53 protein-coding genes, 1 tRNA gene and 1 pseudogene (2 of these 55 running past the window's edge) are annotated in these 55,826 nt (G+C 69.8%); 31 read left to right on the top strand and 24 right to left on the bottom strand.

Features of this window, described 5'->3' with window-relative positions; translation table 11 throughout:
- Positions 1-162, top strand: the 3' portion of a protein-coding gene (locus ACIBQ6_RS07090) for an MFS transporter (RefSeq protein ID WP_397210609.1). The gene continues 1,245 nt to the left of window position 1, outside the view; only the last 162 of its 1,407 coding nucleotides appear in the window; its start codon lies beyond the left edge, outside the window; it ends in the stop codon at positions 160-162.
- Here ACIBQ6_RS07090 and ACIBQ6_RS07085 read toward each other — a convergent pair.
- Both ACIBQ6_RS07085 and ACIBQ6_RS07080 read right to left on the bottom strand, forming a co-directional pair.
- Positions 140-496 (bottom strand): DUF742 domain-containing protein, encoded by a 357-nt coding sequence (locus ACIBQ6_RS07085; RefSeq protein ID WP_352328721.1) that lies wholly within the window; start codon positions 494-496, stop codon positions 140-142. The two genes, ACIBQ6_RS07090 and ACIBQ6_RS07085, sit on opposite strands and share 23 nt — an antisense overlap.
- A complete protein-coding gene (locus tag ACIBQ6_RS07080; protein WP_397210608.1) occupies positions 489-2,333 on the bottom strand; it encodes a nitrate- and nitrite sensing domain-containing protein in 1,845 nt (614 codons plus the stop codon). Before ACIBQ6_RS07080 ends, ACIBQ6_RS07085 begins: the two co-directional genes overlap by 8 nt.
- A gap of 208 nt (positions 2,334-2,541) precedes the next feature.
- Between ACIBQ6_RS07080 and ACIBQ6_RS07075 the strand changes: the two genes are divergently transcribed.
- A complete protein-coding gene (locus ACIBQ6_RS07075) occupies positions 2,542-4,101 on the top strand; it encodes an ABC transporter substrate-binding protein (protein ID WP_397210607.1) in 1,560 nt (519 codons plus the stop codon).
- Here the strand turns inward: ACIBQ6_RS07075 and ACIBQ6_RS07070 are convergent.
- Positions 4,077-4,256, bottom strand: coding sequence for a hypothetical protein (locus ACIBQ6_RS07070; RefSeq protein WP_397165927.1), 180 nt, complete (start codon positions 4,254-4,256; stop codon positions 4,077-4,079). The genes ACIBQ6_RS07075 and ACIBQ6_RS07070 overlap by 25 nt on opposite strands.
- Positions 4,257-4,276: 20 nt before the next feature.
- Between ACIBQ6_RS07070 and ACIBQ6_RS07065 the strand changes: the two genes are divergently transcribed.
- Positions 4,277-4,900 carry a hypothetical protein gene (locus ACIBQ6_RS07065; protein WP_397210949.1) on the top strand — a complete coding sequence of 208 codons (624 nt, stop codon included), beginning with the start codon at positions 4,277-4,279 and terminating at the stop codon, positions 4,898-4,900.
- Here the strand turns inward: ACIBQ6_RS07065 and ACIBQ6_RS07060 are convergent.
- A complete protein-coding gene (locus ACIBQ6_RS07060; protein WP_397210606.1) occupies positions 4,869-5,969 on the bottom strand; it encodes an MFS transporter in 1,101 nt (366 codons plus the stop codon). The two genes, ACIBQ6_RS07065 and ACIBQ6_RS07060, sit on opposite strands and share 32 nt — an antisense overlap.
- 77 nt (positions 5,970-6,046) lie before the next feature.
- Here ACIBQ6_RS07060 and ACIBQ6_RS07055 point away from each other — a divergent pair, with 77 nt between their 5' ends.
- From ACIBQ6_RS07055 to ACIBQ6_RS07040, 4 genes are all read left to right on the top strand, one after another.
- The gene (locus tag ACIBQ6_RS07055; RefSeq protein ID WP_397210605.1) at positions 6,047-8,533 is read left to right on the top strand and encodes an ATP-binding protein; all 2,487 of its coding nucleotides are present in this window, start codon (positions 6,047-6,049) and stop codon (positions 8,531-8,533) included.
- 8 nt (positions 8,534-8,541) lie between these two features.
- Positions 8,542-9,513, top strand: coding sequence for an inositol-3-phosphate synthase (locus ACIBQ6_RS07050; protein WP_397210604.1), 972 nt, complete (start codon positions 8,542-8,544; stop codon positions 9,511-9,513).
- Positions 9,514-9,550: 37 nt separating this feature from the next.
- A complete protein-coding gene (locus ACIBQ6_RS07045; protein WP_358287891.1) occupies positions 9,551-10,351 on the top strand; it encodes an exodeoxyribonuclease III in 801 nt (266 codons plus the stop codon).
- A gap of 87 nt (positions 10,352-10,438) precedes the next feature.
- On the top strand, positions 10,439-10,675 hold the full coding sequence (locus ACIBQ6_RS07040) for a hypothetical protein (protein ID WP_357978197.1): 237 nt from the start codon (positions 10,439-10,441) through the stop codon (positions 10,673-10,675).
- 24 nt (positions 10,676-10,699) lie between these two features.
- Here the strand turns inward: ACIBQ6_RS07040 and ACIBQ6_RS07035 are convergent, their stop codons facing one another.
- Together ACIBQ6_RS07035 and ACIBQ6_RS07030 are read right to left on the bottom strand one after the other, a co-directional pair.
- Positions 10,700-11,635: a cobalamin biosynthesis protein gene (locus tag ACIBQ6_RS07035; protein ID WP_397210603.1), complete on the bottom strand. Its 936-nt coding sequence runs from the start codon at positions 11,633-11,635 to the stop codon at positions 10,700-10,702.
- Positions 11,619-12,380, bottom strand: coding sequence for a phosphotransferase (locus ACIBQ6_RS07030; RefSeq protein WP_358287886.1), 762 nt, complete (start codon positions 12,378-12,380; stop codon positions 11,619-11,621). The genes ACIBQ6_RS07035 and ACIBQ6_RS07030 overlap by 17 nt, the downstream gene beginning before the upstream one ends.
- A gap of 272 nt (positions 12,381-12,652) precedes the next feature.
- Here ACIBQ6_RS07030 and ACIBQ6_RS07025 point away from each other — a divergent pair, with 272 nt between their 5' ends.
- The gene (locus ACIBQ6_RS07025) at positions 12,653-13,387 is read left to right on the top strand and encodes a ZIP family metal transporter (RefSeq protein WP_358287884.1); all 735 of its coding nucleotides are present in this window, start codon (positions 12,653-12,655) and stop codon (positions 13,385-13,387) included.
- A 54-nt stretch (positions 13,388-13,441) separates the two neighbouring features.
- Positions 13,442-13,515: transfer RNA gene (locus ACIBQ6_RS07020), tRNA-Arg, on the top strand.
- Positions 13,516-13,669: 154 nt separating this feature from the next.
- Here the strand turns inward: ACIBQ6_RS07020 and ACIBQ6_RS07015 are convergent.
- The 3 genes from ACIBQ6_RS07015 to ACIBQ6_RS07005 form a co-directional block, all read right to left on the bottom strand.
- The gene (locus ACIBQ6_RS07015) at positions 13,670-14,734 is read right to left on the bottom strand and encodes an integrase core domain-containing protein (RefSeq protein ID WP_397210602.1); all 1,065 of its coding nucleotides are present in this window, start codon (positions 14,732-14,734) and stop codon (positions 13,670-13,672) included.
- Between the two features lie 557 nt (positions 14,735-15,291).
- Positions 15,292-15,903: a hypothetical protein gene (locus ACIBQ6_RS07010; RefSeq protein ID WP_397210601.1), complete on the bottom strand. Its 612-nt coding sequence runs from the start codon at positions 15,901-15,903 to the stop codon at positions 15,292-15,294.
- 93 nt (positions 15,904-15,996) lie between these two features.
- Positions 15,997-20,688 carry an Ig-like domain-containing protein gene (locus ACIBQ6_RS07005; protein WP_397210600.1) on the bottom strand — a complete coding sequence of 1,564 codons (4,692 nt, stop codon included), beginning with the start codon at positions 20,686-20,688 and terminating at the stop codon, positions 15,997-15,999.
- A 528-nt stretch (positions 20,689-21,216) separates the two neighbouring features.
- Here ACIBQ6_RS07005 and ACIBQ6_RS07000 point away from each other — a divergent pair.
- The 5 genes from ACIBQ6_RS07000 to ACIBQ6_RS06980 all read left to right on the top strand — a co-directional run bounded on the left by ACIBQ6_RS07000 (position 21,217) and on the right by ACIBQ6_RS06980 (position 24,509).
- Entirely contained in the window at positions 21,217-21,591 is a 375-nt protein-coding gene (locus tag ACIBQ6_RS07000) for a hypothetical protein (RefSeq protein ID WP_397210599.1), read from the top strand.
- Positions 21,592-22,292: 701 nt separating this feature from the next.
- Entirely contained in the window at positions 22,293-22,643 is a 351-nt protein-coding gene (locus ACIBQ6_RS06995) for a hypothetical protein (protein WP_397210598.1), read from the top strand.
- A 35-nt stretch (positions 22,644-22,678) separates the two neighbouring features.
- Entirely contained in the window at positions 22,679-23,407 is a 729-nt protein-coding gene (locus tag ACIBQ6_RS06990) for an aldo/keto reductase (protein WP_397210597.1), read from the top strand.
- Between the two features lie 17 nt (positions 23,408-23,424).
- Positions 23,425-24,015, top strand: coding sequence for a hypothetical protein (locus ACIBQ6_RS06985; RefSeq protein ID WP_397210596.1), 591 nt, complete (start codon positions 23,425-23,427; stop codon positions 24,013-24,015).
- Positions 24,016-24,104: 89 nt separating this feature from the next.
- On the top strand, positions 24,105-24,509 hold the full coding sequence (locus ACIBQ6_RS06980) for a hypothetical protein (RefSeq protein ID WP_397210595.1): 405 nt from the start codon (positions 24,105-24,107) through the stop codon (positions 24,507-24,509).
- Between the two features lie 234 nt (positions 24,510-24,743).
- On the opposite strand, the gene ACIBQ6_RS06975 is transcribed toward ACIBQ6_RS06980, so the two are convergent.
- Entirely contained in the window at positions 24,744-25,181 is a 438-nt protein-coding gene (locus ACIBQ6_RS06975) for a calmodulin-binding protein (RefSeq protein ID WP_397210594.1), read from the bottom strand.
- Positions 25,182-25,434: 253 nt separating this feature from the next.
- Here ACIBQ6_RS06975 and ACIBQ6_RS06970 point away from each other — a divergent pair, with 253 nt between their 5' ends.
- Positions 25,435-26,001, top strand: a complete 567-nt coding sequence (locus ACIBQ6_RS06970) for a phosphotransferase (protein ID WP_397210593.1) — start codon at positions 25,435-25,437, stop codon at positions 25,999-26,001.
- A 911-nt stretch (positions 26,002-26,912) separates the two neighbouring features.
- Complete coding sequence (locus ACIBQ6_RS06965; protein ID WP_358300837.1) at positions 26,913-27,353, top strand: ATP-binding protein; 441 nt, start codon at positions 26,913-26,915, stop codon at positions 27,351-27,353.
- Positions 27,354-27,471: 118 nt separating this feature from the next.
- Here the strand turns inward: ACIBQ6_RS06965 and ACIBQ6_RS06960 are convergent, their stop codons facing one another.
- Positions 27,472-27,819 carry a DUF5994 family protein gene (locus ACIBQ6_RS06960; protein ID WP_397210592.1) on the bottom strand — a complete coding sequence of 116 codons (348 nt, stop codon included), beginning with the start codon at positions 27,817-27,819 and terminating at the stop codon, positions 27,472-27,474.
- A 42-nt stretch (positions 27,820-27,861) separates the two neighbouring features.
- The gene (locus tag ACIBQ6_RS06955; RefSeq protein ID WP_397210591.1) at positions 27,862-28,866 is read right to left on the bottom strand and encodes a tyrosine-type recombinase/integrase; all 1,005 of its coding nucleotides are present in this window, start codon (positions 28,864-28,866) and stop codon (positions 27,862-27,864) included.
- 152 nt (positions 28,867-29,018) lie between these two features.
- On the opposite strand from ACIBQ6_RS06955, the gene ACIBQ6_RS06950 reads away from it, so the two are divergent.
- From ACIBQ6_RS06950 to ACIBQ6_RS06935, 4 genes are all read left to right on the top strand, one after another.
- Positions 29,019-29,603, top strand: coding sequence for a DUF5994 family protein (locus tag ACIBQ6_RS06950; RefSeq protein WP_397210590.1), 585 nt, complete (start codon positions 29,019-29,021; stop codon positions 29,601-29,603).
- A 118-nt stretch (positions 29,604-29,721) separates the two neighbouring features.
- A complete protein-coding gene (locus tag ACIBQ6_RS06945; protein WP_358300683.1) occupies positions 29,722-30,045 on the top strand; it encodes an STAS domain-containing protein in 324 nt (107 codons plus the stop codon).
- Between the two features lie 80 nt (positions 30,046-30,125).
- Positions 30,126-31,076, top strand: coding sequence for an acyl-CoA desaturase (locus ACIBQ6_RS06940; RefSeq protein WP_397210589.1), 951 nt, complete (start codon positions 30,126-30,128; stop codon positions 31,074-31,076).
- 85 nt (positions 31,077-31,161) lie between these two features.
- A complete protein-coding gene (locus ACIBQ6_RS06935) occupies positions 31,162-32,433 on the top strand; it encodes a PP2C family protein-serine/threonine phosphatase (protein ID WP_397210588.1) in 1,272 nt (423 codons plus the stop codon).
- A 154-nt stretch (positions 32,434-32,587) separates the two neighbouring features.
- Here ACIBQ6_RS06935 and ACIBQ6_RS06930 read toward each other — a convergent pair whose 3' ends face one another.
- Together ACIBQ6_RS06930 and ACIBQ6_RS06925 are read right to left on the bottom strand one after the other, a co-directional pair.
- Entirely contained in the window at positions 32,588-33,805 is a 1,218-nt protein-coding gene (locus ACIBQ6_RS06930; RefSeq protein ID WP_397210587.1) for a serine hydrolase domain-containing protein, read from the bottom strand.
- Positions 33,806-34,080: 275 nt separating this feature from the next.
- Positions 34,081-35,211: a serine hydrolase domain-containing protein gene (locus tag ACIBQ6_RS06925; protein WP_397210586.1), complete on the bottom strand. Its 1,131-nt coding sequence runs from the start codon at positions 35,209-35,211 to the stop codon at positions 34,081-34,083.
- A 978-nt stretch (positions 35,212-36,189) separates the two neighbouring features.
- On the opposite strand from ACIBQ6_RS06925, the gene ACIBQ6_RS06920 reads away from it, so the two are divergent.
- A complete protein-coding gene (locus ACIBQ6_RS06920; protein ID WP_397210585.1) occupies positions 36,190-37,245 on the top strand; it encodes an FAD-dependent monooxygenase in 1,056 nt (351 codons plus the stop codon).
- 138 nt (positions 37,246-37,383) lie between these two features.
- Here ACIBQ6_RS06920 and ACIBQ6_RS06915 read toward each other — a convergent pair whose 3' ends face one another.
- Complete coding sequence (locus ACIBQ6_RS06915; protein ID WP_397210584.1) at positions 37,384-37,725, bottom strand: integrase core domain-containing protein; 342 nt, start codon at positions 37,723-37,725, stop codon at positions 37,384-37,386.
- Between the two features lie 230 nt (positions 37,726-37,955).
- On the opposite strand from ACIBQ6_RS06915, the gene ACIBQ6_RS06910 reads away from it, so the two are divergent.
- Positions 37,956-38,978: a glycerophosphodiester phosphodiesterase family protein gene (locus ACIBQ6_RS06910; protein ID WP_397210583.1), complete on the top strand. Its 1,023-nt coding sequence runs from the start codon at positions 37,956-37,958 to the stop codon at positions 38,976-38,978.
- A 317-nt stretch (positions 38,979-39,295) separates the two neighbouring features.
- On the opposite strand, the gene ACIBQ6_RS06905 is transcribed toward ACIBQ6_RS06910, so the two are convergent.
- The 4 genes from ACIBQ6_RS06905 to ACIBQ6_RS06890 form a co-directional block, all read right to left on the bottom strand.
- The gene (locus ACIBQ6_RS06905) at positions 39,296-40,615 is read right to left on the bottom strand and encodes an MFS transporter (RefSeq protein WP_397210582.1); all 1,320 of its coding nucleotides are present in this window, start codon (positions 40,613-40,615) and stop codon (positions 39,296-39,298) included.
- The gene (gene blaOXA / locus ACIBQ6_RS06900; protein WP_397210581.1) at positions 40,612-41,484 is read right to left on the bottom strand and encodes a class D beta-lactamase; all 873 of its coding nucleotides are present in this window, start codon (positions 41,482-41,484) and stop codon (positions 40,612-40,614) included. Before blaOXA ends, ACIBQ6_RS06905 begins: the two co-directional genes overlap by 4 nt.
- A 765-nt stretch (positions 41,485-42,249) precedes the next feature.
- Complete coding sequence (locus tag ACIBQ6_RS06895; protein ID WP_358300717.1) at positions 42,250-42,546, bottom strand: hypothetical protein; 297 nt, start codon at positions 42,544-42,546, stop codon at positions 42,250-42,252.
- Complete coding sequence (locus ACIBQ6_RS06890; protein WP_397210580.1) at positions 42,543-42,758, bottom strand: hypothetical protein; 216 nt, start codon at positions 42,756-42,758, stop codon at positions 42,543-42,545. The genes ACIBQ6_RS06895 and ACIBQ6_RS06890 overlap by 4 nt, the downstream gene beginning before the upstream one ends.
- Before the next feature lie 76 nt (positions 42,759-42,834).
- Here ACIBQ6_RS06890 and ACIBQ6_RS06885 point away from each other — a divergent pair, with 76 nt between their 5' ends.
- Entirely contained in the window at positions 42,835-43,863 is a 1,029-nt protein-coding gene (locus tag ACIBQ6_RS06885; protein WP_397210579.1) for a fatty acid desaturase family protein, read from the top strand.
- Positions 43,860-45,380 carry an MFS transporter gene (locus tag ACIBQ6_RS06880; protein WP_397210578.1) on the top strand — a complete coding sequence of 507 codons (1,521 nt, stop codon included), beginning with the start codon at positions 43,860-43,862 and terminating at the stop codon, positions 45,378-45,380. Before ACIBQ6_RS06885 ends, ACIBQ6_RS06880 begins: the two co-directional genes overlap by 4 nt.
- 30 nt (positions 45,381-45,410) lie before the next feature.
- Here the strand turns inward: ACIBQ6_RS06880 and ACIBQ6_RS06875 are convergent, their stop codons facing one another.
- Both ACIBQ6_RS06875 and ACIBQ6_RS06870 read right to left on the bottom strand, forming a co-directional pair.
- Positions 45,411-45,536, bottom strand: coding sequence for a hypothetical protein (locus ACIBQ6_RS06875; RefSeq protein WP_397210957.1), 126 nt, complete (start codon positions 45,534-45,536; stop codon positions 45,411-45,413).
- A 37-nt stretch (positions 45,537-45,573) separates the two neighbouring features.
- A pseudogene (locus ACIBQ6_RS06870) lies at positions 45,574-46,014 on the bottom strand (LysR family transcriptional regulator); the annotation flags it as partial.
- A gap of 186 nt (positions 46,015-46,200) precedes the next feature.
- Between ACIBQ6_RS06870 and ACIBQ6_RS06865 the strand changes: the two are divergent.
- Complete coding sequence (locus ACIBQ6_RS06865) at positions 46,201-46,443, top strand: TetR-like C-terminal domain-containing protein (protein WP_397210577.1); 243 nt, start codon at positions 46,201-46,203, stop codon at positions 46,441-46,443.
- A 46-nt stretch (positions 46,444-46,489) separates the two neighbouring features.
- A complete protein-coding gene (locus ACIBQ6_RS06860) occupies positions 46,490-47,026 on the top strand; it encodes a helix-turn-helix domain-containing protein (protein ID WP_358300733.1) in 537 nt (178 codons plus the stop codon).
- Positions 47,027-47,334: 308 nt separating this feature from the next.
- On the opposite strand, the gene ACIBQ6_RS06855 is transcribed toward ACIBQ6_RS06860, so the two are convergent.
- A complete protein-coding gene (locus ACIBQ6_RS06855) occupies positions 47,335-48,225 on the bottom strand; it encodes a LysR family transcriptional regulator (protein ID WP_397210576.1) in 891 nt (296 codons plus the stop codon).
- A gap of 128 nt (positions 48,226-48,353) precedes the next feature.
- Between ACIBQ6_RS06855 and ACIBQ6_RS06850 the strand changes: the two genes are divergently transcribed.
- The 3 genes from ACIBQ6_RS06850 (at position 48,354) to ACIBQ6_RS06840 (ending at position 51,234) form a co-directional block, all read left to right on the top strand.
- Positions 48,354-48,800 (top strand): carboxymuconolactone decarboxylase family protein, encoded by a 447-nt coding sequence (locus ACIBQ6_RS06850; RefSeq protein WP_358300738.1) that lies wholly within the window; start codon positions 48,354-48,356, stop codon positions 48,798-48,800.
- Between the two features lie 69 nt (positions 48,801-48,869).
- Positions 48,870-50,318, top strand: a complete 1,449-nt coding sequence (locus ACIBQ6_RS06845) for an MFS transporter (protein ID WP_397210575.1) — start codon at positions 48,870-48,872, stop codon at positions 50,316-50,318.
- 31 nt (positions 50,319-50,349) lie between these two features.
- A complete protein-coding gene (locus ACIBQ6_RS06840) occupies positions 50,350-51,234 on the top strand; it encodes an NAD(P)-dependent oxidoreductase (RefSeq protein WP_397210574.1) in 885 nt (294 codons plus the stop codon).
- Between the two features lie 95 nt (positions 51,235-51,329).
- Here ACIBQ6_RS06840 and ACIBQ6_RS06835 read toward each other — a convergent pair whose 3' ends face one another.
- Entirely contained in the window at positions 51,330-51,632 is a 303-nt protein-coding gene (locus tag ACIBQ6_RS06835) for a hypothetical protein (RefSeq protein WP_397210573.1), read from the bottom strand.
- A gap of 316 nt (positions 51,633-51,948) precedes the next feature.
- Positions 51,949-53,091, bottom strand: coding sequence for a hypothetical protein (locus ACIBQ6_RS06830; RefSeq protein ID WP_397210572.1), 1,143 nt, complete (start codon positions 53,089-53,091; stop codon positions 51,949-51,951).
- 431 nt (positions 53,092-53,522) lie between these two features.
- Here ACIBQ6_RS06830 and ACIBQ6_RS06825 point away from each other — a divergent pair, with 431 nt between their 5' ends.
- Positions 53,523-54,743, top strand: coding sequence for an FxsB family cyclophane-forming radical SAM/SPASM peptide maturase (locus ACIBQ6_RS06825; RefSeq protein ID WP_358300751.1), 1,221 nt, complete (start codon positions 53,523-53,525; stop codon positions 54,741-54,743).
- Positions 54,744-54,753: 10 nt separating this feature from the next.
- Positions 54,754-55,826 carry the 5' portion of an HEXXH motif domain-containing protein gene (locus ACIBQ6_RS06820; RefSeq protein ID WP_397210571.1) on the top strand. Its footprint extends 190 nt past the window's final position, so only the first 1,073 of its 1,263 coding nucleotides appear in the window; it begins with the start codon at positions 54,754-54,756; the stop codon falls past the right edge of the window.

Genomic DNA, 55,826 nt, shown 5'->3' with positions numbered 1-55,826 from the left:
GCGGGCGCGGCCATCGCCGCGATCCTGGCCGCGCGCCCCGGCGTCCTGGGCTTCCAGTGGGTGTTCGGCACCGCCGCGGTGGCCGGGCTGGTCGCGGCGGTGTTCGCCACCGTCTACGGAATGCTGAACAGCCGGGCCGTCACAGCGCCTTCAGCCCACTGATCACTTCCAGCAGCACCTTGGCGTCCGGCGCGGGGGGCGGCAGCTCGACCTGGACGAGCTGCCGCGCGTGCAGGTCGCCGACCAGCACCCGGACCACGCCGATGGGCAGGTTCAGCTCGGCGGCCACGTCCACCAGCCGGGTCGGCTTGGTGCACTTCTGCATGATGATCAGGTGCTCGGGCCCGAGCCCCACCGGAGGCGTCAGCCCGCCGGCGGTGACGATGACCGCGATGAGGTCGATGGCCTCGCTCGCGGGCACCGTACGGCCCCTGGTCAGCAGGTAGGCCGGGACGATCGGACCGGCGTCCTCGTCCAGCCAGCGCTCGTCACTCACTTGGCACCACCCGCATCACAGGACGGGCGGGCTCCTTCACGTCGGCCTCCGGTTCCGGATCGGCGACGTGCTCAGCCGGGATCAACACGATCGCGGTGGTCCCTCCATATGGTGAACCGCGTAGCGTCACGCGGATGTCATGCCTGGCGGCCAGGCGCGAGACGACGAAAAGCCCCAGCTTGTCGCTGTCGGCCAGGTCGAACTCGGGTGGGCTGGCCAGCCGCTCGTTGAGTTCGGCCAGCTCCTGGGCGCTCAGCCCGAGCCCGCGGTCCTCGACCTCGAAGGCGAAGCCGCGGGCGGTCTCCTCACCGCGCACGATGACCTGCGTGTGCGGCGGCGAGTAGACGGTCGCGTTCTCGATGAGCTCGGCGACCAGGTGGATCACGTCGCCGACCACCGGACCGGCCAGGCGCTGGCCGGACATCGGCTCGACGGTCACCCGGCGGTAGTCCTCCACCTCGGCCGTCGCGCCGCGGGCCACGTCGAGCAGCGGCACCGGCTTGCTCCAGCCGCGGCCCGGGGTGGCGCCCGACAGGATGATCAGGCCCTCGGCGTGGCGGCGCATGCGGGTGGTCAGGTGGTCGAGGCGGAACAGGTCGTCCAGGGCCTCGGGGTCGGTGGCGCGGTGCTGCATGTCCTCCAGCTGGATGCGCTGGCGGTGCAGCAGGGCCTGCGAACGCCTGGCGAGGTTGCGGAAGACGTGCCCGACGCCCTCGCTGAGCTGCGCCTGGCCGATCGCGGCCTCGACGGCGGTCTGCTGGACGGTGGAGAAGGCCTGGCCGACGTCGCCGATCTCGACCGTGCTGGTGGCCACCGACAACTCCGGCATCTCCACCCTCTCGCCCTTGCGCAGCTTGGCCACCACGTGCGGCAGCCGCTCCTGGGCCACCTCCAGCGCGGCGAGCCGGAGCGCGCCCAGCTCCTTCGACAGCCGGTTGCCCATCCGGATGGAGAACACGATCGACACGATGACCAGCAGGAAACACGTCCCGGCCAGGATGAACGCCCGCGACAGCACCTGGTCGGCCACGGGGTCGGCGCGCGCGTTGAGCAGCGTGCTGGCCCGCATGAGCGACTCCGCGTACGTCTTGGAGATCGACTCGGTGGTGCTCAGCCAGCCGCGCGGCGGCACGGCGCCGGCGATGATCCGGTCCTCCATCAGCCGCATGCGCTGGTAGACGGGGGAGGTGACGAGGGAGACCTGGGTGTCGCGCAGGCTCGGGTCCAGCTCGCCGAGGCCCTGGTCGATGAGGAAGCGCCGGTTGCCGACGAGCTGGGTGAACTGCCGGCGTTCCGACGGCGTGACCGGGCCGAGCGCGATGGCCTGCTCCCTGGTCAGCAGCTCCTTGGCGTAGCCCAGCTCGATGATCACGCGGGACTGCTCGTAGATCGGGATGTCGTCGATGAGCGCGACGCGCCGGTGCAGGCCGTAGAGGGAGTCGATCACGGTGTTGTACGCCTCGCCGGCGAGCAGACGGTCGGACAGGCCGTCGTCGATCTCACCCCGGATCGCGTCGAGCCTGCCGAGCTGCGTGTACACCGCGTCCACCTGCGTACGGATCTCTTCCGATCGGTCCTTGGAGTTGCTGGAGAGCCTTCTGAACTCGTCCCTGGCGGCGTCGGTGCGGGTGCGCTGGTCGGCCACGTCCTTCTGGGAGGCGGCCCGGCGCAGCAGCTTGGCCGAGGAGAGACGCTCGTGCTGGAGCTCGCTGATCAACTTGTACGCCGGATGGCGGAGGTTCGTCCAGAGTGTCTTGTACTGACGCAGCTCCAGGCTCTCGCCGGCGGTGACGGCGGTGATCACGCCCCACAACACGACCATGGAGGTCAGAGGCACGAGTAGTAGTCCGATGATCTTCATGCGGATCGTCCGGCTACGACCCATGGCACCTCACTCCGGTCGGTCCCCTGCTGGCAACCCCGGACGGGACAAGCCCAGAGGATAGCAATTCGATCACCCAATTGCCCAATTTTTCGGGACTTTTGGACATGTGTCCGTGATCTTGCAGTAGGTTTCCCCCAAATCGGTTACAGAGGGAGATGCGTTGCGCCGTCGTCTCGCAGCGGCCGCCGCGCTGGCGCTTCTGTCGGCCTGTTCCGGGCCCACGGAGGTCCCCCGGCCCCCCGCCGCCGAGTCGGTCTTCGTGTACGCGCAGAACCTGGACGTCATCTCCGACTGGGACCCCGCGAGCTCCTACTCCAACGAGCTCATCGCCTTCCAGAACGTCTACGAGACCCTGACCCTCTGGAACCCCTTCACCAAGAAGTCGGCCCCCCGCCTGGCCACCTCCTGGCGCTCGACGCCCGACGGCCGCACCTGGACGTTCACGCTGCGCCAGGGCGCGACCTTCCACACCGGCCGGCCGGTGGACGCCGCGGCGGTCAAGGCGTCGATCGAGCGCACGATGAAGACCGGCGCGGGCGCGTCCTACATCTGGGACGCCGTCTCCTCCGTCAAGGCCGAGGACCCGAACACGGTCACCTTCGCCCTGAAGTACGCCGTGCCGCTCGATCTGGTGGCCTCCTCCGGGTACGCGGCCTACATCTACGACACGCAGGCGGCGCCCGACCTGCGCTCATGGCTCGGCGCGGGCAGGGACGCCGGGTCGGGGCCGTACACGGTGGCGGCCTGGCATCCGGGCCAGGAGGAGGAGCTGACGCTCAAGGCGTACCCCCAGTACTGGGGCGGATGGGACAAGCCGCACTACAGCACGGTCAAGTACCGCGTCGTGCCCGACCCCGACCGCGCGTGGCGGATGCTGGCCCGCGGCGAGGTGAGCTTCGTGGACCGGCTCAGCCCCCGGCTGTTCGCCAGGGCCGCGGTCACGCCCGGGGTGCGCACCAGCGAGCGGGACTCGTACCAGACGGCCATGCTGCTGTTCAACACCGCCAGCGGCCCGATGAAGGACGTGCGGGTGCGCCGCGCGGTGCAGCAGGCCGTCGACTACCGCGGCCTGGTCAGGGCGCTCAGGGGCGCGGTCGCGCCGGCCAGCGGCATCGTCCCTGAGGGGCTGACCGGCCACGTCGCCGGCCGCGCGCCCCGGCAGGACCTGGCGGGCGCGGCGGCCCTGCTGGGCCGCGCCGGGTACGGACCCGCGGGCCGGCCGCTGCGGCTGCGGCTCACCTACGCGCAGGGCGACCACGACCAGCGGCTGCTGGCCACCAGCCTGGCGGCGGAGCTGAAGCCGCTGAACGTCACGCTCGACGCCCGCGCCATGCCCTGGAACGCCCAGTGGCAGCAGGGCAGGAAACGCGGCCAGGACATCTTCGTCATGTACTGGTGGCCCGACTACGCCGACGGCTACTCGTGGTTCGGCAACGTCTTCCGCGCCGGCGACCCGCCGGTGTTCAACCTGGCCTACCTGCGCGACAGGACCCTGGACGAGCTGCTCGAAGGGCTGCCCGAGCTGAGCGTGACCGACAAGGAGGCCGCGCAGGCGGCGTACGAGCAGGCCACCGGACGCGTGCTCGACGTGCGGGCCGCCGCGGCGCTGCCCTGGGTGGTGCGGTACCAGCGGGCCTACCTGGGCGGCGTCCAGGGGTACGACGACAACCCGGCCTACCCCGACGTGGTCTTCGCCTACGAGCTGCGCCCGTCCGGCTGAGCCGCCTCCGACGCCGCCTCGACGCGCGCACGCAGCCGCGTCCTGATCTCCTCGGGCGTGTACGCCCGCCGCCTGCGTTCGGCGCGCGCGATCACCACCCCCGTGGCCGCGACCCCCGCGATTCCCGCCAGACCGAGCATCTTCCACCAGCGCATGTGCCTAGGCTAGCGATGTGCTGACTCTCGACGAGGCCGTCAAGGTGACCAGGACCGGCGATCTGTGGATCTTCCGCGGCAGGTCCGTGCCCGACCGGGCCATCCAGACGATGACCAACAGCCCGGTCAACCACGTGGGCATGGCGATCGTGATCGAGGACCTGCCGCCCATGATGTGGCACGCCGAGCTGGGCAAGTCGCTGCTCGACCTGTGGTCGGGCACCCACCAGCGCGGTGTCCAGCTGCACGACCTGCGCGACGCGGTCACCGTCTGGGCCGACCGTTACGGCCAGCGTCCCTGGCTGCGCCAGCTCGAACCGCAGGCCACCCCCGAGATGGAGGACGCCGCCCTGCGCGTGGTCGCCCGGCTCGACGGCACCCCGTTCCCGTCCACCGCCCGGCTGGCCGCCCGCTGGGCCAGGGGCCGGGTGCCGCGGCGGGCCAGGAAGGAGGCCACGCTGGAGAGCGCGTACTGCGCGGAGGTCGTGGCCGTCACCTACGAGGAGATGGGCCTGCTGCCCGGCGGCCGGCGTCCCAACTGGTACGACCCGGGCAGGTTCTGGAGCGGCGACGACCTGGAGCTGCTGGCCGGCCACCGCCTCGGCCGCGAGATCACCGTGGGAGTGCCGCGTACGCGGGCCTGACCCTGGCCAGCGGGATCGTCGTCACGACGAGCGCGGCCACCAGCACGAACCCCAGCCGGTAGCCGGTGTGCCCGAGCACCAGCCCGAACCCGGTCGCGCCCACGCCCATCCCGGCGTCGTAGGCCAGGTTCCACAGGGCGCTGACGCGGGCCGGCTCGCCGCGCTGGAGCATCACCGTCAGCGTCGCGTTCTGCAGCACCCCGAACCCCGCCCCGAACAGCGCCATCCCGGCCACGACCGCAACGGGAGCGGCCGTCCACGCCTGCAGCCCGGTGCCCGCGGCGGCGGCGAGCAGGCCCGGCACGAGCAGCCTGGCCGGTCCGTGGCGGTCGCCGAACCGGCCCGCCCACCAGCGGGCCGCCGGCGTGGCGAGCGACTGGGCGAGCAGGGCCGCCGAGGCCAGTCCCGGCGAGCCCGCCAGCGGCAGGAACGTCACCAGCACGCCGACGGAGAGCGTGACCGAGGCGAAGACCAGCATCGGCGCGGCCAGCCCGCCCGTCCGCCCGCCCGCGCCGGTCGTGACGGGCCGGCCGGCGGGCAGGCCGGTCACCGCCACGAGCCCGGCCAGGGGCAGCAGCCCGGCGACCACGAGGACGGGCGCGAACCCGAGCACGTCGGCCGCCCACAGGCCCAGCGGCAGGCCGGCGACCGAGGGCACGCCGACGGCCAGGCCGTACAGGCCGAGCCCTTCGCCGCGGCGCTCGGCGGGCACCAGGTCGGCGGTGAGCGCGGTGCCGGCGACCACGAGCACGCCCAGGCCCGCGCCGCGCAGCAGGGACACGGCCAGCACCACGGGCAGCTCCGCCGACAGCGGCAGCAGCAGGGCGGGCAGGCCGAGCAGGACCAGGCCGAGCGCCATCGCCACCCGGTAGCCGTGCCGCGACAGCAGCCAGGGGACGGCCAGCTCGGCGAGCACCGTGGACAGCATCATCGCGCCGGTGGCCAGGCCCGCGCCGGACGCGCCGGAACCGCCGGTCGCCGCGTACAGGGGGACGGTGGAGAACAGCAGGAAGAAACCGAGCATCCCGGTCACCGAGGCGGCCATCATCAGGCTTAACGAACGCGTCATCACGCCTTCGACGATGACAAATCCCGTTACGGGCGGGATCGGGCATGATGCGTAGCCGCCTCTTCATAATGAGGGGTGTGTTCGTGGGACGTGAGGCCGAACTGGGCCGGCTGGCCGCCGCGTGGGCCCGTACCCCGAGTGCGGTGCTGGTCGTGGGCGAGGCGGGGATCGGCAAGTCCAGGCTGGTCGCGCGGTTCGCCGGTGACGTGGACGCGCTGGTGGCCGAGGGCGGGGCCGATCCGGGCGGGCCAGCGTACGGGCCGTTCGTGCCCGTGCTGCGCCGCCTGGTCAGGGAGTACGGCGCCGGGCTCGTGCCGGGCGGCGGTCGCAAGGGGCTGGCCTGCCTGCTGCCCGAGCTGGGGGAGCTGGACGACACGCCCGACCTGGGCCGGGCCCGGCTGTTCGAGGAGGTGCTGCTGCTGGTCGAGCGGGCCGCCGAGCGCCGTCCGCTGGTGATCGTGCTGGAGGATCTGCACTGGGCCGACCAGGCCGCCCGCGACCTGCTGGCGTACCTGCTGCGCAACCTGACGCGGCCGGGCGCGATGGTCGTAGCGACCTCGCGCGAGCCGCTGCGGCTGCCCGGCGCCGAGGTGGTCAGGGTGCCGCCGCTCGGCCGCGACGAGGTGGCCCGCCTGCTCGGCCGCGACGACGTCGACGCGATCGTGGCGCGCAGCGAGGGCAACCCGCTGTTCGCCGAGGCGCTGGCCGAGGCGGGCGACACGACCCCCGCCTCGCTGCGCGAGCTGCTGCTCGCCGGGGCCGAGAAGCTGCCGGGGCCCGGTCTCGACGTGCTGCGGATCGCCGCCGTGGCCGGGCGCAGGACGCCCCACGAGGTGCTGCGCGAGATCGCCGGGCTCGACGACCTCGCGCTCGACGAGGCGCTGCGGCCGGTCGTCCGGGCCCGGCTGCTGCTCGTGGACGGCGACGCCTACGTCTTCCGGCACGCGCTCATCCGCGAGGCCGTCTACGACGACCTGCTGCCCGGCGAACGCCGCCGCCTGCACGCCCGCTGCGCCCCCGCCCAGCCCGAGCTGGCCGCCGACCACTGGCACGCGGCCGGCGACGGGCCGCGCGCCTTCGAGGCCGCCTGGCGGGCCCGCAGATGGGACCTGGTGCTGGAGCTGTGGGCGCACGCGGACGGCCAGGACCACGCCCAGGTGCTGGAGGACGCCGCCAGGGACGCCCTGCGCGCCGGCGACGCCCACCGCGCCGACGACCTGGCCGGCCGGGCGCTCGCCGAGGTCGCCGACCCGCTGCGCGCGGCCCACCTGCTGGAGCTGCGCGTCGCCATCCGCGACCTGCACGGCGAGGAGGGCCTGGACGACCTGCGCGAGGCCGTCCGGCTGGCCCCCCGCGAGTCCCGGCTGCTCGGCGCCCTGGCCTGCACGCTGGCCTGGCACGGCCAGGACGACGAGGCCCGCGCCCGCGCCGAGGAGGCGTACGCGCTGGGCGACGCCAGGTCCCTGGTCACCCTGGCCGCGCTCGCCGCGCTCGACGACGACCTCGCCACCGCCTCCGCCCTGTACGCCCGCGCCCGGATCAGCGCGCCCGACGACGACACGCTGCTCGTCTCCTATGCCGGCGAGGCCGACGCGCTGGAGGCCGCCGGCGAGCACGCCAGGGCCGAGGCGGTCGCGCGGCGCGGCATCGCCGAGGCCGCCCGGCTGGGCCTGGCCCGCTCGCGCGGCGCCCACCTGGCCGCCAACCTGGCCGAGCCGCTCGCCTCGCTGGGCCGCTGGGCGGAGGCCCGCGAGGTCGCCGCCCCCGCGCTCGCGCTCGACCCGCCGCCGATCTACCGCGCCTGGATCCTGCTCGTCCTCGGCACGGTCGCGGTGCAGGAGGGCTCGCTGTCGGCGGCCGGCGCGCTGCTCGCGCAGGCCAGGCCGCTCATGCGCGGGCGTTCCCGCGGCTACGACTCCTGCCTGGAGCCCGACCTGCTCGAATGCCGCCTGGCCGAGGCCGGGGGAGACCTGGACCGGGCGCGCCGGCTGGTCGACCACGTGCTGGCGGAGCACGACCTGAGCCGCAGCCGCCGCTACGCCTGGCCGCTGCTGGCCCTCGCGGCCCGCATCGGACGGGTGCGCGCCGCGCCCCCGGGCCTGCCCACCGTCGGACGGCTGCAGGAGGCGTACCGGGCCACGTTCGAGGCCGAGCTCGGCGGCTCGTGGGCGGACGCGGTGGCCGCTTGGCGGTCGGTGGGGCAGCCGTACGGGCTGGGGCGGGCGCTGGTCGGCGCGGCCGAGCGGGACCCGGCGCGGGCCCGCGAGCCGCTGCGCGAGGCCCTGGCCATCGCCGCCGCGCTCGGCGCGGAGCCGCTGCGGCGGCAGGCGGAGGCGGCGGCGGCCACCGCCCGGGTGACGCTGTCGGCGACGCCGGGGCTGTCGGCCCGCGAGCTGGAGGTGCTCGGCCTGGTCGCCGAGGGCCTGAGCAACCGGCAGATCGCCGAGCGGCTGTTCATCTCGGCCAGGACCTCCGGCGTGCACGTGTCGAACATCATGGCCAAGCTCGGCGCCGCCTCCCGCGTGGAGGCCGCCGCCCTCGCCCGCCGGACCGGCCTGATATGAACTCCGGCATGACCACCGTGAACGTCGCCCTCATCGGCGTGGGCAACTGCGTGTCGTCCCTCGTGCAGGGCGTCGAGTACTACCGCGACGGCCAGGCGCCCGGCCTGCTCAACCCCGTGTGCGCCGGATACGCCGTCTCCGACGTGCGGTTCACCGCCGCCTTCGACGTCGGCCGGGCCAAGCTCGGCCTGGACCTGTCGCAGGCGATCTGGGCGCGGCCGAACAACTCCCGCCGCTTCGCCGACGTGCCGCACCTGGACGTGCCGGTGCGCGAGGGCATCCTGGCCGACGGCGTGGGCGAGGGCTCGGCCGAGCTGGTCGAGCCGAGCGGCGCCGCGACCGTCGCCGACGTGGCCGCGCACCTGCGCGAGACCGGCTCCCACGTCGTGGTGAACTTCCTGCCCACCGGCGCCCAGCGCGCCGCCGAGCGGTACGCCGAGGCCGCGATCGAGGCCGGCTGCGCGTTCGTCAACTGCATGCCCGCCGTGCTCGCCCGCTCCGAACGCTGGCGCGACCGCTTCGCCGCGGCCGGGCTGCCGCTGCTCGGCGACGACCTGAAGAGCTCCTTCGGCGCCACGCTCGTGCACCGGGCGCTGGTCGACGCCCTCACCGCGAGCGGGGTGCGGCTGCGCGACGGCCACCAGCTCCTGGCCGGGGGCAACATGGACTTCGTCAACCTCCAGGACCCGGCCAGGATGGCCGGCAAGCGCGCCACCAAGGCGTCCGGCGCCGGCACCTCCACCCACGTCGGCGCCCAGTACCTGCCCTTCCTCGACGACCGCAAGATCGCCTTCATCCGGCTGGAGGGCGAGGGGTTCGGCGGCTCCCCGCTGGAGGTCGAGCTGCGCATGGTGGTGGAGGACTCGCCGAGCGCGGCGGGGAACGTCCTCGACGCCGTGCGCCATGCCAAGGCCGCGCTCGACGCGGGCGTGGGCGGCTTCCTGCGGGACGTCTCGGCCGCCCTCATGAAGGCGGTCTGACCACGGACGACGGGACCGGCCGTGGCAGGCTAGGAGGATGCGCCTGGCGACCTGGAACGTGAACTCGGTCAAGGCACGGCTGCCGCGCCTGCTCGACTGGCTGGCCGCGACCGAGCCCGACATCGTCTGCCTGCAGGAGACTAAGTGTCCCGCCGAGTCGTTCCCCGTGGCGGAGGTGGGCGAGCTCGGCTACGCCGCCGCCGCCCACGGCGACGGCCGGTGGAACGGCGTCGCCGTGTTGTCGAGGGTGGGGCTGGAGGAGGTGACGCCGAGCTTCCCCGGCGAACCGGGCTTCGCCGAGCTCGACGGGGTGGGCGCCGCCCGTCCCGAGGCCCGCGCGCTCGGCGCGACCTGCGGCGGCCTGCGGGTCTGGTCCCTGTACGCGCCGAACGGCCGCGCGGTCGACTCGCCGCACTACGCCTACAAGCTGGAGTGGTTCGCCGCGCTGCGGGACGCGCTGGCCGAGGAGGCCGGCTCGCCGCTGGTGGCCTGCGGGGACTACAACGTGGCGCCGACCGACGCCGACGTCTGGGACCCCGCGCTGTTCGCCGGCTCCACGCACGTCACCCCCGCCGAACGCCGCGCGCTCGCCGAGCTGCTCGACCTCGGCCTGCGCGACGTGGTGCCGACGCCGATGAAGGGGCCGCACCCGTACACGTACTGGGACTACCGGGCCGGGATGTTCCACCAGAACAAGGGCATGCGGATCGACCTGGTCTACGCCAGCGCCGACGTCGCGGAACGGGTGCGGGGGGCGTACGTCGACCGCGAGGCGCGCAAGGGGAAAGGCCCCTCGGATCACGCTCCCATCGTGGTGGATCTCGACCCGATAAATTAATCAACAAACAGCTGCCAGACGAGTATCGTGAGTAACCAAATGTGCGGGGGCACGCTTCTTCTTCAAGACCGAAAAGGGGGCCGTGTCGTGGAACCTGCCGATGGTCGTGTCATCCTGTTCGTCCTCATCGGGCTGGCCCTGTTCGCGCTCGGACGCCGCTTCCAGAACATGATCATGCTCAGGCAGGTCTGGAAGCAGACGCAGCGGCAGGTGACGGTGCGGCGGGAGACCGCGCACCACGCGGTGAAGGGTCTGGTCGCCGTCACCGCCGTCGCCGCATTCGTCATCTGGCTGGCGATCAATCTCAATCGGATAATGAGTTAACCGCCATTTAGCTGATTACCGTGATTATCCGGAATGGCGGCGGCGCAGGCCCCATGCGGTGAGCACGGCCAGCCCCGCCGCCGCCAGTCCGACCGTGCGGGTGAGCCGGGCGGCGCGCCGGATGTCCTTGACGTCCGGCTTGGGGCCGTCGCCCATCGTGGGGCGGTGTTCCGTCCTGCCGCCGTACACGTTCGTGCCGCCGAGGGTGACGCCGAGCGCGCCGGCGAAGGCGGCCTCGCACCTGCCCGCGTTCGGGCTGGGGTGGCGGTGGCCGTCCCGTCGCAGCATCCGCAGCGCCCGGACGGGGTCGTCGGCCAGCCCCGCCGTCAGCAGTCCCGTCACGCGTGCCGGTACGTAGTTCGCCACGTCGTCGAGCCGGGCCGCGGCCCAGCCGAACCGTTCGTAGCGGGGGGAGTGGTGGCCGATCATGGCGTCCAGCGTGTTGACCGCCCGGTAGGCCAGCAGCCCCGGCACGCCCGCCACCGCGCCCCAGAACAGGGGGGCGACCACGGCGTCGGAGGTGTTCTCCGCCAGCGACTCCACCGTCGCCCTGGCCAGCTCCGGCGCCTCCAGCCTCGCGGGGTCGCGGCCGCACAGGTGGGGCAGCCTGGCCCGGGCCCGCCGGAGATCGTCCTGCTCCAGGGCCTCGGCCATGTGCACGCCTTCGCGGGCGAGTGTCGTGCCGCCGAGCACGGCCCACGTGGCGAACGCCGTCACCGCCGTGCGGACGGCCCGGTCGCCGCTCCTCTGGGCCAGCACGCCCAGGGCAGCCGCGCCCCCGACGCAGATCCCGACATGGACCACCCCGCGCCACCTCGTGTCGCCGTACGACGACTCCTCCAGCTTCGCCGCCGCCCGTCCGAACAGGGCGACGGGGTGGGCCGAGCTGCGCGGATCACCGAGAACCTGGTCGAGTGCGACACCGAGCGCGAGACCTAGCGGGTCATACCAAATGGGCATGAAGCTCATCTTCGTGCACATCCAGCCACGCTGCCGCCCGGCGGATGCGTTCCCCGGCGCCGCCCGTCCACATCTTGGCCCAGTTCCCGCCGGCCCGGGCGCGGGTGCGCATGACGTCGTAGGAGCGGTGGAAGCGGAGCCTGGACAGTTCCAGCAGCCGCCGGCGTTCGCGGGGCGCGAGGCCGTAGGCGTCGCAGAACAGGCGGATCCTGGCCCCGACGTCGGCGTCGCGCTGGAGGGGGTGGCGGTCGACCGGGTCGGCGATCGGGGCCCAGTGGCGGAGGGTGGTGACGATGTCGAACAGCCGGGTGGTGGGCCGGGCGAGGTCGAAGTCGATCAGCGCGACGGGGGTGGCCGCGGCGGTGGCGGTGGCGGTGTCGTGGCGGAAGATCACGTTGTCCGGCGTCAGGTCGCAATGTCCGATGACCTCCGGCGCGCGGTCGTCGTTCGACCCGCCTTCCCATCCGCCGGCGTCGAGCGGGAACCCGGCGGTCGCGTCGTGGAACTCCCTGACCAGTCGCGCCAGATCGACCAGAAACGCGTCCGTCGAACCGGCCCGGCACAACCCGCTCCGCCCGGGGACGTACGTGAGGATCTCGCGCCCTAAGCCGTCCGTTCCCAGGACCCGCGGCGCACCCCCGAACCCGGCTGCCTCAAGGTGTCTGAGCAGGGCGTGCACGGCGGGCGTGGCCGGACCGACCGGCCTGCGCACCGTGTCACCGACGCGCACCACCCCGTCTGTCACGTCCCCGCCCTGCAGGGGAATCTCATGCAGGAGCGTCGCGACCATGCCACAACAGCTTAGCCCCATTTGCCCCACGGCCGCCTGCCCTTTACCCCGCCCCCTCCCTCCCCGTTCTGCTCCTCTTCCTCCCGCGAGCCTGTCCCGAAGCTGTGCCCTTTCGTGAACCTGGGCTGTGTCGTGAGCCTGTCCTCGAGGTCGCCGGGTCTCTCCAATTCCGCGGCCGAGTGTCGTACCGCTCCCGCCCCCCCAGCCACCCCCTAGCCTGAGGAACCGTGCCCATCCTGCTCTCCTTGGCGGCCTTCCTCATGACGCTGCTGGGCGGGCTGGTCGCCGACCGCGTCAAGAACAACCGCCACCTCGTGCTCGGCGCCGCCGCGGGCGTGATGCTCGGCGTGGTGGCCTTCGACCTCCTCCCCGAAGCCCTCACCCGGGACGCCGTCGACGTGCTCGGCGTCCCGCTCCCGATGCTCATGTTCGCCCTGGCGTTCCTCGGCATCCACATCGTCGAACGCTCCATGGGCATGCACGACGCGCACGAAGGCGACTACGCCGCCCACCGCCACGCCCGAGCCGGCGTAGGCGTCACGGCGGGATCCGCCCTGGTCGTCCACAGCCTCCTGGACGGCGCCGCCATCGGGGCCTCCTACCAGACGGACGCCTCGCTCGCCGTCGCCGTGGCCATCGGCGTCATCGCCCACGACTTCACCGACGGCTTCAACACGTACACAATCACGTCGCTGTACGGAAACGCCCGCCGCCGCGCCCTCACCCTCCTGGCCCTGGACGCCCTCGCCCCCGTGATCGGCGCCACCCTGACCTTCCTCATCGCCATCCCGGCCCACGTCCTGACCGCCTACCTGGGCCTTTTCGCCGGATTCCTCCTCTACCTGGCCATCTCCGACATCCTCCCGGAGGCCCACACAACCAGACGCGCCACCGGCTGGACCCTGGCCGCCACGGTCACGGGAACCCTCTTCATGTGGCTGGTGATCGCCCTGTCGGCCTGACACGACCAGAACGTGTGCGTGACAAGTCGCCGGATCATGCACAATAAGGCAGGAGCGCCCTTAGCTCAGCTGGATAGAGCACCGGACTTCTAATCCGACGGTCGCAGGTTCGAATCCTGCAGGGCGCGCTTCTCCACCTGCGGAAACTCCAGCCGCGGCCGCCTGCTGCGGCGGCATGGGGCAAATGTGAGGCAATCCTGAGTCAGCCGCCGAGTGGTCGGCGCAGTGCGGACGCGGCGGTCAGCACCAGCCGGACCTGTGGGTGCCAAGAACTCGGCCATGCTACGCGACCTGCACGTATTCGTGGATCAGTCCGCCAAGGCGGTCACGTCGGATGACCTTGATATCGTCCTCGACCGGGTCGGGAAGGTCTCGCAGCGGGGCGGCGTGGCCCAGGGAGCGATGTGGGCGATGCTCATTGAAGTGGGCCTCGTAGATGGCCAGCACACGACGTAGGTGGCGGGCATTGACGATGAGGATCCGATCGAGGACTTCGCGGCGTAGGCCACCGATCCAGCGTTCGGCGAACGCGTTGGCCCGCGGAGCCCGGGGTGGTGTCTTGATGATGTGGATGCCCTCGGCCGTGAAGACTTCGTCGAATATCGTGGTGAATTTCGTATCCCGGTCGCGGATGAGGAACCTGAACCCCTCTGCTCTATCTCCCAGCTCGATCATCAGGTTCCTGGCCTGCTGTGCAACCCACAGCCCGGTCGGATGCTCGGTGGCGCCGAGGACATGCACCCGGCGGGTCCTGAGCTCCATGACGACCAGGCAATACAGGCGCTTGAACAGCACGGTGTCGCAATGGAAGAAGTCACACGCCAAGATCCCCGTAGCTTGAGCATGCAGGAACTCACTCCAGGTCGGTCCCGCACGTCGCGGCGCCGGGTCGATGCCGCCGTTCTTCAAGATCAACCACACCGTAGAGGCCCCGACCCGGTAGCCCAGAGCGGCGAGTTCCCCGGCGATCCGTCGGTAACCCCACAGTGAATTCTCCCGGGCCAGACGAAGTGCCAAGGCCCGGATGGAGGCGCAGGTTGCGGGTCGACCATGGCTGCGCCGCTTGAAGGTCCACCGCCGTCGCACCAGCTCGGCGTGCCAGCGCAGCAGTGTGCCTGGCGTCACGAACAACCGCCGACGACCGGCTGGAGACAATAGCCGCGCCAGCGCGCTGATCACCGCCCGGTCCGCCCACGACGGCCGAGGCCTTGCCGCCTGCCGACGCAACACCGCGACCTGATGACGCAAGATGAGGATCTCCGCTTCCTTCGACCTCTGCGAGCGGCCCAGCAGCACCACCCAGCCCGCGAGCCGAACGAAGATCAGATAGACCAGACGCAGTGCCATAGACGCGATCATGCCTGCCACCACTGAAACGCCCGACTCCAGGTCAGACCCAACGGCCGAGTTTCGGGCACCCACACCCTCACCAACCGGCAGACAAGCGACAACAGCCCCTCGCCATGGTCGCAGCCGCCGTCTTGATCGCGCAGCAACAACCCAGCTCACAGTATGAAACCGTGTTTCCGAGCGGGACACCCATTCGCCGCCGACCCTGTGTGCGATGGAACGGAATCCGGCGTTACCACGTCCAGAAAACCGCAACGGCAAAGACTCACTGACCTGGAGGGAACTGCGTTAACGCCGGATTCCGTTAATCTCTCTGACTCCTGCGTCCACGAGGGGTGAGGTCGTCGGAGGCCCGTAGGGCAGGTCGCGTCGATGATCTCTTCGGAAAGGGGTGAGCCTGTCGGCTCTCCCACTGAAAGCGAGCATGCGCTTGGTTGGTCACCCCGTTAACGCCGCCGGAGGCGCGCCAGCACCGAAGGGCGCCGGGGCCGCTCCCAGAAGGGCCGCGATCAGGAGGGGAAGCAAGTCGCGCGAGGCCGAGCCGCGGGTCGGCCTTAGGCCGAAGGGGACGGGACGCCATAGGCGCGGCCCACGGTATGGAACCAGTCCTCGTCGAGGAAGCGGCCCGTCATCCGTCCCACGACGGTGAGAAAGGCGTGCGCCAGCTTCTCCTCGCCCGCGTTCAGGTCTTCGCCTTGTGGGAGACCGTGGGCATAGGGCTCGAATTCTGGCCCGGGCATGAACTCGCCGGAGGGAAGAGCCGGGATCTCGGCGACCACGTTTCCGTCCCGGTAATAGGCGAGGTCGGAGAGGCCGTCGATTTCCCGGTCCCAGTCGACCATGAACATCGCACGGTTTCCCGAACTGAGCCACCATCCACCTGTTTCCGGACCGCTGACGCCGATCACCACGGACCAGCCGGGACTGTGGGGCCCGATCCAGAGGCTGTCCTTCTCGTCGATCGGGACGGACGGGTCCGCCATCGTGGCCGCTTCTTGCATCAACCGCACATCGCGCCGGGATCGCGGGTCGAGGCGCATCAGCTCGGCGAGCTCGTCGAGGTCGTCCCGTTCTATCCAGAGCCCGAAAAAGGTGGTGTCGAACCCGTGCGCCGCCAGCAGTTCATATTGGTCGCGCTCCGGTAGCGCGGTTCGAATGTCGGTCATCTCGTCTTCTCCATGTGGTCGGGCGACCGTGTCCGGAGCGCCGCCGAGGCGGCGCTCCGGACACGGCGTCCACAGATCAGGGCGATTCAGGGATCAGTTGACGATCCAGACCCAGAACTTGTCGTCGGGCAGGACTCGGTTGCGGTCGTAGAAGCTCTTCAGGACCTTCCCGTGGCTACCGCGAGCGGTGCTGTTGTGACTCTTCCCGACCGCACGGAGAGAGTAATGGTTCTTCATGCCTCTGTCCGCCGCATAGCCGGCTCCGTCCTTGGTCGAGGCGAAGGGGTACTCGTCGCACTCGGCCCTCTTGTACACCGGATCGAGCATCGACAGCAGCGGCTCCTTGTAGTTCTCAGGGAAGTAGTACTGGCAGTAGCTGGTGTAGCTGGTGGTGCCCACCTTGAACGACCGGGAGAAGACGTTCCGGTTCTTCGGCTGGTTGCCGGCCTTGTCCTTGGTGAGGGGGTCGCCCGGCTCCACCCGGTTCGGGTCGGTGCCCTTGGGAGCCGCCCAGTTGCCCGGAATGATCTTGGACTTCTCGGTACCGAAAACGCCCTTGACCGGCGGGTCCTGCGTCTCGTTGTCGCGCAGCGGCGGCACCGTGTACCTGTTGTCGCTGGTGCCTGTGTGCCTCAACGCGGCTTCGATGTGCTGGATGACCTGCAGGAAGCTGGCGTCCTTGCTCTTGGACATCACGAAGATCCGCTTGGCGAGAGGGAAGATGCACGCGCCGACGTGCACGCCGCTCGTCGCGCTGGCCGCCGCCGTGCGAGTCAGGGACTCGCCTTCGGCGTCACCGCCCGCGGTGCGGAACCAGTCACACCGTACGTGCGGCGTATAGGGCTTCTCGTAAGGGTCGTTCCCGGAGGGGTCACCTCCGCCGGTGCGCCTGCCGATCACCTGCCCCTGCTCGTCATAGACGACCTGGCTCCACAGGTTCATCGGCCTGTAGGTCCACTCGTCATCGACATCGATCATGATGGGGCGCAAGGTGCACTTGTCCGCCTTGTCGCCGTCGGTGTCCTGCATCGTGAAGACGAACTCGTCGTCCCCATCCGCCTTCCAGCCGCCCACCGTCGTCTCGCGCTTGGATCCGGAGGTCATCGTGCACTGGGAGCCGGCATCGCCCGTCGGCTTGACCTCCAGCCGCAGGAACTCGTCGTCGTCCACGTCGGTGACATTGCCCACCGGATCGTAGGCCTTGATGTTGCTGATCTTGGTCCACATCTTGATCTGCTGAGGCTTGACGCCGGAAGTGCCGCCGTTCTCGACTCCATCGCCCGTGGCGTCGCCCAGGTAGGTGTGCATGACCCAGGTCGCCTGGAACTGCAGACGAACCGACGACCACTGAAGGCCCTTCTTCGCCTTCTTCGGAATCCATTTGCGCAGCTTGGCGGCGTACACGTAGTCGATGGCGTTGAAGTAGCGGCTCCAGCAGGCGCTGTACGGCCTGACGACCAGCTGGGCCAGGTTCCCGCGCCCCATCCCCGGGTCGAGGCCCGCTTGCCGCGCCGCTTCCAGGCACTGCTCCATCGAGATGTGGTCGTAGCTGAACGGGGTCGTGGCCGCGGCGGCGGTGGCCGTGGCGGCATCGCCGTCGGTCCGCTGGGTCGCGCTCTTCTTCGGCTTCGCCCCCTTGGTCGTGAGCAGCTTCGCCGGGCCGTGCTGCCGCGGCTTACGGACAACCGCGCCGGCCTTCGCCGAGGCGAGTCCGGCGCCGGAAACGAGCGTGATTTCGTCGAAGTACATCGTGGCCGCGCCGCCCGTGTATAGCACCGCCCACGCGGCGTCGTCGGGGGCGGTCACCGTCCCTGACACCGCCTGCCACTGGCCGACGGTGGGGTCACCCACGAAGTTGTCCGTGCCCACCTGCTCGAAGTCGGCGTCGTACCACTCGACGCCGAAGTCGAACCCGTATTCCATCGGGTCCGTGGTGGCCGGCTGGAACCAGCCGGACAGGCGGTAATCCCCGCTGGCCGGGACTTCGAAAAGCTCTGCCGCCAAGCCCCAGAAATCGCTGTCCGGGACGAACTTGGCCGATGCCACACCCTGGTGCGCCCTGTCGGTGGACCTCGTCACGGTGGGTGAGTTGACCCAGGGTTCCCACGGCTCGATGGTGGATTCGAAGTAGGGGTTGGGATTGACCGGTTCGGCCGCGGGTGCGGCGACCGTGCTGAACGACCAGACACGAGGAGCTTGGACGTTTCCAGCGGCGTCGGCCCCTCCGCCGGCGGTGACCGTGTAGGTGGTGCCCGTGGACAGCGGCGCCGACGGGGTGAAGGTCGCCACGGTGGACTCGGTCATCGTCACGGTTCCGTTGACGGCCCCGCCGGCTCCGTCGGTCACCGCGATCTGGACGCCCGTGACCGGCTCGCCGTAGGTGACCCGCACAGGCGTGTCCACCGCCACATCGGTGGCGCCGCTTGCCGGAGTGGTGGCGGTCACCGTGGGAGGCGAGGTGTCCGGATCCGGCGTCGGCGTGTTCGCGACCTTGAACGACCAGCTGTAGGCGGCGATGACGTTGCCCGCGGCGTCCGCAGCACTGCTGATCTCGGCGGTGTACTGGGCTCCTGCCGTCAGCGCCTCCGAGGTGGTGAAGGTGACGGTCGTGGCGGGCTGGTCCACGGTGACTGTCCCGGCGACCGCGGTGCCCGAGGCGTCCTTCAGTGTCAGGGAGGCGTTGATGACCGGCTCGCAGAACGAGACGGAGACCTTGGTGTCCGCTCTCACCTCGGTCGCGCTCTCGGCCGGCTTGACCGTCTGGATGGCCGGGGCGGTGGTATCGGGGTTCTGGACCGGCGGGCAGTCCGTGACCGTCGTGAAGATCCACGAGTAGTCGTCCATCATGTTGTCCCAGACGTCCTGGGCACCGGACACGGTGGCGGTGTACTGGACCCCGGCGGCCAGCGGCGCGGAGGGAGTGAAGGTGGTCGTGGCTCCCGTCGTCGTCGTGGTTCCGGGAACATCGGTTCCGTCGGCGGCTTTCAGAGTGAGGGAGGCGCCCACCACCTCCTCTGAGAAGGTCGCCGTCACCGCCGTGTCGACGGGCACCCCCGAGGCCCCTGCGGACGGGGTCAGCGACACGATGGACGGGGCGACGTCGTCGTTCACGCGCTCGGCGTCCTCGCCTTCCCCGCTGGTGTCGAGTTTCTCGGTCCCCACGGGATACGCCTCGAACTCGTCGCCCGCGTTGCGGGCCCCCTGCAGGAGCGAGGTGAACGAGTCGCCCACCGCGGCCGACTCGACCTGCTCAGGCTGGTAGTCCCGCAGCGCGACGGCCTCTTCGTAGATCGGCGTCGTCGTCTGCTCGGTCAAGGTGGAGTAGACCACCTGATCCCGCGGCGCCGGGGTGTAGTCGACGAACAGCACCGGGCCGCGACCGTCGCCTCCGGTGTACTGGTCAGAGCGGTACTGACGCCAGTTGGCGGCGGCGACGCCCTCGGTGGCGGCGCGGATCATGAGCCCGTAGTCCTCGGTTCCGTCCGCCCAGGACTGCACGATGTTCTCGATCGAGTGGTACAGCTCTCCACTGCCCGAGCAACCCGCCAGCGTGGCGCTGTAGCCGCCGGGAGCGACCACCGCGTCGGTGCTGGTGCTGGACGGCTGGTTGGCCCAGGTCAGGGTCGAGTAGGAGTACTCCGAGGTGAGGCGTCGCGCTACGATGCCCACACCCACCGAGGAGCCGCAAGCGTTGGCGTGGTAGTTCCACAGCCGCAGATCGGCGTTGTGGATCGTGGCGTAGTCGAGGTCGGTGCCGTTGATCATGTAGCGCAGGTAGGTGCGCCACAATTCTCCATCGGCCGACCGTCCGGCGCGCAGCCACGTGGACAGGGTCGCCGAGTTGGGGTACTGCACGCTGGAGACGAAGGTGTCGGAGGAGTCTCCGGCGCCGACCCAGGTGCCGCTGGTCGAGATGGTCACCGGATAGGTCACGGCCGGGTCGGCCAGGAAGGCGGCGTCGGGGGTCAGCACCAGCGAGGACTCACCGGAGGCCGCGGTGCTCACCGCGGTGTCGACCTGGCCGGTCCTGCCCTGCTCCGACACCTCGGCGGCGCGGGCGTCGACGGCCCGGGCGGCCAGCGGCGCGCTCTCCGGGGCGCCTTGGGCGGACAAGAGCTGCGGCCGGCCGTCGGCGGCCTTGCCGTAGGTCTTGCCCTTGGGCAGGGTGACGGGAAGGCTGACCTTGAGCGCTCCCTTGGGGCGGGTGCGCAGCACCACGTCCTGGGTGAAGCCGTCGGCCAGGGCGGTGAGAACCAGGTCGGCGCCCTTGGCGACCGCATCCCGGTAGATGACTCTGTTGCCGTCCACGGTGGGCTCGGGCAGTTCGCGCCCCCAGCCGACGGTGGACGTGCCGTCCTCGTCCTTGGCGGTGACCAGCGTCTTACTGCCCTTTCCGCCGAAGGTCAGAGGGGTCTTGACGAATTTCGCCGCGAACGTGCCATCGTCTCTGGCCACGATGGAAGTGTCGATCGGCCGCCATGACTTCTCGCCGCCCTTGTCAGCCACCTCCAACTGAACTGGAGTGGTGGTCAGTTCGGCGTGCAGGGTTTTCCCGTCAGGATTGGCCCACACCTGCATGGTCTCGGTTTCACGGGAGGAAACCCTGATCCGGTTGCCGGTCTTGGCGGCCTTTGCCTGCGCGGCCAGGAGCGCGTTGTCCACGGCGGCCTTCGCGGGGTTCCGGTTCGACGCGGGAGATGTGGTGGCCGAGGGGGCCGGGTCGGCAGTCGCGGGGACCGCAGGAAGTGCTGCTAACAGTGATGTCGTCATCGCGATCGCGAGCACGCTCGCGCCCCTCCGGCGTAATGCCGAAGGCTGTCTTGGAATCGTCACGCACCCTCAAACTCATGATCGACTAAGGGGGACGTTGATCTTTTACCAGCACCCTATCTAGCTCGACAAGACTGGACATTTCGTGATTAAGCTGCATATCCATATGTTCGCGGCCAGTGTCCCGTTCGGCGGTCGGCCCGGTGCGAGAACCGCACACCGCCGGGCTCGTCATCGCAGGGCGTCCACCGACTCCATGCTGAGCCGCGCGCAACGCCGGGTACAGGATCGTGATGGTATGACTGCAGCGTCTTGATGTCGGCCTTGACAAGGGCCACGTCCATGAGGGCCGGGAACTTCCCATCTCGGCACCTTTCGTCGGCCAGAAGGTGAAGAAGGCCAGTTTCACGGGCCGCAATGGGCGCTATTAACATCTACGTCATCCAGCGCTAGACAGATGATCACGTCCAGTCTTTATGAGGCAAGTACACCGTGCCGTCAAGACAGCACTCGGCCCCATTACGTTGTCGGCGGCCCGCGCGTGTGGCGTCTTTCTCCATAAACGGGCTGGCGGAGCATGGTTGGCTCGGTCTGAATGACAACGACACGGGTCTGCCGGAGGTACTCATCATCACCCCCGTCGTGGGCGTGGGGCACGAACGGGTCCAGAAGGTTCTGGCCGAGCTGGATCCCAGGACCGACCGTCGTGGCCAGCCACTGATCAGCCGGAATCTCGGTTACCTGACCCCGGAACGCACCTATCGCACATGGACCTTCGGTCGTGACGGCGATCTCGACGCCGTGGCGGCTGATCTGGCCGGTGCTCTGGATCGGAATGGCATGCCGTTCATCGATGACCTGTCGGGCTGGGAGCGGTTCTCCGCCGAGATCGAGACGACTGAGCTGCTGTTCGACTGAGAACGGTGCATCATCGTGCTGGTGGTCCGCGCGTTGAACGGCCAGGTCGAGGCGGCTGTCGAGATGATGGAGGGAGAGCTCGCTCGGGTGACAGGCGTGGATGACGTGTACGCCGACTTCTACCGCGAATACGCAGAGGGGTTTCGCAAGCGTATGAGGGCTCCAGGGACCACTGGGTAGGCGATGCCCTCGACTTTGGAGCCAGGGGGTCGCTGGCCATCCTCTCTCAAGGCGGAGAGTTGGGGAGCCGGTGGGTGGCGAAGCCACAGAGCCGTAGGAGAAGCCCTGTCTGCGCGGGCCCTTGATGGAGCATTTGGGTGTTGGAGCACGTGTCGAGCACGGCGACCGGCATTTATTCGTAGCACCGGCGTGCTCTGGGGCACGGGGCTCACGGTGTGGTGCCGGCCACCATGGTCAATGGGGTGCCCGCCGTGCTCGGTGCGTGCTCGTACGCCCCGTCACGCGTCGTCAGCACGCGGCACCATCTGATGCGCAATGTGCGCGGAGGCGGAACGAACTGCCACCAAACGGCACGGTGCGGCACTAAAGGATCTTGCTTCTAATCCGACGGTCGCAGGTTCGAATCCTGCAGGGCGCGCTTTGATCATGGCCTGACCTGCGGGTATGCGGGATCGGATGCGTTCTAGAATTCTCGTCCAGCGTTTGCGTGCTCCGTGCGTACTCGGTGTCACCAACCCTTGGTGATCGGCGACGGCGCGGTCGGTTTGTCCGCCGTGATCGCCGCCAAGCGGCTGGCCGCCGAGCAGATCATGCTCATGGGCCGCCACACCGACCGGACCGATCTGGGCCGCGACTTCGCCGCCACCGACGTCGTCGCCGAACGCGGCGACGAAGGCGCGGCCCAGGTACGCGAGCTGACCGGCGGCGCCGCCCCCGCCCGCGCCTACATCGAAGAGCTCATGCCCGACATCCTGAACGGCGTCATCGACCCCGACCGCGTCTTCGACCGCACCGCCGGCCTGGACAACGTCCCCGACGCCTACCGCGCCATGGCCGAGCGCCAGGCGCTCAAGGTCCTCCTCCGACCCTGAAGAACGGGCAGGGCCCGACGCAGACCCAATACCACGTGCGAGACACCCCGGTGCAGACCGTCACCCTGAACAACGGCGTCGAGATGCCGATCCTCGGCTTCGGCGTCTTCCAGAGCCCGGCAGAGCAGACCGAGCAGGCCGTCACCGACGCCCTGGCCGCCAGCGGCATCCCACGCGAGGAACTGTTCGTCACCACCACGCTGTGGGTGCAGGACAACCCCGCCGAAACCCACACCCGGCGGGCGTTCGAGACCTCGGCCAAGAAGCTCGGCCTGGACTACCTCGACCTGTACCTGATGCACCAGCCCTTCGGCGACGTGTACGGCCAGTGGCGGGCGATGCAGGCCCTGCACCGCGAGGGGCGGATCAAGGCGATCGGGATCTCCAACTTCTCCCCCGACCGCGTCGTGGACATCGTCGACCACAACGACATCACCCCGGCGGTCAATCAGATCGAGCTCCACCCCTTCTTCCAGCGCACCGCCGACCAGCAGATCAACAGCGAGCGCGGCATCCTCATCGAATCGTGGGGGCCGTTCGCCGCGGGCAAGAACAACCTGTTCACCGACCCGGTCCTCACCGAGATCGGCGCCGCGCAGGGCAAGAGCGTGGCGCAGGTCGTGCTGCGCTGGCTGATCCAGCGGGGCGTCCCGGTCAACGCCAAGTCCGTCAACCCCGAGCGGATGAAGGCCAGCTTGGAGGTGTTCGACTTCGAACTCGCCACACAGGCGATGGACCGCATCGCCGCCCTGGGCACCGGCTGACATGGAGAGGACGGACGATGGACGGCATCCCCCGAGCCCTCGACCGTCGCCAGGTCCTGCGCGGCGCGCTGCTTGCGGGAGGCACCGTGATCACCGCGGCCGCCTGCGGCGGCGGCCCGTCACCGGCGCCCACGTCGGCCGCCGAGCCGGCCTCGCAGCCGGTGAGCGCGCCGCCCTCCGCAGCGGCGGGCCGCACGGTCCTGCTGGTCTACTTCTCCCGGCCCGGCGAGAACTACCACTACGGCGGCGGCCGCACCCTCCAGAGCCCCGCGGACGTCGCCAAGACCCTCGACCAAGCAGTGGGAAGGGGCAGTCAGGCTCGGCCTACAGGCGGAACCGTTGACGCCTGCCGTGACCGGGTCAGGGGCGAGGACGCGAGGTTCTCGACGCCGGGCCTGGCGGCAACCAGGCCCGACCACCTCGGTGGCCCGCTCTGCCTTCATCTCGCCGTCGAGCTGAACGCCTGCGAGGCGTTCAGCGTCGGCCGGCGGCAGATGGCGGACGGTGAGGTCCTCCAGGGCATGACCGAGCGCGTCCGCAGATCACACGGCAAATCCGTTGGAATTCGCCCCGGCCCCACAGCGAGGCGTCCAGATCAAGAAATGTAGCTCATCGTGGCCAAGGCGAATACGACAGTAATCAACGGGTGGTGCAGAATCACAGATGATCAGCACGAGCCTTACAGAAAGCGGCGCACATGCGCCTCGCCCGCAAGATCCTTGCCCTCGCAGCCTCCACCCTCGGCGTCGGCGGCCTGGCCCTGGCCACCCTGGCCACCCCGGCCCTGGCCGCCGACACGCCCATCGCCCCCTACGCCCAGGCCGCCGCCCAGGTCAACGCCAACGGCACCATCACCAGCTCCAAGAACGTCACCCAGGTCGCCAAGGTCGGCACCGGCAAGTACTGCGTCCAGCTCCAGTCCGACATCTCCGCCGCCCGCGCCGTCCCCATCGCCACGCTGCGCTCCAGCGCAGACTGGCGCAGTGAGATCTACACCAACCTCGAGAGCTCCAACTGCTCCGGTCACCCCAACTCCGTCTTCGTCTACACCGGCAAGAACGGCGCGGCCGCCGACGAACCGTTCTTCCTGCTCATCCCCTGAGCGGCCCCGAGCGCCGGCGCCCGGCGCGCAGCCGGGACCCGGACCCGGCGACATGACGGGAGTCGTGTCGTCGGCGTCGGGCGGCATGGGAGGCCCTGGTGAACCGAACGGGAAGCGGGGATCGGGCCGAGGGGTTGCCCGGCACGTCGTCCGTTGCTTCCGCCGTCACTCCTCGGGCTCCCATGCGTGCGGCCCCCGGAAGACCGTTCCGGGGGCCGCGATGACAAATTGACGTCAGACGCCGCGGGGCGCGAGTTCGCGTACGAGCCGGGTGCTCCAGCCGCACCAGACATAGCCCGGGAGGAAGGCCCCGCCGGCCTCGTCCAGGTGGTCCTCGACGTAGGGGATCGTTGCGTCGCAGACCTCGATCGCGACGTCGAAGAAGTCGACGGTGCCGGGGTTCAGGTGGTAGCTCCAGCGGGGGTTGTAGGGGGCCGTCCGCGGGAGAATGCGGCCGAGAATGTGTGGCCGGTCTGTGGTCTCGCCGTTGACCAGGTCGCGGGCGTGTTGAATCTTGGCAGGGTCGGTGAGCTTGACGACGAACTCCTCTCTGGTGACGTCCGTCATCACGAAGTAGGCCTCGTCTGCTGCCTGGGCAGGGGCGGGAGCGACGACGCCGAGCGCCACGATGGCCGCGAGGGCGGTGAGCGTCTTGGTCAGGATGCTGCGCATGGAGATCCCTTCACCTCGCATGATTACCGAACGTTACGATCTTCTACGTTGAGTAATCGCAATGGCAAGGGAACAGCCACTGACGTCACGGTGACACCGCCATCACCGGAGAGAGGCGGGTAAACAGGACCGCACAAACGCCACATATCGAGCCAGCCACGATCTTGGCGGGAAATGGACCTACCGGACGTCGGCGTCCTCCAGTGCCTGGTACGGCGTCGCGAGCCCGACGTCGAGCTCGCGGGCGATCTGGGTGACCGACTCGACGTCACGGGACTGGCTCGAGCTCGCCGCGCGGGCGGCGGCGACGGGACAGCCGTGGGCCGACGAACTCGCCTCTCACGTCGAGACGTTCCTCGCGATTGCCCACTTCGTCGACACCTGCGAACGGCCAGGCCCCGTCGTGCTGACCCATAAGGACATCCAACCGTGGAACCTGCTCGCTCGAGACGGCCGACCGGTGGTGCTCGACTGGGAGCTCTCGGGGATGCTCGACCTGGCCAGTGAGCTCGGCTCGACCGCGCTGAGCCTCGCGAAGGGATCTGGCTTCGACAACATCGAGCCCAGCATCTTCCGCTCGGTCCTCGACGGCTACGTCGCGGGGGGCGGAGCCCTGCCGCCGTCGGGTCCAAGCTGGTTCGTGTTCATGATCGGCGGCTGGCTGGGGTTCACGAGGTGGAACATCCTGCGCTGCCTGGCCGGTGTCGAGGCGAGCACCGGCCCTGCCCTCGCGCTGTCGCACGAGTCCGTGCGCAACGGCGTACGCGGTCTCCCCGACATGTTCGGCCGACTTCCGGAGCTCGAGGCGCTGCTCGTGTGACAGTGACCGGCGTCTGTGCTGGGTGCGCGGCGTGACGCGCGCTCCCGCTCCCGCCGGGCGTCCGCCCCGAGGGATGGACAGCGGTTGTCATGTCGCGGGGGCCGCACCTGCGCAAGAAGGTGCGCACCACCGTGGCGGAACCCTCGCAGCAGAAGGTGCCCGACCTGATCCGGCGGGACTTCACCGCTCCCGCCCGGGCAGTGTGACTACGTGAATCCGCTGGTGTGGCCGCTGGTCACCAGACATGGGAGTCGCCGGTTGCTCGGCTGTGAGGCCCGCGTCGTTGAGCCGCTTGATGAGGCCGGGCTTGCCCTGGTGGCGTTCCCGGCGGTGGGTAAGGCGCGGCGAGCCAGGCGCGCCGGGCCCGGCACCCCCGACTTCGGCGCGCTACTCCTGCTGGACATGACCACCCCGCGCCCCGTTGCAGACCCGTCCCCGCGACATCAGACCCGGCCCCGTCCGTTACCGATCTTGCTGGGCTGTACGGTCGTCCGGACATCTGTCACTTCATCCGCCACAAGGAGCCTCTTCGAGTCGGCTTGGCGATCTCGTGGATGGAGGAGGCTTGTCGATGGAGAGCAAGGGCCTCGCCAGCAGCCGGACTTCTTGGGCGTTTCCTCCTTCGCCACAGGGGTAGAGGTGTCCCGAGTCAGACTCTGATTGCACTGCGGTCGTCGTCGCTCCCGCAAGTCACGCTGATCGCGCCATCGAAGGGACCATGATGTCCAAGGCGCCGTTGGCCGTCCCATTGCCCGTGCCGACCGGCGTGGCCCCTCCATCGGCTGATGTCCCGGCCGCTGTCGACATGTCGCGACGAGGGCGGGCGTGCGGCGCGTCCAGGTGGCAGCTCCCTCGGACCGCAGCCGACGGTCCCGGTGATCGGCGATGAGTAGGCGTGACCGGTGAGCGGGATGTCCGGGCCGCCGCCGGAATGCCGAGACCCGCTGCTGACCTGGGCACTGAGTACGTCCGGGCCGGGTGGTGCGGCCGCGTACGATCAGAGCGCATTGCGGAAGGGCGTGAGCGCCCATGCCACCCAGCAGGGGCTGTCGTCGGCTCGGCGGGAAGATCTTGAACTGGCGGTGCACGAAGGTGTGGCCAACGTGTTTGATCATGGTGGTGGAGCCGGGCTGGTCCGCCTGTGGCAGGCCGATGGCTTGCTGTGCTGCGAGATCAGCGATCATGGCCCCGGGATCCCGGTCCGCCACTACCGGCAGCGGGCATCGATGCCTGCCCGCGACCGTGACCACGGCCGCGGGCTGTGGCTGATGGCCGAGCTCAGCGACTCGCTCACGGTGACCACCGGCCCGGCCGGCACGACCGTAGTCATCGTCGTCCGTCTGCAGGACTGACTTCCCGCGTCAGGTGCGGCACCGTCGTGAACGCGAGGGAGGACCACCAGGACCGCCGCACGACCACCCGCGGAGCAGTAGGCGGCGTCACCGCTGAACTGCGCCACCGAACGCGTGATCAGAGTGTGGGGTCCTCGCGGGCGGGCTGTCGGGTCCGGCCGCCTTCGTTGTCCCAACCGGCCAGGCGCTGCTCCTCCTCGGCGGCGGGACCGTCGTGGTCCGCGGCGGCGAGGATGTCGCCGGAGCGGGTGCGGCCTCGGCATCGGGTGGCCAGGTCGAGTGCCTTGTCGGCGGCTGCGGGTGTGGTGGCGGGTGGGATCACGAGCAGGTTGATGTGTTCGATCCCCCGGATGATGAGGTTGATCAGGTGGGGGTCGATGCTGTGGAACCAGCCCACAGACCGCAGCCATGTGGTCGCAGCCGGATGAGTCAACACCGTAGACGTCCTCTCAGAGTGGACAGCCATCGGCAGGCAGGGCAAGCAGGGCGATCTCGCCGCTTGGCACGGCTAATGGTCGCTGATCAGGGCGTTCAAGGCGGCTGCCCTGTCCGCTTCGGTCGGCAGTCCGTAGCGGCGGGTGGTGTCCAACGAGCCATGGCCGAGGAGTTCGGCGACCAGGACGGGGTCCGTGCCGTGGCGGACGAGCTGGGTGGCGAAGGTGTGGCGCAGGACGTGCGAGCTGAAGGGCTCGGTGGGGTCGTCGCCCAGACCGACGGCGTCGCCGAGGCCGGTGATGATGTCGCGGGCAGCGCGGTCGCTCAGACGACCGCCGCGCTGGTTGAGGAACAGCGCGGCGTGGGTGCCGGCTCCCTTCCAGCCGGCGCGGGTTGCCAGCCAGTCGGCCAGGGCCTGGCGCAGGTCGGGGTGGACGGGCAGCAGGCGGATCTTGCCGCCGTCGCGGCCCTGTCCGCGGATGCGCAGTTCGCCCTTGCGGACTGAGAGGCGCACGTCGGTCAGGTCGAGGCCGACGACTTCGGAGATTCGCAGGCCGGCGTAGTAGGGCAGCAGGGCGACGGCTTTGTCGCGCGGGGACGCGGTGAGCTGGACGTGGCGGATGTAGCGGCGAGTGCGCCGGGCGTCCAGGACTCGGGGGGCGGTGCGGCGGGAGTCGCGTTCGCGGCGCGTCCGGGGCTTGCCGAGGCCGCGGCGGGCGTAGAAGTCGTCGATGGCCGACAGGTAGGCGTCGATGGTGTTGGGAGCGCGGCGGCCGTCCTTGAGGTGGCGGCGGAAGTCGCGTACCGCGCCGGCGGCCACGACCGCATCGGTGAGCGGATCGCCGTCCAGGGCGGCGGCGTCGGCTTGGACGGCCAGCCACGCCAGGTAGCCGCGCAGCCGGGAGGCGTACTTGGTCTTGGTGGAGTCGGCCAGCGGGGCGCGCTCGAGTGCGGCGGTGTAGTCCGCCAGGACGGCGGCGTGGGGAGCGGGGAGCGGGACGGCCCGTGACCGGCGCGGGTTTCCGGAAGCAACCCCGGCCGGCGCCGTGAATCCCGAGGGCGAATTTCCCGAAGTCATCCACAAAGTCTACTTCCGGAATTATGTGATTCCGGAAGTAGGAGGTAGAATGAAGGTACCGAGGACTTCTCGAGCGTTGGCACTCAGGTCTGCGTCGCCCCCGGCGAACCACCACAGGCCCCTTTCGAAGGGGCCCGGATAGGTCAGCGACCATGACGCCGACACTCCTTTCTCAGCAGCCCGCACCGCTCAGCCCCACCTCATCCGCGATGCCTCGGGCCGATTCCGCACTACGGCTCAGTCTCCACCCGGTGCCGAATCGGCGATCGGTGGTGGACGGGGCCTGGTGGCCCTACTCCAGTGACGGTGCCGCGGAGTTGCCCGGTCTCATCGCCGCCGTCGACCGGCTGCTTGATCGGGTCACGCTCCGCGTCGGCGTGCATTGCGACGCGTGGCAGAACGTCCCGCGCCGCATCCCGGCCCGCGGGCGGCAGGTCCGCGTCGGCTGGTTCCGCCACACCGACCCGCGCGTGATCACTCTCAGCTTCGCGTCCGGCGAGCCGGTCGTCCTGCTGATCATCCCGTCAGGAACCGCCGCCGGCGCCGCCGAGGCCGTGCTCAAGCTCACCGCCCAGGACACCGCCGGCTTGACGGCCGACGCCATTCTCACTCTGGCGCACCTGCCGGCGGGCCCCGGTCCGCGTGCGACGGCCGGCTCAGCCCGCTGGGAGGACGAGGGCGGGTCGGTCAACGGGCAGAAGGCGGCCTCGTTCACGGCAGGGCCAATCCTGGCGTGACCCACGTGCCGCCTGCCGGCCGGATTGAGCGGTCCGGGTACCGCCCCTTTTCCGGCGGCGGGCCGATCTTCGGCCGGCAGGCATCTCATCCCTTCCAGCTTCTCCACAGGAGACCTCCATGACCGTCATCGACACCGCCCCACTCGGCGAGGCGAGCGCCTCGGCGCCGACCCTCGTGCACCTGGCGGGGGACATCGACATCTTCACCACAGCTCAGCTGCGCAGGCGGCTGATCGACGCTCTCGCCCACAGCACCGGCCTGCTCGTCCTGGACCTGTCCCAGGTGACCTTCTGCGGCGCCGGCGGGCTGGGCGTGCTGGTCGGCGCCCAAGGCCGGGCCCGGTCACGGGGCATCACGCTCGCCCTGACCGGCGTTCCGCCGCGTATGGCCCGGCTGCTGCACATCACCGGTCTGGGGCACCGATTCCGGATCATCGCATGACCGGCACGCCACCCACCCGCCAGCTCGCCGCGACTGCCGGCTATGACGGCAGTTCGCCTTTCCCTCGGCCTGCGACACCGGTGCGGGCCGGTATCACCCCGGCGACACTGACCGCCGCGATCGTGATCGCGCCGTTCCTCGCGCTGGGCGCCGGCATCTGGCTGGCGTGGGGGGTCGGTGTCAGCCTCACCGACCTGCTCCTGGCCGTCGTCTTCTACGTCGTGACCGGGCTGGGGGTGACGGTCGGCTTCCATCGCCTGCTGGCCCACCGCTCCTTCACCGCCCGTCCGTGGCTCCGCGCCGTCCTGGCCGTGGCCGGGTCGATGAGCTTCCAGGGCAACCTGATCGACTGGGTGGCCGTACACCGCCGCCACCACGCCTTCACCGACCGGCCCGGCGACCCGCACTCCCCCTACCGGTACGGCACCGGTCTCGGCGGACGACTGCGCGGCCTGGCCCACGCCCACCTGGGCCGGCTGTTCTCCAGCGAACCCACCTCGGCCACCACGTATGCTCCCGATCTGCTGCGCAACGACCCGGCCATGCTGCGGATCTCCCGCGCCTACCCTGCCCTGTGCGCCGCCTCCCTCCTCCTGCCGTTCGCGGCGGGCTGGGCGATCAGCGGCGGCCTCTACGGCGGGCTGACCGCGTTCATCTGGGCCGGCCTGATCCGTATCGCCCTGCTGCAGCACGTGACCTGGAGCGTCAACTCCCTGTGCCACATGATCGGTGAGCGTCCGCACAAGGCCCGCCGCCATGACCGCTCCACCGACCTGTGGCCGCTGGCCCTGCTGTCCTTCGGAGAAAGCTGGCACAACGGCCACCACAGCCAGCCCAGTTGCGCCCGGCACGGGCGCAGCGGCCGCCAGATCGATCCCTCAGCCGCACTCATCAGCCTCTTCGAACGCCTGAACTGGGCCAGCGATGTGCACTGGCAACCCCCCGACGTCCTGGGCCACCATCGCACAGTGGCCGGCAAGCACACGCTGCGCATCAGCGCACCGCGCCAGGACGGAATCGCGAGGCGTTAGCCCTGGTCAGCGCCTGCGGGAGAAGCACGTACGGCTGGGAAGAAGAACTAGTGCAAGGGGAAGGGACTCCAGGGAAGGCGTCGCGGTGACCGGTGATGGCGAGCAGATGCTGGGCGGCTTGCTGAGCGCCAGCCAGCTCTCCTCCCTGGAGGATCTGCCTGACCTGGTCGCCGAGTACGGACGGTCGGTGGGCTTCTCCCAGACCATGATCTACGTAGCCGACCTGCAGCAGCAGGTGCTGGTCCCGCTGACCGGGCAGCGTGATGTGTACGGCGACCCGCTCGAAACGATCCGGATCGACGCCACCATCGCAGGACGCGCCTTCCGCAACATGGAGATCGTCGAGGCTCGGCACGTGCTGGATCCCGCCGCGCCCGAGACCGCGCCGACGTCGCCGGCGGGCGATGGGCCTCAGCGCCTGTGGGTGCCGTTGCTGAACGACACCGAGCGGGTCGGCGTCCTGGGAGTGACCGTGGCGCAGGGCTCGGAGAGCGTGGGGTCGCTGGCCGGCCGACTGGCCTCGCTCGTCTCGCTGCTGGTGATCAGCAAACGCCCGCACAGCGACTCCTATGCGCGCCTGGTACGCGCTCGGCCGATGACGCTGTCGGCCGAGGTGTTGTGGAACCTGCTCCCACCGCGAGCCTTCGCCGATGACAACGTGGTGGTCAGCGCCGCCCTGGAACCTGCCTACGAGGTGGGCGGCGACGCCTACGACTACGCGATCGACAGCGGCACACTGCGCGTGTCGATCTTCGACGCGATGGGACACGACACCGCGGCCGGCCTGACCGCCACCATCGCCATGGGGGCCGGTCGCACCAGCCGCCGCCAGGGCAAGGACCTGCCCGCGACGAGCGAGGCGATCGACGCGGCGATCGACGAGCAGTTCATCGACCGTTTCGCCACAGGAGTCCTGGCCGATCTGGACCTGCGGACCGGTTGGCTGAGCTGGGTCAACCGAGGGCACCATCCGCCCCTGGTGATCCGCAAGAGCCAGCAGGTCGCCACCCTGGACAGCGTGCCCGATCCGCCGATGGGCATCTGCCTGAGCCTGTCCACCGGATTGCTGCGCTACCAGTTGGAACCCGGGGACCGGCTGCTCTTCTACACCGACGGCGTCATCGAGGCCCAGAGCCCGGACGGGCAACCCTTCGGGCTGGAGCGCTTCATCGACTTCATCGTCCGTCACGAGGCCGACGGCACGTCCGCCCCGGAAACACTCCGACGGCTGATCCACAGCATCCTGCAGCACCAGCACGGCCGACTCCAAGACGATGCCACCGTGCTGATGGTCGAGTGGCGCACCGGGCGGCAACAGCAACTCGTCCTGGGAAAGATCAAGGTGCCGGGACCGTAGGGCGCAACAGCATGGGCACCGAACCGGCTGCACGCCGACGACCAAGTGGCCGGGTCGACATCGGTTCGGCGGCTCAGATCACCTGCCGGTCGAACTTGTGGCCCGGCCTCTTCCCGCCCTTGCCACCAGAGGGCTTCGAGCGTTGCGGCGCCTGCTATCGCTCGGCGCACAGGGCGGTGTCCAGAGCGGCGTTGACCTGGTCGGCGGCGGGTTTGGTGTAGGGCATCGCGGTGACGGCGACGGTGGCCGCGCGTCCGTCCTCGGTGGCGCCGTTGCGAACCTCGTAGCCGGAGATGTCGCCGCCGTGGGCCCAGGCGTGGCCGCCGCAGCTCAGTTCGATCTTCATCAGGCCGAGCCCGTAGCTCCAGCCTTTCGGGAATCCGGGCGCGGCGATGGTCTGCTTCATCTGCTGCAGCAGGTCGGGCTTGAGGAGCCGGCCGTCGAGCAGTGCACCCAGGAATCGGTTGACGTCGCGGGGGGTGCTGATCATCTGTCCGGCCGCCCATGCCCAGGACGGGTCCAGCTGTGTGACCTCGGCCAGTTCGGCGCCCGGCTCGTTGGCCTTGGCCCGGTAGCCCTTGGGGTGGGGGCCGCGGATGTTCTGCTCGCCGACGCCTGGCCAGTAGGTGTCGCGCAGCCGGAGCGGGGTGATGATCCGGTTGGTGATCTCCTCGCCGAGGGGCCGGCCGGTGATCTTCTGCACCAGCAGGCCGAGCGCGATGTATCCGGTGTTGCTGTAGGCCCAGCCGGTGCCGGGGGCGAAGGCGGGCTGGCGGGTCAGGCCCACGTCGAGCACGTCGCGGGGTTCGAAGTAGCGGTGGCGGGCCTGGGTCCACGATGGCCAGGAGCCGAGCAGATCGTGTTCGTAGTCGGGCAGGCCGGCGGTGTGCTGGAGCGCCTGGCGGACGGTGAAGCGGCGGCCGTCGTTGCCGTTGGCGCGGATCAGGCCGGGCAGATAGGTCTCGACCGGGGCGTCGAGGTCGATCTTGCCCTCTCCGGCCAGTTGCAGGACGAGCGTGGCGAGGAAGGTCTTGGTGGTGCTGCCGATGCGTACCTTCCCGTTGCGGGGGACCTTCGCCCGGGTGGCCAGGTCCGCCACGCCTGCGGTGTAGTCGCGCACGCGCCCGCCGCGGTCCCGCGTCGAGGCCAGCGCGCCCGGGAAGCCGCCGGTGCCGACCAGGTCTTCCAGAGCCGTCTGTACGGCGTCGGCCGGGCGGGCCCGCGCGCCGGCCTCGGCGGCGGCCGGGGCGGCGGCCAGGCCCAGGGCGCTGAGGGCGACGGCGGCCGCGGTGGCCGGGGCCAGGGCGCGGCGCCATCGGGGGGTGGCCGGCGAGGGCGTGAGGGCGGCTCTGGTGGGGTGGGACGGCGACATCGGTTCTCCGCGGTGACGGTGTGGTGTGACGGGAGGGGGTGAGGAACCTGCGATCGCGATGTGCAGGGCTGGTGGGGAAGAGATGGCGGCTGCGCCTGCTCTTGGGGAACGTCTCCCGGGCACGGGCTGACGGCGGGGGCGGGACGTGGCCATGAGCCTGTGTCGCCGCAAGATCCTGCTCGTGCTGACGGCTGCTCGCAGGTTCCTCCGCCCTGGATGCCGTCAGACGCGCACCTGCCCTGCCCCGAGGTCGAACCCTCGGGGCAGGGGCGGTCTCAGGCGCAGAAGGCGGCGTCGATCGCCTTCTCGAAGGGAGCCTGGTCGGTTTGCGGCTGCTTCTCGTTGACCGACAGGGCCAGCGTGGTGCGGCCGTCGGGGGTGGTGTAGGCCGCGGTGAGGTAGCCGGGGATGCCTCCGGTGTGGCCGATGATCTGCTTGCCGCAGCTGGTGGACTGCACCCTCAGGCCCAGGCCGTACGCGCCGATCTGGGAGTTGACGAACAGGCCCTTCTGCATCTCGGTGAGTTGGGCGGGCTTGAGGACCTTGCCGGTGGCCAGGCTGTGGAGGAAGGTCGTCAGGTCCTTGGTGGTGGTGATCATCGCGCCGCCGGCGCTGGCGATGCTCGGGTTGAGTCGGCTGATGTCGACGTATTGGCCGGTGCTCTTCTTGATGTAGCCGTGGGCGTGCGGCCCGGGGATGGAGGTGGAGGAGGTGGGAGCGGAGGTGTCGCGCAGGCCCAGCGGCTTGATGATGCGCTTGGTGACCTCGCTCTGCCAGCTGTTGCCGGTCACCGCCTTGATCAGCATCCCGGCCACCAGATAGCCGGTGTTGGAGTAGGAAAAGCGCGTGCCGGGCTCGAAGTTCAGCGGCTTGGCCAGCGCGGCCGCCACCAGCTGCTCGTCGGTGAACCGGGTGAAGCGCAGCTTCAGGTACGGCTCGCCGACGGTGGGAAACTCCGGCATGTCGGTGTAGCTGGGGATCCCGGCGGTGTGCTGCAGGATCATCCGCACCGTGATGTCGTTCTCGCGTGGCAGCAGCCCGGGCAGGTAGGTGGCGATGGGCTCGTCCAACTTGATGCGTCCCTCGCCGGCCAGGTGCAGCACGGTGGCCGCGGTGAAGACCTTGGTGGCGCTGCCCATGCGGAACAGCCCGTCAGCCGGGACGGGGCGGCTGTCGCCGATCCGGGCGGTCCCGGCCCGCAGCACGCGCTGGTTGCCGGCCTCGGTGAGCCTGGCCTGCACTCCTGCCACGTTGCCGGTATCCACCAGTGCGTCCATCGCCTTCTGCAGCGAGGCGGTTGTGCTCGGCGTCGTGGCCTGGGCGGCGTGCGCCGGGACGGTGGCAAGGACTGTGCCGGCGGTGGCGGCGGCGAGAGCGAGGGCGAGGGACTTGGACGTGATGCGCATGAAGTGACTTCTCCCGAATGGCGATCCAGCGCCGTATCGGCGCTGGTCATCACGTTATGGGCGGCGATCACAGTAAACGATCCCGCCAGCTGCCCAATGCTCACTGGCATGGACGGCTACATCCTGGTAGGGCCTACCCCACCAGCACGCGCCGCGCGCCAGGGCGGGCCGCGCCGGGCGCCCCAGGCGCCGGCGACGCGCGCTCACTCCGCTGCGCAGCCTCTGGGCGGCCGGCAGATCGGTCCGCTTCCGGCCGCCCGCAGACCGATCTGTACTTCCGCCTGCCGTAGGGATGACAACGTCGGCCCAAAGCCGGTTCCGGCCTGAGACGGCGGAGGCACGGGCGGGCCGAGCCGATGCGGTCGTCCGAAGGGGGCACGTGGCGGGCGCCAGAAGACGGTGCTCGCCGGTATCCCGATGCCGCGCATGAACTCGCCCAAGAAGCGGTGGGTGCAGTCGTGCCGCCGCGGAACTCCTCGACCGCTGCCTCGCATGGAACGAACACCGCCTGCGGCAGGCCCTACGGGAACATGAACACTTCTACAACCACCATCGTGCCCGCCAAGCCCTGGGCCAAGCGGCGCCGCTGCACGTTGTCCCCGATCCGATCACGGACCCCGAGCAAATCATCGACCTCGACATACGGCGACGCGGCCGGCTCGGCGGCGTCCTCCGCGAGTACTCACATGCCGCCTGACCTGCATGGATGCGATTTTCGGCAGGCGTAGAGCGCCGCCACCCCGACTGATGCGTCGTCGATGCGTGCGAACAGCTGGCTCGGGTCCGGCGTGGCGTAGCGCGCGCGGTAGCGCACTGTGTGCGTATAACTACTCTGTGCAAAATGAAGTACAGAAGGTGGTTTGTGTCGGCGGCGGACCCGCCGGCCTGTATTTCGCGATCCTGATGAAGCTACGCGATCCTTCGTGTGACATATCCGTATTCGAGCGCGATCCGGCGGGTTCGACGTACGGCTGGGGCGTGACGTACTGGGGCAGCCTGCTCGACCGGCTGTACGAGAGCGATCCCGAGTCGGCCCGCGCCATCGGCGAGGCGTCCGTGCGGTGGCATGACGGGATGGCCCTCGTCGGCGGCCGCACCACCACGCACCGTGGCGACGAGGGCTTCGGCATCGGCCGCCACCGGCTGCTCGGCATCCTGGCCGACCGGGCGATCGCACTCGGCGTGCGGGTGGAGTTCGAGCGCGAGATCCTCGGCGAGGTCCCGGACGCCGACCTGGTGGTGGCCGCCGACGGGGTGAACAGCCCACTGCGCGGCCGCCACGACTTCGGCACCGAGGTCGCCACTGGGGGCAACACCTACATCTGGCTCGGGACCACCAGGGTCTTCGACGCCTTCACCTTCGCTTTCGTGGAGACCGAGCACGGCTGGATCTGGTGCTACGGGTACCCCTTCGACGACGAACGCAGCACCTGCGTGATCGAGTGCGCGCCCGCCACGTGGCGCGGGCTCGGGCTCGACCGCGCCGACGAGGCGGGCAACCTGGAGCTGCTGGACAAGCTGTTCGCCGACCTGCTCGACGGGCATCGGCTCGTCGGGCGCGGGCAGGGCGCCGCGCAGTGGCTGCGCTTCCAGACCGTGACGAACCGCTCCTGGCACCGCGGCAACCTCGTCCTGCTCGGCGACGCCGCGCACACCACGCACTACTCCATCGGCGCCGGGACCACGCTCGCGATCGAGGACGCCATCGCGCTGGCCGGTGCGATCGAGCGCCATCCCGCTCTGGCGCCCGCGCTCGCGGCCTACGAGCGGGAGCGCAAGGCCGCGCTGTTGCCGGTCCAGAGCGCCGCCCGCTACAGCGCGCGGTTCTACGAGGACCTGCCGCGCTACCTGCGCCTGGAGCCCGCGCAGATGTTCGCGCTGCTCGGCCAGCGGCACTCGCCGCTGCTGTCGTACATGCCACCGCGGCTGTACTACCGGCTCGACCGGGCGGCGAGCCGGCCGGTGGCGCTGCGCAAGATCAAGCGCTGGGCCGGGCACTGGATCGCCGGGTCCCTGCAGTCGTTGTCGCGCTGACGGGGTCGGCGCAGGTCGCGGACGAGGCGGCCGATGACGGAGTGGACCCTGCTGTCGTCGGACGAATCCGAGCCGATCAGCGGGGTCACAGCCCGCCGGCGCGGACACTGCGCCTGCCGAAAATTCCATCCACGCAGGTCAAGCCGCTTGTGAGTACTCATGGGGTACGCCGCCGAGCCGGTCTCGTCGGCGTACGTTCGCGTCGATGATTCGCTCTGGGGCCGTGATCGGATCGGGGACGGTGCGCAGGGGGGCTGCTTGGTTCAGGGCTTGATGTGCTCGGTGCTGGTTGTAGAAGTGTTCGTACTCGTGGAGGGCGTGCCGCAGGTGGTGTTCGTTCCAGATCAGGCAGCGGTCGAGAAGCTCGTGGCGGCACGACTGCACCCGCCGCTCCATGATCGAGTTCATTCGCGGCATCCGGATGCCGGTGAGCACCGTCTTGGGATCCGGCTGCCCGGCGTCGGCGACCTCCACTCGCATCGCCGCGCAACGTCACGGGGACCATCCGAAGATACTTTGGGACCGGGGTCGCATTCGGGGAGAGGACCTGCTCGTCCGAAGCGTTCTGCGAACGTTCATGACCTCATCACGCCAGCGCCGAGACGAGGGTGCGGACAGGCCTTTAGCCTCGCCAAGGTCATTTCAGACCCTTAACAGCGGAGTGCCCCGTGCGTCATCACCATGCCCTGGCAAGTCTGGCATTCGTTTGCGTGCTCGCCGCGCCGGCGGTCGCCCACGCGGCGACGGCCGACGGCCCCGGCGTGCTCCCCCAGAAGACCCACTTCGACCTGCAGGCCCACCGCGGCGGCCTCGGTATGACGACCGAGGAGTCGCTGGAGGGGTTCGCCAAGGCATTGCGCCTCGGGGTCACCACCCTTGAGCTGGACACCCATGTGACCAAGGACCTGAAGGTGGTGGTCAACCACGACCGGCAGATCAGCGTCCAGAAGTGCCAGGACACCGCTCCCGTCACCCCCGGGGACCCGATGTTCCCGTACGTCGGCAAGTTCATCAAGGACCTGACCCTGGCCCAGATCAAGACCATGAACTGCGGCTACAAACAGCTGCCCGGCTTCCCCGAGCAGGAGGTGGTCGACGGCTTCCGGATGGTCGAACTCAAGGACGTGCTGAACCTTGTCAGGAGTCACCGGGCCAAGCAGGTCAAGCTGAACATCGAGACCAAGGTCGAGGCGGGCGCACCGGAGCAGACCGCGCCGCGCGAGCTGTTCGTGGGCCGCGTGTTCGAGGAGATCCGCGCCTCGGGTATCGAGCGCCAGGTCACTATCCAGTCCTTCGACTGGGGTGCCCTGATGGAGATGCACCGGCTCGCACCGGAATGGCCGCTGGTGGCACTGACCAACTACGACTTCCTTCAGGTGGGCAAGCCGGGCGCCTCCCCGTGGCTCGGCGGGCTCGACGCCGACGACTTCGGCGGCGACTTCGTCAGCGCCGCCGCCGCCGTCCCGGGCGTCACGGCACTGTCCCCGGTGTACGGCTTCCCGCAGAACGGCACGATCAGCGACCCCGCCTTCCGCTTCTACGTCACCGAGAAGATGGTGTCGGACGCGCACGCGCGCGGCCTGAAAGTGATCCCGTGGACCTGTGACGACCCGGCCACGATCGAGGCCCTCATGGACATGGGGATCGACGGCGTCATCACGGACTACCCGGACCGGGTCCGGCGGATCATGGCCGACCGCGGCATGCGCCTGCCGAAGCCCTACGACAAGTAGCCCTCGACCGCTCCTGAGCGCTTTCGCGGAGAAGGCGTCCACCCTCCGAGTTGCGCCGGCCGCCGGGAGGGTTTGGCGGGTGTCGCGGACGAAGGCGGCGGCGTCGGCGATGGAGTCCAGCGCTGGTGCGGGCCCGCTCGGGAGCCGCTGCGCCTGCCGGCGTAGCGGCGCGGGCCAGGTGGAACAGGTGGGCGCGGTCGGTGGCGTTCACGCGCAGCGCCCGTGCGATCGCCTCCGACACCGAGGCGGACGCGCCGGCGGCTGTCGCCCACGATTTCGGCCGGCCGACCGCACCCGGTGGGGAGTCGCCCCGCCGGTCATGACCTCGCTGAGCCGTTGACGCCGTCCCTGCGCGCTGCGGCAGGGCTTGGGCAGGTGCCGGCCTCGGTGTCAACGGAGCTCGGCTGCCGTCCGGTGCTCCTGGAGCGGGGGGCTGAGCCGGCATCGGTCGTGACCGGCCGCATCACCTCTCGGGCGTCAAACGCCCGGGTAGACAGTGGACGGACGCAGGTCGCCCCGACGCAGCCGGTCAACGCCAGGATGACCAGCGCCGTGGTCGCACCGGCCGGCCCTCGGTCGAACAACCAGCCCACCGCGCTGCCGCCGACGAACGCGCACAGGCCCGACAAGAACGTCTGCACGCCCAGGTACGCCCCGAAACGGGTCGGCGGGGCGAGCCGGGCGATCGTCTGGAACACTGCCGGCTGCAGTAGCCCGTCGGCGAGCCCGTGCAGCACGGCCACCAGCACCAGGCCCGTCATTCCGCCGCCCGCGCCGGTTGCCAGCAGCAGATGGCCGCCCGCGGCGAGCAGCAGTCCCGCGCGCAGCACGTGCGGGCGGTCGGCGCGGCCGGGTACCGCGCACCACGGCTGGACCGCGGCCGACACCATGGCGAGCACGCAGGAGAACACGGCCACCGCTGTCGCGTCCGCGCCGCCGAGCGGCACGACCACCGACGACTGGTCCGTGAGCAGCATGGCGGGCGCCGACACGGCCGCGAACCAGATGAAGACCCGATCCTGCAGCACCGTTCGCACTCTGGAGGCGACCCCGCGCACGACCGGCACGCGCGGGACGTGCCGCACGAGCGAGAACAGGAATGCCGCCGCGCCCCACAGCGCCGCCGCCGTCAGCGCGACCAGCCAGAAACCCACGCTCAGGAGCGCCAGGCCGAGCAGCGGGCCGAGCACGGCCGCGGCCTGCAACGTGATCGCGTACGCCGCGTATCCGCGCGCCCTTCGCCGTTCGGCGAGCCCGGCCAGCAGCGACTGTGCCGCCGGGTGGAAGAGCGCTCCGCCCGTGCCCAGCAACACTACGGAGATGATCAGCCAGGGCAGGGCGGACACGGTGCCGAGCAGGGCGAACCCGGCCGCGCGCAGCAGGCACGCCAGAATGCCCATCCGTACCGGGCCCAGTACGTCCACCAGCACGCCGACCGGCAGGGAGAGCGTGTGCTGCACGAGATTGCGCAGCGCCAGCACCAGGCCGATCAGGCCGGCGGCCAACCCGAGGTCGGCTCGCAGGTGCAGGACGACGTGCGCCATGGCCGCGAAGTAGCCGAGCGAGATGGCGGCCTGGACGGCGACCACCACGGTGACCGTGCGACGGTCACCGTGGTCTGCGGGTGCGTTGCTCACGCGGCGGGCAGGACGTTCAGCCGGTGCAGCAGTTCGCGGGCGAGCGTGGCGCGCTTGGCGGCGTCGCCGTCCTTGGCGATGTCCATGTTCAGGGCGAAGGTGTACACGCGTCCGCGGTGCTCGACCCAGCCGGTCCACCAGCCCGTGCCGGGGCCGGGGGCGTTCTGCCAGCCTGACTTGGCGTACAGCGCGTACCCGTTCTTCTTCTCCTGCAGGATCAAGTCGTGGACGGTGCGCTGGTTCTCGCGCTTGGCGGGCAGGCGCAGCGCGGCGAGCCGTGCCATGAATCGGGTCTGCTCCACCGCCGAGATCTCCAGCGGCCCGTCCAGCCAGAACCGGTCGACCACTGACCCGGTCTGCCGGTTGCCGTAGCCAAGCCGGTGCAGCCACTGACGTTCGCGCGCGAGGCCGATGCGGCGGGCGATCACCTGGAACGCCGCCGCGTTGGAGATGCGCACGGCCTCCCGCATGGTCATGTCCTTCTCCCATTCGGGAAACGGCTGCGGAGTGCCGTCCCAGGGGATCACCTCGTCGGGGCTCTTGACCACGCCCGTCTCCAGCGCGACCAGCGCGTGCGGGACCTTGAAACTGGAGGCGGGCACCATCGGCGTCTCGGCCCGTCGCCGGTCCACCACGGTCGTCTTCTCGGACGACACGTCCAGCAGCGCGAACGTGCCGCGCACGCCGGCCGTGTCGAACACCGCACGCAGGTCGTCGCGCACGGTGGTTCCCGGCCGTACCTCTGCGGCGGCGGCGGGGGCGCCGGGTGATGCGGTGGCCGCGTACGAGGGAGCACCAAGGAGGGTGAGCGAGGTGAGCGCGATGACGCCCAGCCCGGAATGGAAGGCCTGGGGGATTGGCTTCTTCATGCGCAGAGGACATCACGGGACATAGATTGTGTCCAATATCGATATCAACGGACGACCGATATTCGAACTCGAATAGTCGCTGGCAGATGGGCCTTCGGGTCTGGGCGTGCGCGAGGGCCCGGCCGTCGGGCGTGGCCTGCCGGCGCGTGGCGGCGCGGCCGATGGCGGCCGCCCATGCCTGTCCGTCAGTCTCCGCCGTCGCCTCCGCCGCCGTCACTGCCACCGTCGCCACCAGCCCCGTCGTGACGGTAGCTGGAACTGCGGGAGCCACTGGAACCGCCGGATGAGCGCTTGTGGCGCCCTTCAAATATCCACCAAAGCACGACCCCAGGTACCCATAAGAACCAGAAACTCAGAATTACGTCTAAAAGGAAGAGTCCGACATTCACCAGCTGGTTGTCGGTAGGTTCGAATATGGGCTCGACCAACATGGGCACAGGCTTCACCCTCACCGTCGAACGTTCTGTACCGAGGCTTGAGGTGTAAGCATGCCACCATTGCCGGTGTTTGGTTCTGCGATGCGGTACTCGTCGATCGCTCCTCCGAGTACTTCGTGGCGTTTGATCCGACCCTCATGGACACCCCTACCTGTCGGTCTTGATCAGGGGGCCGTTGGTCGTGCCCTTGGTGAGGCCGGGGGCCGTTGTAGTGGTCGATGTACTCGTTTCAGGCTCCCCTGCTCACCGCTGCGGCAGGCGATCTTGATCGCCATGGTCACCATGGCGGTGGACGCCAGGTTCGCCCGGCCGATCTGCCTGTGAGAACTCACCGCAACAGTCCCACGGCCCGCAACCCTTGCTCGTAACCACCTTCGGTGCACGCCCAGAATCGCTCGGCCGCGTCGATGACCGCCAGGCTCTGGCCCGTCGTCCAGGCTTCGATCATGCCCAGCAGGGCAGTCCCGTCCGCAGCCCACACCTCCGGCGCACCCAGAGCGATCACCGCCGCCACTTCCTGCGCCAGCAGTCGCTCTCTGGTCAGGCGGTCGACGCAGGGCAGCCCGTTCACCGCGTCCACGATCAGCAGGGCTTGCCGCAGGCTGAGCGGAGGCAGGGCCGTCATCCCGCGGCACGCTTCCAGGCGGCGTGCAGCGCCCCTGTCGGCGTCTCGGCGCTGGCGGCGACGACTTCGATGCCGGCCACGCGGGCGGGGCCGTGGGGGTCGAGCAGTTCGATCGCCCGCCGCCACGAAGTCTCGTATCCCTCGTCCGGTTCGTGTGCCCAGCCGGCGGGTGTCTCGAACGCTGTCAGCGCGTGTGCTCCGTTCTCGATCATGGGCTCAGTCTAGTCAAACAAACGTCACAAACAAGTGTTTTGCACGATCGTCACAAACATGTGTATGGTCCCATGCATGGCACAAGCAACCGCAACGGCCCAGGCCGTGAGCGACTTCAGCCGCCTGTCCAGACGTGTCAGACAGGCCGGGCTCCTCGACCGCCGCACCCGCCACTACCTCCGGCGGATCAGCGTGGTGGCAGCCCTCTACCTGTCCGGTCTGGCTGCCTTCTTCCTGCTCGGCGACTCCTGGCTCCAGGTGCCGCTGGCGGTCGGCTTCGCGATCGTCTTCGCCCAGGTCGCCCTCGTCATGCACGACCTGGCGCACCGGCAGATCTTCCTCAGCAGGAGGCCGAGCGAGATCCTCGGCCGGCTCGGCGGCAACCTTGGGATCGGCCTCGGATACGGCTGGTGGATGAACAAGCACACCCGTCACCACGCCAACCCCAACCACGAGGACCTCGATCCCGACGTCGTTCCCGACGTCCTGGTGTGGTCGCAGGAGCAGGCGCGCGACAGCCGCGGGCTGGCCCGGCTCATCGGCGGCAGTCAGGCGCTGCTGTTCTACCCTCTGCTCCTGTTGGAGGGGCTCAACCTGCACCTGAGCGGTGTCCGCGCCCTACGCTGGCCCTGGATGAGGCACCGCGTCCTGGAGGGCGCGCTGCTGTTCGCCCACTTCGTCCTCTATCTGGGCGCGCTGGTCTGGGTCCTGTCGCCCGGCAAGGCCCTGATCTTCTTCGCCGTCCACCAAGGTCTGTTCGGCCTCTACATGGGCTGCGTCTTCGCCCCCGGCCACAAGGGCATGCCCACCCTGACTGGTACGGCGGAGCTGGACTTCCTGCGCAAGCAGGTGCTCACCACCCGCAACGTGCGCGGCGGCCGCCTCATCGACCTGGCCATGGGTGGGCTCAACCACCAGATCGAGCACCATCTGATCCCCAGCATGCCCGCCCCCAACCTGCGCCTGGCCCAGCCCATCGTGCGGGCCTACTGCCGGCAGCTCGGCCTGCCGTACCACGAGGTCGGCTTCGCGGCCTCGCACGCCGAGGCCCTGCGTCACCTGCACCACGCCGGTGCACCCCTCCGCGAGAAAGGCCGTTCATGAAAGCCGGACGCAAGCAGTGGGTCGGGCTGGCCGTCCTGGTCCTGCCCGTGCTCCTGATCTCCGTCGACCTGCACGTCTTGTCGTACGCGCTGCCGTTCATCAGCGCCTCCCTGGCGCCGAGCGGCTCCCAGCTGCTGTGGATCATCGACATCTACCCGTTCATGCTGGCCGGGCTGCTGCTGCCGATGGGCACGCTCGGTGACCGGGTCGGGCGGCGTCGCCTGCTGATGGCGGGGGCCGCCGCGTTCGGCGCCGCCTCCGCGGTGGCCGCGTTCTCTCCCAGCGCCGACCTGCTGATCGTCACCAGGGCCCTGCTCGGGGTGGGCGGCGCCACGTTGATGCCCTCGACGTTGTCGCTGATCCGCAACATGTTCCACGACGACGGCCGGCGCCGGGTCGCGATCGCCATCTGGACCGGCGCCTTCGCCGGCGGCGCCATGCTGGGCCCGCTGATGGGCGGCGCGTTGCTGGAGCACTTCTGGTGGGGCTCGGTCTTCCTGGTCAACCTGCCGGTCATGGCGCTGCTGCTGATCCTGGCGCCGCTGCTGCTGCCCGAGTCGCGCGACCCGCGTCCGGGCAGGTTCGACCTGCTCGGCGTGGCGTTGTCGCTGGGCGCCATCCTGCCCACGATCTACGGGATCCAGCACATCGCGCAGGACGGCCTCGGCTGGACGCCGATTGTGGCCATCGTCGCCGGGCTGGCGATGGGCGCCGCCTTCGTGGGGCGGCAGCGCTCGATGGCCGATCCGATGCTGGACGTGCGCCTGTTCGGCAGCCGCGCCTTCACCGCCGCGATCGGCGCCAACACCCTCGGCGTCTTCGCCATGGTCGGCTCCAGCCTCTTCACCACGCAGTACCTGCAGATGGTCATGGACGCCAGGCCGCTCGTCGCCGGTCTGTACGCGCTGCCCTCGGCGGGCATGGCGATGCTCGCCGCCGGGCTCGCGCCGGTGCTGGTCCGCAAGGTCAGGCCGGGGCTGGTGGTCTGCGCCGGGCTGCTCGTCGGCGCGAGCGGGTTCGCGCTGCTGTCCAGGCTGGACGTGACCGGGCAGAGCGGTCTGCTGATCGCCGGGATCATGCTGATGGCCGGGGGCGTCACCCTCGTCCTGACGGTCTCCTCCGACCTGATCATCGCCACCGCTCCGCCGGAGCGGGCAGGCTCGGTCGCCGGGTTGTCGCAGGTGGCCACGGAGTTCGGCGGCGCGCTCGGCATCTCGCTGCTGGGCAGCATCGGCACCGCCGTCTACCGGGCGCACCTCACCGGCGCTCCGGCCCCGGCCCTGGACACCCTCGGCGGCGCTCTGGAGTCGGCGCGCCACCTGCCGGAGCCGGCGGGGACCGCTCTGGCGGCCGCCGCGCGTGAGGCGTTCACCCAGGGCCAGCACTACGCCATGATCGCCGCGGCGGTGGCACTGGTCCTGATGGCGCTCGTCGCGCCGATCATGCTGCGTGCCGTCCGGCAGGCGGACCGGCCACATCCTCGCCTGAACCACTCCGCGAGGCACGAGATGCACTAGACGCCGCCGACGGGCGTAGCGCAGGCCGAATCAGCCGTGGTCGAGGGTGTCGAGGGCCGCCCGGACGAACGCCGCGATCCGGGTGGTGGCCGCGTTGGTGCGCCAGACCGGTCCCCACTCCAGCACCGGACCGTCGTGGATGGGGACATAGGTCACATCGCGTCAGCTCCGCGTCCTGGACGGGGAAGCAGCTCAGCATCACGTCCACGCGCCCCTCGCGCAGCGGGTCGAGGACGGCGCCGATCTGAACCTCCTGGATCTCGACGGCGCAGTCCGGGTGCCGTTCGCGGAACACCTCGGCCGTTCTGAGGGCGAGTTCTCCGGTGGCGGCGGTCAGGAAGCCGACGGTCAGGGAGCCGGTGATGCCCCGGGCCGCCTCGATGACCGTGGTGAGGGTGGACTGGGTCTGGGCGTAGGCGGGGGCCAGGCCGTCCCGCAATTGGACACCGATCGGAGTCGGCCGGACCTGGCGGGTGGAGCGCTCGAACAACGGGACACCGACGCGCCGTTCCAGTTTCCGGATGGTCTGGCTGACGTGGGCGCGCGACACCAGGAGCCGGTCGGCTGTGCGGCCGAAGTGCAGTTCCTGGGCGAGGGTCAGGAAGGTCTCGATCTCGTTGCGCTCCAGGGCCACCGCCCGCACCTCGCGATTGTTCACTCCGGCTGATCAATTATTCGGACATCTGAAGGACCGAACCATGACTCTCGCCACCCGCGTCGCCGTCGTCACCGGAGCCTCCAGCGGCATCGGAGCGGCGACTGCTGCAAGGCCGAGTCAAGGAGACCACAGGGGGAACACCAGGACGGCGCCGCGGCGCGGATGGAACTGGACGACGCCACGGCCGAGGCCGACGCCGCCCGACGGCACTCGGAGATCAAGCGGGTCATCCCACGGGCTGTTCGCCGCCGGAGCCGCCCGAGCGACGCGACGCGGTCTCTGCACAGCACCTTCCACGGCTACGTCAGCCTGGAGACGGCGGGCGGGTTCAGCCGGACCGAGCGTGAGGTCGATGCGCCCTGGTCCCGCTGCCCCGCCACTGGTCCGCACCCTGACCGAGTGTAGAGCGGTTGTTTGAAACAGTTGTTCGTGGTGCTGGTAAGATCACCAGATGGGAGTCCCCGAGGATTTGCTGGCAGCGGCCAAACAGTGCCTGTCCGAGCGCGGCTACGCCCGCACCACGGTCCGGGACATCGTGGCCGTCTCCGGCAGCAACCTGGCCGCGATCAACTACCACTACCGCTCGAAGGACGCCCTGCTCGCCCAGGCGATGATCGAAGTCACCGGTCAGGCGGTCGCCGAAGTGCTCAAGGCCTTTCCTGACGAGTCGGCCCGGTGGTTCGAGGAGTTCTGGGCCCGGCTGATCGAGTCGTTCCAGGCCAACCCGATGGTCTGGCGGGCCAACGTCGAAACACTGGCCCAGGCGCCGCATCTGCCCGACGTGCGCACCCGGCTGGCCGAGGGGCAGGCACTCGCCCAGCGCGAGCTGAGCCATCGCCTGCCCGGCCAGGACGAGGCGGGCGGGCAGGTGCTGCTGACCTTGTTCATCGGCCTGCTGGTCCGCTGGCAGATCGACCCGGACAACGCCCCGACGGCGCAGGAACTGGCCGCCGGACTCCGGTCGGTCGCCCAGGCGGCCGCCGGCTAGCTGCTGGATCGCTGATGTGAATCAGGGTCAGTGATCGTAGGCGGCCAGAGACCGTTTGACGGGTGCGCCGGTGTTCCAGTTGCCAGATGGCGGCGTTGAGGGCGAGGACGCGTTGGCTGATGCGTGCCCAGAGGCCGTCTGGGCGGCGGGCGTTGTGGCGTTCGAGCCACGGAGGAAGTTGGACTGCTTGAATCCGTCCAGATCATAAGGACATCAAACTGCGTGACGCCCTCTCGGGACGCTGACCGCCGCCGTCGGCGCCCGGGTTCGGCGCGCCTGGCGAGATGTGCGCTTGTCGATCAAGTGACTCAGACCTTGGAGGCGTGCTTCTCCACTGCCATCCTGGCGAAGGCCAGGGCCTTGGCGGAGACGCTCGCCGTACGCCATATCAGCGCGTACTCGAACGGCCCGACGTCGTGGAACGGGACGTAGACCAGGTTGGGCCGTGGATAGTAACGGGTGCCCTGGGCGGCGGCGATCGTGACGCCCTCGCCCGCCGCGACGAGGGCCAGCAGTTCCTGCCAGTACTTCGTCGTTGTCGAGTGATGGATGGGCCGCCCGGCCGGGGTGCGATCAGGCATGTGACGCGTCTGGAAATAGCCCGGCAGGCCGTCGATGAGCCGCAGGTTCTCCCCTCCGAGATCCTCGATGGAGATCGACGTACGGCCGGCCAGGCGGTGCGAGGCGGAGACGGCGAGCATGGTCCGGTCGCGCACGAGCACCGGGCCCACGGTCAGATCGGGCTCGTCCACGGGCAGTTCGATCACCTGCAGGTCCAGCTCGCCCCGTCGCAGCGCGCTGTACCTGTCTGACAGGTGGACTTCGCGGATCTGCACCTCACACCGCGGATGCGAGGCTCGGAACGCCTCGACCACGGTCATGACCCGCTCGCTGGCCAGCGGGCTGGAGAAGCCCACGCGCAGCACCTCGCCGGTGCCGCGCGCGGTGTTCGACGCCTTGGCCATGGCTTCGAGAATCCCGTGGCAGTGGGGACCGAGGTCTTCGCGCAGTTGCCTGCCCAAGGGGGTCAGGGCCACCCGGCGGCTGGTGCGCTCGAACAGCGGGCCGCCGACCCGGCGTTCCAGCGCCTGGGTCATCTGGCTGACCCGGGCGCGTGACACGTGCAGGCGGTCGGCCGTGCGGCCGAAATGCAGCTCTTCGGCCAGTACCAGGAACGTCTCCAGCTCCTGCCAGTTCACCGGCACCCCCCTTCGGTAAGGGCACCTTACCGAGCGGTGAGAACTTTGCCGTTGTTCGTGGCCGTCTGCCGGATTCACACTGCTTCAGGCAGACGACCACCGACCGCGACGAAGGGCTGAACCACACGATGACCAGGCAGCGCATCGAACTGGCGGCAGCGTCGCCACGAGCCGTCAGCCTGATCACCGATCTGGAGGACGTGCTGCGGCGCGAGGGGTTGTGCGACGACCGGTTGCGCGAACTGGCGCGCATCCGGGTCGCCCAGCTCAACGGCTGCGCGTACTTCCTGGCCCTGCGTTCCGCGGAGGCGATCCGCCTGGGCGAGCGGCAGGAGCGGCTCAACGAGCTGGCGGGCTGGCGCGACTCGCGCCGGTTCACCGACTCGGAGCGTGCCGCCCTGGCTCTCGCCGAAACGATGACCAAGCTTCCGGCCGACGGCGTGCCCGACGACGTGTACGGCGCGGCGGAGAACCTGCTCGGTCCCCACAACCTCGCGAATCTGATCATGGCCGTGTCCGTCGCGAACGCGCTCGATCGCATGTGCCTGACCGCGAGGATCTCCCCTCCCCACTAGGTCTCACCAGGCCCGATATCCCCACGGGGCGGCTTCGCGCTGCCCTGATGCATCCCAGAAGAGGAAAAGATGACACCTCGCGAACCCCTGGAAGCCCCCGACCCTCGGAGATGGCTGGCGCTGACCCTCTTGGTGGCGTCCTTCTTCATGGTCATCGTCGACTCCCAGATCGTCATGCTGGCCCTGCCCTCCATCGAGAGCGAACTCGGCTTCTCCCCGGGCGGCGTCCAGTGGGTGATGAGCGCGTACCTGCTGAGCTTCGGCGGCCTGCTGATGTTCGGCGGGCGCACCGCCGACCTGCTCGGCGGCCGCCGGATGTTCCTGTTCGGCACCGCCCTGTTCGGCCTCGCCTCAGTGCTGTGCGGCCTGGCCTGGAACGACTCGGTGCTGATCACTGCCAGGGTCGTCCAGGGCGTCGCCGCCGCGATCATGACACCGACCGCGATGGCGGTGCTCATGCACACCTTCGCCGAGGGGCCCGAGCGCAACAAGGCGCTGGGCATCTGGACCGGCGTCGGCGCCTTCGGCGCGACCGCGGCACTGCTCATCGGCGGCCCGATCACCGACGGGCTCGGCTGGGAGTGGATCTTCTACATCAACGTCCCGGTCGTCGTGGCGGTCCTGGTCTTCGGGCCCCGTCTGCTCAAGACGACGCCCGTCCAGGACGGCCGCCGCCGCTTCGACCCGGCGGGCGCGGTGACCATCACCGCCGCCATCGCCCTGCTGGTCTACGCCGTCTCCGAGGCGCCGCTGGTCGGCTGGGGCGGCGGCCGGACCATCGGCATGCTCATCGGCGCCGCCGTACTGTTCGTGATCTTCACCGTGATCGAGAACCGGTCGCAGGCCCCGCTGGTGCCGCTGCGGATCTTCCGCTCACCGACCGTGGTCGGCGGCAACATCCTGATGCTCATCGTCGCCATGACGGTGTACGGCGGGGCGCTCATCACGTCGCTCTACGCCCAGCAGGTCCTCGGCTACAGCGCGGTGAAGTTCGGGCTCAGCACCGCGATCTACGCGGTCATGTCGATCATCGGCGCGAACGTCAGCGCCCGGCTGGTCGCCAAGGTCGGCTACAAGCCCATCGCGATCGCAGGCATGACGCTGCTGGCCGGCGGCCTGCTGCTGCTGACCCGGATCGACGCCGACGGCGGCTACTGGAGCGACCTGTTCTTCGGCCTGGTCGTCTTCGGCTCCGGAATCGGCAGCACCAACGTCGCAGCCTCCATCGCCTCGCTCACCGGCGCCAAGCCCGAGGAGTCCGGCCTGGTCTCCGGCATCAACAACGCCGTCTTCCAGATCGGAGCCGCGCTCGGCATCGCGATCGCCTCGTCGGTCGCCTTCGCCTCCACGACGGGCGCCTCCGCCGAGGGCCTGAACGACGGGTTCCAGGCGGGCTTCCTGGCCACCGCCGTCTTCGCGCTGGCCGGGCTAGCGACGGCGCTGCTCCTGCTGCTGCACCGGGACAAGAAGACGTCCTCACAGAGCACCGGCAAGCACTCGGTGCCCGTTCACCACTGACCGACCACCGCACATCACCAAGGAGCACGCAATGACAGACGACAACGTGACCGTCATCGGGCTGGGCTCGATGGGTACGGCCCTCGCCGAGGCGTTCATCAGGGCAGGACACCCCACGACGGTGTGGAACCGCACGTCGCACAAGGCCGCGCTTCTCGCCGCCAGGGGCGCGATCCACGCGGAGGCGATCGAGGACGCCGTGGCCGCGAGCCCGTTGATCATCACCTGCCTGACCACGTACGAAGACACCCGCCAGATCCTGCAGCCGGTCGCCGCCGCCCTGTCGGGGCGCACCCTGGTCACCCTGAACAGCGGGTCCCCGGCCGGCGCCAGGGAGACGGCCGCCTGGGCCGGCTCCCACGGGGCCCGCTACCTCGACGGCGCCGTCAAGAACGTGCCCGCAGCCGTGGGGGCGCCGGACACCCTGATCTACTACAGCGGGGACAAGGCCGTCTTCGACGCCTGCGAGCCGACGCTGACGACACTGGGCGGCGACACCGTCCACCTGGGCGACGAGGTCGACCTGGCCGCCCTGTACGAGATGGCGGTGGGCGCCCTCCTGCTGCCCACGCTCGTCGGCTTCTTCCAGGGCGCCGCCGCCCTCCGGGCGCGCGGGCTGGACGCGGGCGGCATGGTGCGCTTCACCGGCAAGTGGCTGGACATGATCAAGTCCCTGCTCCCGGTGTACGCCAGGGAGATCGACAGCGGTGACTACAGCGACGCCGCCTCCTCCGTGAACCTGTTCCTGGCCGGAGCGGCCCACGACGAAGACCTCGCGCGGGAGACGAACGTCGACGTGGCATGGCTCGGCCCGCTGAACGACCTGCTGAGGCGAGCCGCCGAGGCCGGCCACGGCGACCACAGCATCTCAGCTCTCACCGAGGTGCTCGGCAGGCCGGCCTCACCCGCCGGCTGAGGAGGGGAGGGGCGCCGCATCCACTCCCTCGTGCAGTCGTGGCCGCCCACGGGAGCTTTTCGTCCGAACGAGTGCCATCGCGAGGGCTTCCGGTGTCAGGCCGGCGGGACGTGGGCGCACTGCGACGCGACCACGGTGCCGTTGACATACGCGGCCGTCGGGCACAGGAACGTCTCCGGAGGCGAGGGCACCCCGGACCGGAGCGTGACGTAGGCCGGTTCCGTGCCCGACGCCGGTCCCGTGCAGTCGCCGGCGAGGATGTCGATCCCTCCGCGGTAGGGATTGGGCGACCAGAAGCCCTGGGCGCAGTCGTACACACGCTCCTGGGCCGCGGCGGCCGTCGCGGGCAGGAGCGCTGCCGCGACGAGGGCGAGGACGAGTGTCCGGATGGGGCGCATGATGCTTCCCTTCGGGGTCTTGAGGGTCAGCGGACGAAGCTGCCCGGGCCCACGCCCGGGGAGCCGTTGGCGTGCGGCGGGGGTCGCCAGGAAGGGCGCCGCGAGCACGGCGGCGGCGATGACCGAACGTTCAGGCGGACGCACGGTGCTCCTTCACGGAGGCGGTTCCGTTCAAGAAACTAGGCAGCCGGCCAGGGGATGCCCAGAGGCATCTGTCACCGGTTCGTGTGCGCTTCTCCCAGATCCGCGCACGTAGTTCAGCGACGCGGTCACGGACGTGCCGCCGTCAGGCGTGCTGTCGGGGAGAACGGTCGGCTCAGCGGTCCCCGGCGGCCAGCAGCAGGTTGGCGTCGACCCGGGCGAGGCCGGAAACGTTCGAGCCGCCTTCGGTGTACCCGGCCCTCCGCTTCCACCGCCGCCCGTCGTAGTGCAGCAACGTGACTTCGGTCGTCACGTCCTCTTCGTAACCCACCACCCACACGTCGTCCTCGCCGACGGCGGCGACACCGTACAGCGAGCCCTTCCACCTGGGGGGTTCGACCTGCGTCCAGGAGCTTCCGTTCCAGTGCAGGATCAGCGGTTCGCCTGCACCGTACTCGTCACAGTCTCCCGAGGCGCCGCGCTCACCCACGGCCCACACGTCGGACGGCCGGTTCTGCGAGATGTGCCGGAGCGTGCCCTGGCCCACCGCGGGCAGCCGCATCTCCACCGGCGCGCTGCCGGGAGTCGCGCTGTGCCAGATCGCCGGGCGCGAATCAGCGCATCGCCCGCTGGAGGAGCTGCCCGCGATCCACACCTGCCCGGCTCCGGCGTCCACGGCGCGGAATCTGCCTCCGTGCGGGACTTCCTGCTTGCCGAAACGCCTGCCGTTCCAGGTCACGAGGACGGGGATGGACGTCTTGCCCTCCCCGCGCCTGCCGATCAGGAACGCCCGCGAACCGTCCACGGCGACGTCGGCCAGCGTGCCGACCTTCGGGAGCTGGGCAGGTCCGAACGTCTTCCAACGCCGGCCGTCCCAGCGCAGGGCGAAGGGGAGCCGCACCTCCTCGGAGTTTTCATCGAGGTCGCCGAGGTCGCCGACTGCCCAGACCTGGTTCGGTCCGTCGGCGTCCACGCCCGACACGATGGAGTCGATCGCGTCGGGGAACCGCTTGTGCGGACGCTGGTCGACACGCCATCCGTCGCGGTCCATCCGCAGGAGCACGCCGGTGGACGGCTCGTCCTCCGCTGTCACGGCAAGGCCGGCCGCCCAGGCCGCGTCCGGGCCCGCCACCGCCACGTCGAGCACCGTGGTGGCCCTGTCGTCAGAGGCACCCTCGACCTCCTCGTCGTCGAGGTCGCTCTCTTTGGGCGACGCGACGGGGGGCGTGCTCGCCGCCGGAGTCCTCGGCACGGTGCGCGCTGGGGCTGCCGTGCAGCCTGCCAGCACCAGGACGCAGACGATCCACAAGATCTTCATGGCTTCCGGAGTCTCGCAGACACTCGGGCGTGATGTGCCATTTCTGGCACCTCCACAGCGCGCACGTGACGGTGACGCCGTCGTTGAGCACGTCTGGCGTGGGACCCACGATGTGAAGGTGCAAAGTGCGCGAATCCTGCAGGGCGTAGCCCGCGCAGGCGAACAGCCGGCGATCCGGGTACGGGTTGAGGGCTCACGCGGATGGCCGGCGCCGGCGGCTCGCGTACGCCACGCGAAGCCTTCGCGGAGTCATGACCTGGATGGATGTGATTATCGGCAGGCGCAATGACACCAGGACCTCGCATTTCATTGATTGGCGTGGCCGGTGTGCGATTCGAGCAGTAAAGCGATCACGGCCCCGCGCTGCCGGGCCGCACCGGAGCCTCCCCCATTTGCCCTGGGTCGTCTAGAATTGGCAGCGTTGAAGCGGGGTGGTCTCTAGGTTGACATCTAACGCAGAGAATCAATCATGGGAGTGGCCTTCAGCGCTCGATGTCGACGAACTGCTTCGTGGCGGGTGGCGGGCGCGACCTTTCCGGCAATTCCTGCTTAAAGTCCATAGCCGCTGCAATTTGGCGTGCGACTACTGCTATGTCTACACCCTGGCTGATCAGAGCTGGCGGGGGCGGCCGATGGTGATGGACCCTCAACTGGTCTCCATCGCCGCCCAGCGTATCGCCGAGCACGCGGCTGATCATGATTTGCCGTCGGTGCGAGTGGTCCTGCACGGAGGGGAGCCGTTGCTGGCGGGTCACGAGTACCTCGCGAAGATCGTGGAGTTGGTGCGGTCGGAAGTGGGGCCGGGGCTGCGGGTCGAGGCGGTGCTGCAGACGAACGCGGTGTTGCTGGACGAAGCGGCGCTGTCGTCGTTCGACGCGATGGACGTCCGGGTGGGAGTGAGTCTCGACGGCGGTCCCAGGGAGAACGACCGCAATCGGCGGTTCGCCGACGGGCGGGGGAGCTACCCGGCAGTGATGCAGGGGCTGACACGGCTCACCAGCGAGAGGTTCCGTCACCTGTTCAGCGGGCTGTTGTGCACGGTCGATCTGCTCAATGATCCCGTCGAGACCTATGAGGCGCTGAGCGCTTTCGATCCGCCGACCATGGACTTCCTGCTGCCGCACGCGACCTGGGACACGCCACCGCCGGGATGGAGGAAGCCGGCTACGCCGTACGCCGACTGGCTCATTCCGATCTTCGACCATTGGTACGAAAGCGGCAGCGACAGCGTGATACGGACATTTCAGGAAATCGTGAGTCTGTTGCTCGGTGGCGGCTCGGCCAGCGAATCCGTGGGCCTGACGCCGTCCACGGTCGTCGTGATCGAGACGGACGGCACCATCGAGCAGACGGACTCCCTCAAGGCGGTACGGCAGGGCGCCCCCATGACCGGCTTGAACATCGTGGACCATTCCTTCGACGAGGCGCTCCGACATCCCGGCATGGTGGCGCGCCAGCTCGGTTGGGAAGCGTTGAGCGACACGTGCAAGGCATGCAAATTCGGGCGAGTGTGCGGCGGCGGGCTCTACACGCATCGTTACCGCTCGGACGACGGCTTCAAGAACCCGTCAGTCTATTGCGATGATCTGTATCGACTGATCGATCACATTCGTGAACGCCTCGTCGCCGACCTGCGCGGGTCGGTTCACTGAGGGGAGCGACATGCGGCTCGACTCGTACACCGTCCCTCAAGATCTTCTTGATCGGCTGGCGCGAGGGGGAGGTGGCGCGGAGGCAGCCCAATTCCTGGCCGAGACGCAGTACAGCAAGCATCTGCTGCTCCTCAGGGGGGTGGCGGAGGAAGGGCGGGCGGAAGCTGCCTTTGACCGGCTCGCCGAGATCGCCGCACAGGCTCCTGAAGCGGTCAAGTACGTGATCGGCTATCCAGCGGTCGGTGCGTGGGCCAAGAGCACTCTGCGGGCATTGATCACTGGACGGGCGGATCCGCTGGCCGTGGCGCAGCTCGGTGCGGTCGCCGCGGCGGCCGCCTGCCGGGCCGGGCTACGGCTGCGGGTCCAGGTTCCCGCGCCGGGCGGGGTGATCACGTTGCCCTCGCTGGGGCAGCTCGTCCTGCCGACGGACGAGGACCAGATCATCGAGCTGGAAACCGACACGTCCAGATGCACTCCGCTTCATCGGATCCGCTCGGCCGACGGCGCGATCGAGCTGGTCGTCGACGATCTGGATCCGCATCGCTGGCCAGGTCCCACAGTGATCGACGGCCGCCTGCCGCCCGACGACCTGCGGCGCTGGCGGAGTCACGTCGCCGCCGCCTGGGAGCTCCTGGACAAACATCATTGGACGACCGCCGCTGAGCTGCGCGCGATCGCCCGGGTGCTCACCCCCATCAAGGCGGCCCAGAGCGGCCGGGACAGCGCGACGTCCCGTGTCACCTTCGGCACGGTGGCGATGTCGACTCCGCCCGATCACACCTGGCTCGCGTCGACGTTCGCGCACGAGCTCCAGCACGCCAAGCTCAACGCCGTACTCGACCTGGTGGAGCTGACGCTTCCGGACGAGCGGCGCTTCTACGCGCCCTGGCGCGGTGATCCACGCCCGCTGTCCGGTCTCCTGCACGGCGCGTACGCACACCTCGGCCTGGCCGGATTCTGGCGCCGTCAGCGCGACTCCGAGCGCGGACTGCGTCCCCACATCGAGTTCGCACGCTGGCGCGCAGCCGCGCTGGAGGTGACGGGGACCCTGCTCGACAGCGGGAAGCTGACGCCGGTCGGCGA

It is taken from the genome of Nonomuraea sp. NPDC049655, from assembly GCF_044465465.1.
Taxonomy (GTDB): domain Bacteria; phylum Actinomycetota; class Actinomycetes; order Streptosporangiales; family Streptosporangiaceae; genus Nonomuraea.
This window is presented reverse-complemented; position numbering and strand designations above follow the sequence as displayed.

Excerpts from the sequence above, each read along its gene's own strand:
- ACIBQ6_RS07010 (WP_397210601.1), bottom strand. The coding sequence starts at position 15,903 with ATGACCGACATTCGAACCGCGCTACCGGAGCGCGACCAATATGAACTG.
- ACIBQ6_RS06955 (WP_397210591.1), bottom strand. The coding sequence starts at position 28,866 with ATGACTTCGGGAAATTCGCCCTCGGGATTCACGGCGCCGGCCGGGGTT.
- ACIBQ6_RS07035 (WP_397210603.1), bottom strand. The coding sequence starts at position 11,635 with ATGCCCATTTGGTATGACCCGCTAGGTCTCGCGCTCGGTGTCGCACTC.
- ACIBQ6_RS06840 (WP_397210574.1), top strand. The coding sequence starts at position 50,350 with ATGACAGACGACAACGTGACCGTCATCGGGCTGGGCTCGATGGGTACG.
- ACIBQ6_RS06860 (WP_358300733.1), top strand. The coding sequence starts at position 46,490 with ATGGGAGTCCCCGAGGATTTGCTGGCAGCGGCCAAACAGTGCCTGTCC.
- ACIBQ6_RS06830 (WP_397210572.1), bottom strand. The coding sequence starts at position 53,091 with ATGAAGATCTTGTGGATCGTCTGCGTCCTGGTGCTGGCAGGCTGCACG.
- ACIBQ6_RS06950 (WP_397210590.1), top strand. The coding sequence starts at position 29,019 with ATGACGCCGACACTCCTTTCTCAGCAGCCCGCACCGCTCAGCCCCACC.
- ACIBQ6_RS06885 (WP_397210579.1), top strand. The coding sequence starts at position 42,835 with ATGGCACAAGCAACCGCAACGGCCCAGGCCGTGAGCGACTTCAGCCGC.
- ACIBQ6_RS06865 (WP_397210577.1), top strand. The coding sequence starts at position 46,201 with ATGGAACTGGACGACGCCACGGCCGAGGCCGACGCCGCCCGACGGCAC.
- ACIBQ6_RS06930 (WP_397210587.1), bottom strand. The coding sequence starts at position 33,805 with ATGTCGCCGTCCCACCCCACCAGAGCCGCCCTCACGCCCTCGCCGGCC.
- ACIBQ6_RS06945 (WP_358300683.1), top strand. The coding sequence starts at position 29,722 with ATGACCGTCATCGACACCGCCCCACTCGGCGAGGCGAGCGCCTCGGCG.
- ACIBQ6_RS06880 (WP_397210578.1), top strand. The coding sequence starts at position 43,860 with ATGAAAGCCGGACGCAAGCAGTGGGTCGGGCTGGCCGTCCTGGTCCTG.
- ACIBQ6_RS06895 (WP_358300717.1), bottom strand. The coding sequence starts at position 42,546 with ATGACGGCCCTGCCTCCGCTCAGCCTGCGGCAAGCCCTGCTGATCGTG.
- blaOXA (WP_397210581.1), bottom strand. The coding sequence starts at position 41,484 with ATGAAGAAGCCAATCCCCCAGGCCTTCCATTCCGGGCTGGGCGTCATC.
- ACIBQ6_RS07070 (WP_397165927.1), bottom strand. The coding sequence starts at position 4,256 with ATGCGCTGGTGGAAGATGCTCGGTCTGGCGGGAATCGCGGGGGTCGCG.
- ACIBQ6_RS06890 (WP_397210580.1), bottom strand. The coding sequence starts at position 42,758 with ATGATCGAGAACGGAGCACACGCGCTGACAGCGTTCGAGACACCCGCC.
- ACIBQ6_RS07015 (WP_397210602.1), bottom strand. The coding sequence starts at position 14,734 with ATGGCACTGCGTCTGGTCTATCTGATCTTCGTTCGGCTCGCGGGCTGG.
- ACIBQ6_RS06845 (WP_397210575.1), top strand. The coding sequence starts at position 48,870 with ATGACACCTCGCGAACCCCTGGAAGCCCCCGACCCTCGGAGATGGCTG.
- ACIBQ6_RS06980 (WP_397210595.1), top strand. The coding sequence starts at position 24,105 with ATGCGCCTCGCCCGCAAGATCCTTGCCCTCGCAGCCTCCACCCTCGGC.
- ACIBQ6_RS06985 (WP_397210596.1), top strand. The coding sequence starts at position 23,425 with ATGGACGGCATCCCCCGAGCCCTCGACCGTCGCCAGGTCCTGCGCGGC.
- ACIBQ6_RS06965 (WP_358300837.1), top strand. The coding sequence starts at position 26,913 with ATGTCCGGGCCGCCGCCGGAATGCCGAGACCCGCTGCTGACCTGGGCA.
- ACIBQ6_RS07060 (WP_397210606.1), bottom strand. The coding sequence starts at position 5,969 with ATGACGCGTTCGTTAAGCCTGATGATGGCCGCCTCGGTGACCGGGATG.
- ACIBQ6_RS06915 (WP_397210584.1), bottom strand. The coding sequence starts at position 37,725 with ATGCGAGTGGAGGTCGCCGACGCCGGGCAGCCGGATCCCAAGACGGTG.
- ACIBQ6_RS06835 (WP_397210573.1), bottom strand. The coding sequence starts at position 51,632 with ATGCGCCCCATCCGGACACTCGTCCTCGCCCTCGTCGCGGCAGCGCTC.
- ACIBQ6_RS06960 (WP_397210592.1), bottom strand. The coding sequence starts at position 27,819 with ATGGCTGTCCACTCTGAGAGGACGTCTACGGTGTTGACTCATCCGGCT.
- ACIBQ6_RS07050 (WP_397210604.1), top strand. The coding sequence starts at position 8,542 with ATGACCACCGTGAACGTCGCCCTCATCGGCGTGGGCAACTGCGTGTCG.
- ACIBQ6_RS06975 (WP_397210594.1), bottom strand. The coding sequence starts at position 25,181 with ATGCGCAGCATCCTGACCAAGACGCTCACCGCCCTCGCGGCCATCGTG.
- ACIBQ6_RS07045 (WP_358287891.1), top strand. The coding sequence starts at position 9,551 with ATGCGCCTGGCGACCTGGAACGTGAACTCGGTCAAGGCACGGCTGCCG.
- ACIBQ6_RS06925 (WP_397210586.1), bottom strand. The coding sequence starts at position 35,211 with ATGCGCATCACGTCCAAGTCCCTCGCCCTCGCTCTCGCCGCCGCCACC.
- ACIBQ6_RS06850 (WP_358300738.1), top strand. The coding sequence starts at position 48,354 with ATGACCAGGCAGCGCATCGAACTGGCGGCAGCGTCGCCACGAGCCGTC.